Raw genomic sequence first — 57,671 nt, 5'->3', positions numbered from 1 at the left:
TGTCGAGCGTGCCGCGACGCCGGAGGGCGGGTGCGGGGAGGACCAGAGCTTGCCTGGCCGGCCACGTCGTGGGTCACGGTTCGACGGGCGTCTCCACGGTGGCGGGCGTGTCCGGGCTGGTGGCGGCGTCCGAACCAGCGACGGCATCCGGGCTGGTGGCGGTGTCCGCGCTGGCGGTGGTGGGAGTGCTGAGGCGGGCCAGCTCGGCGTCGACCATCGCCTGGTGCTCCCGCTCCTGGCGTCGGGCGGTGCTGGGACGCCACGGCCCGGCCATCAGGAAGATGAGCGGGATGAACACCAGCTCGCCCGCGACGGCGATCCAGAAATAGGTCTGCCACTGGCCGGGGGAGTCCGCCGCGGCCTTCTGTACCTTTGCGCCGTTCTTGTCCAGATACATCAGCACCGCCTGAACCTTCGGGTTCTGCAGCGAGGTGCCGTATTTGTCGAGGTAGTCGAGGTCCGCCCCGGGCACGGCGGCGAGCGCGGTGAGCTGGTCGGCGGCCTGCTGCACCGCGGCGCCGTTGGCATCCATGAAGAGCAGATCAGGCAGCGGTACCGCGCGCAGGTCGGTGAGCCTGGTGTGGGCTACTTCCGGGGTGAGGCCGAGTTTCGCGGCGATCTCGCCTTCGGCCTTGGCCGTCGCCGCTGTGTCCGCCGGGTTCGTCAGGACCGTGACGATCGTCTGGTCGTCGATCGTTTCCGCCGTGGCGAGCTCCGCCCCGTAGCGGCCGCTGAGATCGATGACTCGGGCAACGTCGGCGACCGGCTTACCGGATATCTCGCTGAGCGCCGCGGCCTGCGTCGCGGTGTTCGCCGGGTCCTTGGACAGCGCGCTCTGCGTGGCCGGGGTCAGCTTCGCGGCCGTCGCGAGCTGCTTGTCGTATTTCGCCGCGAGAGCCTGGACCTTGTCGACGATGGCCGGGTCCGCCGCGACGGCCTTGACGACGGCGTTCTGCGTAGCGTCCAGCGTCGGGTCCTGCCCGCTCGCGGCGGCCTGGACCGTGGGGCCGTCCTGCACGAGCGGCGTGACGGTGGTGACGATGTACGGGAGCAGGAAGGTCGAGATGGTGACGACCGCGCGAATCGTCAGCCCCCACAGCGCCAGCCCGGTGGCGGTGAGGGCGGGGTTGCGCCGCTCGACGGTCTCGGTGAAGCTCGCCATCCACGGCGCGAACGCGAGGCCGAGCGAGATCGCGAGCGGGACGAGGATCCCGACGAACGTGTAGTAGCCCGTGTCGGCGTGACTGGTGCGGCCGATCAGCAGCAGCGTGCAGATGACCGCGCCGACCGCGCCAACGACCATGAACGGCTTGCGGACCCGCAGTCGGTCGGACACCCAGCCGATCAGGATCAGCGCCGCCGCCTCGCAGCCCCACATCCAGTTGCCCAGCGCGTTGGCCTGCGAGGTGCTGAACCCGAACAGGGTCTGGAAGAAGATCGGGAAGAAGCCGACGGCCACGAAGTAGATGAACAGGAACAGGCTGATGGCGAGGGCGGAGCCGAGGATGTCCAGATGCAGCATCTGCCGCCATGGCCGGCGCAACGCCGCCTCGAGGTCGGCGGCGTCGAGGCCCCGCGCCCTGGCCTCGACCAGGGCGCGGTCATGTTCACTGACCATGACCTGGTCCCGCAGCCGCGGCGAGAGTTCACGCAGGAACAGCAGGGCGATGATGAACACGCCGAGCCCGGCGAAGCCGGCGATGACGTATTGGTCACGCCAGTCGGTGAGGTGATCGGCGGTGTTGCTCACCACGACGCTGACGACCAGGCTGCCGGCGACGGGGCCTATCGTCCAGAAGCCCATCGCCGACGCTCGGCCCACCTGCGGGCTGAAGTCACGGATCAGGGCCGGCGTCGCGACGAGCACGGTGCCCTCGATCGCGCCGAGCAACGAGTAGAGAATCCCGACGCTCCAGCCCGACTCGACGTTCGGAAAACCGAACAGGCAGATGAGCGCGCAGAGCAGCACGCCGACGGTCACGATGTTTGCTCGGCCGTAGCGGTCGCACACTCCGCCAGCGAGCGACGCCAGAGCACTGGCGAGCGCGGAGACCACGTTGATGTTGACGAAGAACAGGAACGAGATGCCGGTACTGGTCAGCACCTGCTCGCTGACGCCGCTGATCAGGTAGTACTGGTAGTAGAACAAGATCGTCGTCAGGACGACGATCGACAGCGCCGCCAGCCGTGGCCCGAGCGCGGGGTAGTGCGCCAGTTCCCGCCGCCACAGCCGGCTGACCCCGAGTCCGGTTTCGTCAGCGGCCCCGCCAGGCGGGACGTCTTGTGGAGATGTGCTGGCGGCAGTTGTACTCATGGCGGGTCCTGTCGCTGGCATGGCGTCAGATCCGGCGATCGACGGCGTGTGCGCAGGTTAGGGGCAGCACCACGTGTTTTCAACCCATTCGCCCTACCGCAAGGCATCGTTCGGCGCTCGATTAGTGATGATCATCTATCTGGTTCGATGTGCGCGTCACCGGCATGCGCGGCGCCCATGGGCGGAGCCCGGCACCGTAGGTCACCAGGTCGGCCGCTTCGTGTCGCGGAGCACCGGGCCACGGCCCTTGCGCCGCAGTGTCCGATTAGGGCTGGAGGACGTCGTCGATGGTGGCGGCGGCGACGGCGCGGCGTAGCCAGGTGTCGAGCCGGTCGAGGTCGGTGCAGGAGAGGATCTGCTCGCGAGCGGCGTCGGGAACCGCCACGCGGCGCGCCTCCAGCACGGTCAGCACCGAGTGCCCCCGGCCCTCGACCCGGCCCTCGACTCGGCCCTCGGTCTGGCCCTCGGCGCGCGCCCGGGCGTCGAGCTGGCGGTAGAAGTCGCTGTAGTACCTGTGCCTGACGGCGCTGTCCATGTATGCCTCCCACCTGATCCGGACCGCATGGGGTAGTCCGGCCACCAATATGTCATCGTATGACGCGGCCGCTTCGAAGTCGGCCGTTCGCATGACTTCAGCCAACGCCGGGAAGTAGTCGTCGATATCGGCGTCGTTGCCGTGACAGATCGCGGAGAACACCGCGAGCGCGGGGTTTGCGCGTGCACGTTCGACGTCGACAATCCGAGGTACATCCCCCGGCGAGAAGATGAGTGGCTCCTGCGGCGAGTAGCGGTCCCGCGGCTCGTATAGCCGCTCATAACGCCGAGCTACGACGGGGTCAGGGCAGTACACGAGCAGAAGCGTCCTGACTCGCAGCCGCACGGCCATGTGCGCCACATAAAGCATCCACGTCCAGTGTTTTCGCGGATCCCATGCGCGCTGCACCTCCAGCACCACGCCCAGCACCGGCTGGTCTTCGGTGTCCTTGAACAGCAGCGCCCCGTCGGCATGGTAGGTGCGGGGAGCCAGCATCCGCATGTCCGTGCTCGGCTCCGTGACCTCGCGAAAGTCTGGCACCTTGACCAGAAATATATCCGACAGCAGATCGACCACCACGCCCGGGGCAAGCGTGACCAGCTCGATCGGCGCCTCGTGTTTCCCGCTCGGCATGGCGCCCACGATAAACAAACCGGCCCGGATATGGCAAACCGGTACGGAAAGGCGGATTGGAAGGCTCGCCAAAATAAGTCGAGCGCTCGTCGAGCGCTTTTGTTGAGGATTCAGTTCGCCGCTCTCAAATTCAGGCTGTTGCCTGGCTCAATAGTCGAAGGCCGTCCTGTACGCCAAGATGATTCGCCTAGCGAGCCGTCGACCGCGCTGGCCGTCATTCGCCGGGCATTGCGCCTGGTCGGTGGGCGGTGTTGGTGGCGGTGAGGACGAAAGGGCCGAGGATGCGGGCGACGGACTGGCCGGTGAGCTCGGGGGCGCCGCCCGGGAGGGTGAGGTAGCTCATCGCGAGGCGGACCACGCAGTCGGCGACGAGCTGGCCGTCGGCCGGGTCACCGTCCGGCCAGGCCCGGCGAAAGCAGGTCGCCAGCTGCTCGCGGGCCGCGGCGAGCAGGGGCGGGCCGTGCTGGGCCAGCAGACCGGCGAACTCGTCCGAGCCGGTCATCATCGACTTCAGGAGCGTGTCCTCGGCGACGGCGGCGAGGAACACCTCGAAGGCGGCGGCCACGGCGGCCTGCGCGTCGTCGGCGTGGATGACGACGGCCTCGCCGACGGCATCCAGGAAGCGGCCGGTCTCGCGCAGCAGCAGCGCTTGCACCAGCGCGTCGCGTGAACCGTAATGCTGGTAGAGCGTCTGGCGGCTGACGCCGGCGAGGCGCGCGACGTCGGCCATCCGTGCCTGGCGCGCGCCCTGCTCGCGCAGGATCTCGGCAGCCGCGTCGAGTAGGGCCTCACGCAGCCGGTCGCGGGTCGCGTCCGCGAACCGCGCGCGCCCCGGCCGGCCGCGGCCCTCGACCGCGCCGGGCTCCCCTCCTGGGCCGGAGCCGTCGACTGCGCCGCGGCCCTCCGCCGTCACGCGGACGAGACCGACTCGCCGGCGTCGCGCGCGTGGCGGGCGAGCAGGCCGGCGCGGCGGCGTGGGTCGAGGTTGGCCAGGGTGACGTCGCCGTCGTAGTGGGCGAGCACACGGGGGTCCATGACCCGGCGCCACAGCGGTGGCACCAGCGCCAGCAGGATCATCGTCGGGTACCCGGACGGCAGCTGCGGCGATCCGTCGAACGAGCGCAGCGCCTGGTAGCGGCGGGTCGGGTTGGCGTGATGGTCGCTGTGTCGTTGCAGCTGGTAGAGCGCCAGGTTGGACACCACCGCGTCGCTGTTCCAGCTGTGCCGCGGGTCGACCTTCTCGTAACGGCCGGTGGCGGTGCGCTGGCGGGCCAGGCCGTAGTGCTCGATGTAGTTCACGACCTCCAGGAACGAGAGGCCGACGACGGCCTGGAGCGCGAGGAACACCAGCACCTCCGGCCCGAACGCCGCCGCCAGTGCCGCGAACAGTACGGCCGTGAGCGCCCACGAGTGCAGCGCCTCGTTGCGGACYGACCAGACCCGCCGGCCTCGCAGCCGCAACCGGTGTGCCTCCAGCTGCCAGGCCGATCGCGCGCTGCCCGCGACGGTCCGCGGCCAGAACCGCCAGAACCCCTCACCCAGTCGGGAACTGGCCGGGTCCTCGGGCGTCGCCACCCGGACGTGATGGCCGCGGTTGTGCTCGACGTAGAAGTGGCCATAGGCCGTCGGCGCCAGCATCAGCTTCGACAGCCAGCGTTCGACGCGCTCGCGCTTGTGCCCCAGCTCGTGGGCGGCGTTGATCCCGACACCGGTGACCGTGCCGACCGACAGGACCAGCCCGGCCCGGCCGAGCGGCCCGAGCCCGCCGGTCGCCCACGCCTGGCAGCCCAGGGCGAGGCAGATGCCGGTAAGGGGGAGATACAGGAACGTCGCCCAGCGGTAGTAGCGGTCGGCCTGCAGGCGGTCGCCGATCCCTTCGGGCGGGTTGGTCGGATCGACCGGGGTCGTGCCATCGAGCAGGGGGAGCAGGACGAAGACGAAGAGCGGCGTGATCCACCACGGGATGTCGCTGCCGGTCTGGTGCCACAGGCCATAGCCCACGATCGGCAGCACGGGCGGCACCAGGCCGGTCAGCCACAGGTACCGGCGGCTGTCACGCCAGACGACGCCACCGGGCGCGGCCAGGACGGGAGCCGACATCGCGGACCTCCGGAACAGGCGGCGGAAGATCGAGATGCGGCGGGCTCGGACAGCGGCCCGGTCGGACCGCCGCGACACCTACCGCTGGACACAGACTGTCCCACATGTCATAAAGACTGACAAGATTCGCGATCGGTGTAAGGCGCGGGTAGCTCGTTGTCCCTCGTACGGCCCACCCGTACGGGCGGACCGGTCCTACCCGCCGGCAATCCCACGGGCAATCACGGCGAAGGGCCGACCATGGACGACACGACGGCCCTGCCTGTGGGCTCGGGCGACGAGCGCTCAGCCTCGAACCCCGACCGAGCGGACCCGCCGGTCGCGAGCCCGACCACCGCGCCCCCCGCCTCCGCGGGCGCGCCGCCCTGGTACGGGGCGGTCACGATCGGGCTGTTCTACGCCGCCGCCGCCGCGCTGATCACGTACACCCTGGTGCCGCTGCCCGGCCAGCGGGCGTTCGGCGCCGGCAACTACTGGCTCGCCGGGGCGATCTTCGTCACGCATCTTGTCGTCAGCCGGATCTTCCGGCTCCGCATGGTCCGCGCCGCTCGCGGCGGCTGACGAGCGGGCCGCGCCGCCACCGGGCGCCGGCCCCGTAACCGGGCCGTCCGAGGGATGCTCGGGCGGCCCGGCCCCGTCCTTAGAGGCCGCGGCGGGCATGCGGCGGGCATCCGGTGCGATGACCGCGCGCTCGCGCCTGGTCGGCCTGCGCCCGAGAGTAACCCGGCGGCGGCGCTCGGGGATCCGTGCTGTCCCTGAGTTCTGGTGCGCGTCAGCGCGCAGTGATTGCGTCAACGGCGGCGCACTGCTCGGCGAGCAGGGCATCCTTGCGGTCCTGGTCGAGGAACGAGTGGCGGACGGCGGCGGCGGCCAGGCCGGTGACGGTCGCGCGGGGCAGGCCCAGGTCACGCAGGGCGTGCAGGTACTCGTCGCGCAGGGTCGTGCCGAACATCGGCGGGTCGTCGCTGTTCAGCGTGACCGACAGCCCCTCGGCGATCAGCCTGGGCAGCGGGTGGCTCGGATAGTCGGCGACGACGCCGGTGCACAGGTTGGAGGTCGGCGAGACGTCGAGCGGGATGCCGTCGGCGCGCAGCCGCGCGATCAGTGCCGGATCCTCCAGGGACCGGATGCCGTGACCGATCCGGTCGGCACCCAGGTACTCGACGCTGTCCCAGATCGTGCGGGCACCGGTCGTCTCGCCGGCGTGCGGGATGCTGCGCAGGCCGGCTGCCCGGGCCGCCGCGAACGCCTTGGCGAACTGCGGCCGGGGAACGCCCGCCTCGGCGCCGCCGATGCCGAGGCCGACGACGCTGTCACCGCCGTGGGCGATCGCGTACTCGACGGTGAGGTCGGCGACCTCGAGGATGTCGACGTCGGGCAGCCCGCCGGGGATGTCGGCCATCCAGCGGATCTCGATGCCGGTCGCCGCCTGCGCCTCGGCCCGGCCGCGGTTGATGCCGGCGAACACGTCCTCGATCGGGACGCCGCGCATCGCGTGGATGAACGGGGTGAAGTAGATCTCCGCGTAGCGGACGTTCTGCGCGGCGAGGCCGAGCGCGGTCTCGCGGGCGAGCAGCGCGAAGTCGTCCTCGTCGCGCAGCACCCGCACCGCCGTCCGGTAGACGCGCAGGAAGTGGTTGAAGTCCTTGAAGGCGTACCACTCGCGCAGTGCCACCTCGGACGTCGGGATGTCGTCTACCTGGTGACGGCGGGCGAGCGCGAGCACCGTGCCGGGCAGCATCGAGCCCTCGAGGTGGACGTGCAGCTCGACCTTGGGCAGCGCGTCGACGAACTCCTCGTCGCTGACGGCGCCGCTGTCGGGCGTTCTGGCCCTGACCGGGCTGTCCCTGACCGGGCTGTCCCTGACCAAGCTGTCCCTGATCGCGCCGCTGTCGGCGACGTCCGGGTGCGACACCATGGCAACCACTCCGGGGTCCTGGCCGCGCGGCGGCGCGGCATCGCGGGAGGCCAACCTCACCGGCGCCGCCACCCGGAGGCGGCGAGCGGGCTGCGTCCGTCCTGGTGACGGGGCATCGAAGCCGGCGATATCGAAGCTGGCGACTCGGACGATCCGCCGCGCGGCTGGCTCCCGTCAAACAGCCTGACAGAAAGCCGTCAGGCCGCCGGGGGAGCGGTCTGCCCGGTCGGGGTGGCCGCGGTGCTCTCGGTGCCCGCCGGAACCTGCTCAGCTGACACCTGCCGCGCCGGTCCCTGTTCCGCCGGTGCCTGTTGCGTCCGCGTCCGTTCCGGCGACGCCTGGTCGGGCAGCGAGTGAGCCGTGGACACCGCGGGAGCCGGATCATCGGGACGGGTCGGACCGGCGTCCTTCGGGCGCGGCGGCGCCGAGCCGCCCAGGTGGGCCGGCTGCCACCAGTCGGGCTCGCCGGGCGCGGGCGGCGGGTAGCGGCGCTGGTCCTCGTCGAGCAGCCTGCTCATCGCGTCGAACAGCAGGGCGGTGCCGGCGGCGGGGTCCGCCAGGTCGGACGGTGGGATCGGGGCGCCGACCGTGAGCGAGACCGGGGTGTGCCGGGCGGCGCGCAGGTTGCGCGGCTGGCCCTTGGTCAGGACCCGCTGGCTGCCCCAGAGGACCAGCGGGATCACCGGAACGTCGGCCTCCCGCGCCATCCGCGCCGCGCCGGTCTTGAACGGTGCCAGGCAGTAGTGCGGGTGGATCGTCGCCTCGGGGAACACTCCGACGAGCTCGCCAGCCCGCAGCGCCTCGGTCGCCAGCCGCAGCGACCCGGCGCCGGCGGCCCGGTCGACCGGGATGTGGTGCATGCCGCGCATCAGCGGGCCGGTCACCTTGCTCTCGAAGGTCGACTTCTTCGCCATGAACCGGACCATGCGCCCCCGCTCGCGCCAGAACGGCACGCCGGCGAGCGCGAAGTCCAGGTAGGAGATGTGGTTGATGAGCACCACGGCACCGCCGGTCGCCGGGATGTTCTCCTGCCCGCGCACGTCGAGCTTCAGGTCGAGAGCCCGGAACAGCCCAAGCGCGACGCTGATGACCGGCCGGTACACGTACTCCGCCACCTGTGCCCTCCTCCTGTCAGCCGTCCGCCCGGAAGACTCCGCTGCCCGGGCACTCCGACCGGCCGGAACACTCCGGCCCGCCCGACGCCCGACGCCCGTCGGCCGGCCAACATTACCGCCACCGGCGGGCGCTTTCGGCCCGTGCCGGCCGGGCGGTGACGGCCGGGGGTGCACCTTCTGCCCGGAAACCGGTATGAACGGGCCGTAGGGGAATGCGGCCGACGACCGTGTGATCACCGCGATGGCCCGTCATCGGGACGGCTCGCCACGGTGACGCCACCGCGCCGTCGCCGGCCACGAGGCTCCCCACCGAGGAGACGGCCCTGTCCGACCTGCTGCACCGCGCACTCGTCGTCCAGCCGGCGCCGAGCCGCCTGGTGCTCGCCGCCGCCGGCCTGCTCGCGCTGCTGACCGTCGCGGGCGGCCGCACCTGGCCCGTCGCCCGGCACGTCGTCACGATCGTCCATGAGGCGGGGCACGCCCTGGTCGCGCTGTGCGCCGGGCGTCGCCTCGCCGGGATCCGGCTGCACTCGGACACCTCCGGGGTGACGGTCTCGTCGGGCCGGCCGACCGGCCCCGGGGTGGTCTGCACGGTCGCCGCCGGCTACCCGGCGCCGGCGCTGCTCGGCCTCGCCGCGGCGGCGCTGGTGTCGACCGGGCGCACCGCGCTGCTGCTGCAGCTGTTCGTCGTGCTGCTCGTCGGTGTGCTGGTGGTGATCCGCAACGGGTTCGGGCTGCTGTCGGTGGTGGTGAGCATCCTGGTGGTGCTCGCGGTCTCGATTGTCGCCCCAGACGCACTGCGCGGTGGGTTCGCTGCCTATGTCACCTGGTTCCTCCTGATCGGCGGCGTGCGGCCCGTGTACGAGGTGTCGCGGTCCCGTCGCCGGAGGCGAGGCGGCGGCTCCGACCCCGACCAACTCGCTCGCCTCACCAGACTGCCCGCGGGTCTGTGGGTCGCGATCTTCGCCGTGGCCAGCGTCGCCTGCCTGGCGGGCGGCACCGCGTTGCTCGCCGGCGTCTGGTAGCGCACGCGGTCCACATCGTCGTAGGGCGGTTCTACGCTGAGCACATGTGTGGCAGGTACACCCAGACGCTGAGCGCGGACGACCTCGCGGACGCGATGTCGGCCCGTGACGACACCGGCGGCGCGGTGCGCGAGCGCTACAACGTCGCCCCGACCACCACCCAGCCGATCGTGACGGCCGAGCGCCCGCAGGAGGACAGACACCCGAAGGAGGACGCGGCGGGCGCCCCTCCCGCGGCCCCCGCGGCGGTCTCCCGGGTGCTGCGGCTTGCCCGCTGGGGGCTCGTGCCGTCCTGGGCGAAGGACGTCTCCATCGGCTCGCGGATGATCAACGCGCGGTCGGAGACGGTCGCCGAGAAGCCGGTGTTCCGCAAGCCGTTCGCCGCGCGGCGCTGCCTCGTCCCCGTCACCGGCTTCTACGAGTGGCACCGGCCCGAGAAGAAGAAGCGCGGCCAGCCGTACTACATCCACCGCGGCCCGCACCAGGGCATCGGCCCGGCCGGCCCGCTGCTCGCCTTCGCCGGCCTGTACGAGGTGTGGCGCGGCGGCGACGAGCCTCTGACGACCTACACGATCCTTACGACTGGCCCGGGCGTAGGCTTGGAGTTCCTGCACGACCGCTCACCGGTCGTGCTGCCGGCCGCCGCCTGGGACCGGTGGCTCGACCCGGACTACGCCGACACCGACGCCCTGCGCGCGCTGCTCGTGCCGGCGCCCGCGGGCGTGTTCGAGGCCTATCCGGTCGACGCGGCCGTCGGCGACGTCCACAATCAGGGCCCCACGCTGGTCGAGCGCATCGAGCTCCCGCCTGGCGCCCCCGACCCCCAGGCGGCCGCCCCCGCCCCGGTGGCGGGCGAGCCGACCGACCTTTTCGAAGCCCCGGACCCCACGGCCTCGGCATCCGCCGGGGCCCCGCTCGAGCTGTCGCTGTTCACCGACGACCTGCGCTGACCAACCGGATCGCCGGATGCCAGATGGGGCCGGACACCGGATGGTCGGACACCGGCGTGGTCGTCGGCCTACGGCCATTTCCAGGAGCGGCCTGAGCCTGGTTGGTCGTCCTCCGAGCGCTGATCGTCCGCCCGCCGGTTGTCCGCCCAGATGCGCCGCAACGCGCGCAACATCTCCACGTTCTCGGGTGGTATGACCGGCGTGCCGTCCGGGTTCGCCGGCATGYGTCCGGACGTCGGGTCGACGACCGCTACGCCGAGATCGGTCAGCGATTTGGTGATTTTTCCGATCTTGTCCGTCAGGGCCGCGAGGCCGGGGTCCTGTTTGACGTCCACAGGGGGCTCGGGACGCATCCGCTCCGAAAGGCCGACCATGGACCGGAAGAACAGGCCAAGTAGCGGGTCCTGCTCGGCGCCGCCGTGTTGCGCGCGGTCGGACAGCCCGAACACCGCCCCAGGATCGAGCACGGAGTCGTCCACGGCATCGCTGACCGTGCGGGTGAACAGCTCGGGGTCGGGCAGACGCGCGGCGACATCGGCGGCGACGAGGACGAGCCGGTTGGGATCCCTGCGGATCATGCCCGCGATCACCGCGGTGAGGGCTGGATGGCGGGGCAGCGCGCGGCCGAGCACGGTCAGCGCGGTCGTGACCTGATCGATGGTGCCGGTGGCCGCCACCGCGAGTGCGGCCGACGGATCGGCGGCCAGCGCGGCGGCGGCGAGATGCTCGCCGTAGGCGTCGGGTCGGATCGGGTCGCCCGCCCATCGGGCGAGATAGAACCCGCCGAGCGCCCGCTGACAGTCCCGGACGCGCTCCGCGTCGGCGTCGAGGCCGAGCAGACCCGGCAGCGCGGTCGACAGCGCCTCGGCGTCGTCGAGCGAGCCGGGTCGCAGCAGCGTGGTGAGGGTGCGGATCCGGGCGGCGAGACCTGTGTGGAGATCGCCGTCCCCTTCGCGGCCCAGCGACCCCCATCGCCGCCGGTCGTGCCGGCTGAGCGTGACCAACGGGGCCTCGTCGGCGCGGGAGGGCCGGGTCTCGTCGAGCACGACGTTCAGCGCCGCCGCGTGCACGTCCAGCACGGACTGACAGCCGTCGAGAGGGAGGGGAGGCCCCGCGACGGGACCGGTCTGCCGCAGTTCGGCCCGGAACGCCGCGTACGCGGCGTTGAAGTGCATGTGCCGCGCGTCTGCCCCGGCCGCGAGTGGCGTCGTCAGCTGGGCCTCCGCTGACCGGAACAGCTTGGCGACGCGACTGTCAGGGAGGTCGCGCAGCTCCCGCAGCACCCGCTCGGTCGAGCGGGTGAGAAGGAGCAGCCGGCTTGGCGGACCGCCGATGGCGGCACGRTTGGCGAGGGCCGTGGCGATCGCCGTCACCTCGTCGAGGCGCAGCTCGGCGTTGTCGACGGCTACGAGCACCGGAGTCGGCTCCTCGCCGAGGCGGTGCAGCTGGGTCGGGCTCAGCACCGCGTCCACCAGGAGCGTCAGCCAACCTCGATCGGCCAGGTCCTCGCAGATCCCCATGCCCAGCCGGGTCTTGCCCGACCCGGCCTGGCCCGCCAACAGGCGCACCGAGCAGGCTTCCGGCCGGGCCACCCAGGAACGCAGCGCGGCCCGGTCACCAGCGAGCTCGACGAAGGGAACGACCGCGTACTCGGGGCGGAGCAACAGGCTCGGCGGGGTCTCGGCCGTGCGCGGCCTGGGGACGAAACCGAACGGATGGCCGGCCCGGTCGTCGTCCCGGGTGGCGGACTCCCGCGCTACGGCCGAGGCGAAGACCTCGTGGTCGGGAAACCGCGTGGCCGCGGCCACCAGCAGGCTGACCCGGCTCAGGCGTGGCACGCCCCCCTGGAGCAGCCGGGATACCTCATGCCAGAACTGCTCGGCGGAGCGTCCGCCCCATGGATGAAGCGCTCGTGGCAGCCCCGCCCACTCCAGAAGCTGGGTGGCGGAGAGCGGGTCCGAGAACTGCTCGGCGAGCGCCCGCACCTCCGCGGCCGACAGCCCATCCGCCATCCGTCCCTCCAGCCCTGAGTGACTCGAACGACACGACTTGTCACGCTACCGAACAGCATGTCACCCACGCCGGCAGCCCCCGAGCACGGCAGACTCAGGTCGTGGCCCAGTGGCGTTACTCAGTGGCGTGGGCCCGCGGGGGCGGTATGGACGGTGACGGGATGAGGAAGCGGCCGTGACAGGGCTGGACGAGGCACAGGTCGCCGCGATGGGTGGCGGGGAGCGCCAGGCGTTGCGTGCCGCGCTGCTCGCGGCCTTCCCCGCCCGGGCGCGGCTGGAGGAGCTGCTCGACCGCATCGACCGGCAGGTGGAGCTCTACGCGGCCGAGTCCGTTCCACTGCGGGACGTCGTGCTCGCCGTGGTCAAGGTCGCGCTTGCCGAGGGTTGGCTGGCGCGGCTGATGGCCGAGGCCGCCGCGATGAACCCTGGCAATGGCCAGCTGGCTGCCGTGGTCGACCGGTACCGCGGCACCTCTGGCCCGCCACGCGGTTCGGCGGCCACGTCGCAGGTCGAGGCCGCCGCGAACGTCGGAGTCGGAGTTCCCCCGCAAGCGCGGCCTGCTGGGCCGCCTCCGTCGGACCGCGAGCTCATCGGCACGCTGGCCGACGAGTTCCCGGACCCCGCGTCGGCCGGGCCGGTCGTCGAGCGGGCGGGCCTGCGGCGTGGGCTTCAGCCGGGATGGYAGGCGCGCACCGCGGAGGCGTACTGGTGGGAGGTCCACCGCATGATGGTGAACGGCGCCGTCGTCGGCGGATGGCCGAACGTGCTGCGCGAGGCGATGGCCGAACGGCCGGGCAACGCGGTGATCGCCGCGGCGGCGGCGGCCGCCGGCGTGACCGCCTGATCTGTGCGCCGCGGTCCGCGGAGGCTTGCTCGGCCGGGCCCCGCGCCCGGCAGGAGTGCTGGTCAGTGGTGTCGGCCGGCTGTGCCGTGAGGAGGTACGCGCGGTGCCCTGTCGGGGCCGGCCACCTCGACGCGGTCGCGACCGGCACGCTTGGCGCGGTAGAGGGCGGCGTCGGCGCGCTCGACGAGGTCCGCCGGGCTGTTTCCCGTCCCGGGAACGGCCGCCGCGACGCCGATGCTCGCGGTGACGACCTGCTCCCGCGCCGACGGATTGGGCTCGGCGAGGTCCATGATGGCGGCGCGGAGGCGGCAGGCGAGCCTGGCGGCGGCGCCGGTATCGGTGTTCGGCATGACGATGGCGAACTCCTCACCGCCGTAGCGGGCGGCCAGCTGGGTGTCATCGATGGTGTCGGTGAGGCAGGCGGCGACCCGCTGGAGGCACCGGTCACCGGCGGAGTGACCGTAGCGGTCGTTGTAGCGCTTGAAATGGTCAATATCGATCATGGCGACGGCGAGCGGCGCGGACTGGTCGGTGGCGCGTTCCCAGTGGGAGCCGAGGACGTCCTCAAGACGGCGCCGGTTGGCGAGACCCGTCAGCGGGTCGGTGATCGAGAGCTGTTCGAGGCGCTTGTTGGCTTCGGCGAGCTGCTGGGTCCGCTCGGCCACCTTCTGCTCCAGTGACGCGTAGACCAGGGCGTTGTCGAGCGAGACCGTCAGCTGCCCGGCGATAAGCATGATCCCTTCGAGATGCTCGACGGAGAACGCCTCGCGGATCATCCGGTTCTCCAACAGCAGCATCGCCCGCAGCTCGCCGCGGATCAGGATGGGCACGGCGAGCAGCGAGCAGCGGTCCAGGCCGGCGAAATACGGGTCGCGGTGGAACCGGTCGTCCCGGGTGGCGTCGGCGACGACGAGCGGTTCCCGGGTGCGTTCCACGTAGCGGACGACCGAGGAGGGCGTCAGGCGTCGCCGGCCAGCCGCGCGCAGCGAGATCACGGCGCCGGCGCCGACCGGCACCAGCCAGCCGGGCCGCTCCTGGCCGAGCACGAGGACGCGCACGCCGGTCGCGCCGGTCATCTCCAGCAGGATCGCCGTCAGGCGCAGGCGCAGGCCCTCGAAGCTGGTCTCCGAGCTGAGCGCCTGGGAGGCGGCGACGATCCCGAGCAGGTCGATCGCGCCGGCGGTGACCGTGGACCGGCGGTTCGCGGGCTCCCGGGGCGGCCGCGTCGCGGGGGCGGTCCCGACGGGCAGCGACGGATGGGCCCAGTCGAGCTGTCTCAGCTTCGCGGTCGCACCCCAGTCCCGGTACTGGCGGCGGGCGGCGGCGAGCAGCACGGAGCCCGCGATCTCCATGCCATGAGCAAGGTAGAACCGCGCGGTGCGTTCCAGGATCAGCCCGCGGTGCCAGGGCCGCGTCCGCGGCGGGCACTCGCGCAGCGCCAGGTCGAACAGATACGCCGCCTCGCGGAAGTCGTCCACCGCCCAGGCCCGCTCCGCCGCCGCCAGGTGCAGTAGGTGGCGGAAGTTGGTCGGCGCGTCGGCCGAGCGCGCGCACAGCCAGGCGATCAGCTCGTCCAGCTCGGCCAGCGGCCGGGCGCGCTCGTGCTCGGCCGCGGCGCGCGCCTGCCCGGCCAGCACCAGGGCGTGCAGCACCCGGGTGACCGCCATCGTGTAGTTCGCCTCGATGGCCGGCGCGTACGGGAACACCGCCGCCGTGTGCCGGGCGAGGTCCGCCGGGCGACCCAGCAGAGCCGCGGCGAGCGCCCGGGTGATGTGCAGGTGGGCCGCGGCGTGCGGGTTGGCGGCGAGCAGCCGTAACTGGGTGGCCTCGCCGGGTGCCGGCTCGGCCGCCTCGCCGGCGAGGACACGCACGAGCTGCGCGCAGGACCGGAACGTCTCCTCGGCGTGGCGGTTGCCGGTACGGGTGGCGATCGCCATCGCCTCGTCGACCTCGGCGGCGAACTCCGTGAGCGTGGGCGCGCAGTCCAGCAGGTTGAACAGCAGCACGTAGTGGGTCCAGCAGGCGTTCTGCAGGTTGCTGATCTGGGTCAGGCCCTCCAGCACGCGCCGCGCCTCGGCGACGTTCTCCTCCAGGGTGTCGAACCAGTGGCCGGTGCTGACGACGTAGATGAACCGCGCCTCCCAGATCTCGCGCTCGAAGCCGGGCAGGTCACGGCTGCCCGCCTCGGCGGCGGCCAGGAGCCGGCGCATCATGCGGTACGCGGTCGCATAGTCGCGCCGACGGTTGATGATCACATAGGGGATGTGGCTCGCTGGGCCGAGCAGGTCCGGGTCCGGGCCGTCGCGGGCCCACAGCTGCAGCGTCTGGACGGTCAGCCAGGCCATCATCCGCTGGTCGTCGAAGAACGCGGCCGGCATGAGCCGGTTGACGATCCGGGCGGCGCCGAGCCGCGCGCTCCCAGCGGGTCCGAGCGGCCCCAGCGCACCAGGCTCGCCGTCGTTGTCGTCGACGACGGGGTCGTCGGGGGTCTCGTCGGAGGTCCCATCGGCGGTGTCGCGGGAGGACTCGTCGGAGTTCTTGTCCGCGGTTGTGTCGAGCCAGCGGCCGAGCGCGTCCAGGCCGCGGTCGATCTCCTCGTCGAGGCGGTCGCGGTCCGGCACGGCGATGCCGAGTCCGCGCAGCTGGTCGAGGCCGAGCCGCATCGCCTCGGCGCCGCGGCTACGGCTGGTGAGGCTGACGATCTGCGTCACGACGGCGGCCGTGCGCTGCGCCGGGCAGGCGCACAGCCGGCCGATGACCTCGAACTCCTCGTCCGCCTCCTCCAGCCGGCCGAGGCAGTGCAGCGCGGCGTGCCGCTCGGTATGGACCGCGATCACCTCGTCGAGGTCCGCCGGGTCGACGAGGGGTACGGCGGCGGTGAGGAACCGCTCCACCAGCGGGTAGGTACCTAAGAGCCGTGCCTCGTCGGCGGCGCGCCGGAAGAACCGGCCCATCCGCCGCCGTTCGTCGGAGTCGTGCACGTCGTCGGCGACCGGCAGGTATTGCTGGGCCGCCGCGGTGGCGTACTCCGGACGGGTGGCCAGGCACCGCGCCAGCCGTAGCCGGGTGGCCCGTCGATCCGGCTCGGACAGGGCCGTCAGGACCGACTCGCGCACCCGGTCGTGATGGAACGACACGGCGCGCTGGCCGCTCGGCGCGAGGTTGGCCAGGCCGGCGGCGAGCGCGGGGGCGAGCCGCCGCTCGACCTCCGTCGCCGCGAGCCCGGTCGCGGCCGACAGCAGGTCCAGCGCCACCTGGCCGGCGAGGCACGCCATCACGGCCAGCAGCTCCCTGGTCGCAGGCGGCAACGCGGCCACATGGGCGGCGAGCAGCCCGGTGACGTCCACCCGGTCGAGCCGGGCGTGCACCGCGGCCCGGTCCCAGCGCCAGCCGTCGTCGCCGAGGACCAGCAGGCCGTCGTGGCGCAGCGCGGCGAGCAGTTCCAACGTGTCGTAGGGATTGCCCCGGGTGGTGGGCGCGATCAAGCCGGCCAGCTCGGCGGCGGGCGCGGCGTCCAGGCCCAGCAGGTCGGCTACCAGGTCGGCCTGTGCCCGTTCCGGCAGGTCACCCACCCGCAGCTGGCGCGGACCGATGGGCTGGGCGCCCCAGCGGGCGAGCATCGGCGTGAGGGGGTGGGTGGCGTCTACCTCACCGTCCCGGTAGGCGCAGACGAGTAGCAGCCCCTCGATCGTCGCCTCGCAGCTGAAGACCGCGTCGACGATGCTCAACGGGGTCCGCGCGGCCCACTGCAGGTCGTCGACGAAGAACACCATCGGCCGACGCCGGCAGGCGATGGCGCGCAGGACCTCGATCACGGCGTGTTTCGCCCGAGTCGGCGCCGTCAGCGGGTCCCCGGGATCCGGCGGAACGCCCACCAGCGTGCCCACCTCCGGAAGGACCGCGGCCGCCAGGCCCGCGCCGGGGCCCAGCCCGCGTACCAGCCGTTCCCGGACCTCGACCAGGGACTCCTCCGGCTCGGCCAGCAACATCCGCCCGGCCGCCCGCAGCGCCTGCCGGACCCCGTCGTAGTCCTGGTCGCGGCGGTACTCGTCGTACTTGCCGGAGACGAACCAGCCGCCGTGCGCGGCCACGATCGGCCGAAGCTGCGCGACCAGGGACGTCTTGCCCACTCCCGGTGGGCCCGAGATCGCGAGCCCGCTGCAGCGACCGGCCAGCGCATCGTCGAACACGGCGCGCAGGTCGGCGATCTCCTGGTCGCGGCCCGCGAGCCGGGAGGGCACCAGCGGCCGGGCGGCGAGGTCCCGCTCGCCTGGGCGGGTCACGGGGTGGCCGCGCCGCAGGCGATCGAGATCGTGCAGAAGGGCGTCGGCACTCTGGTAGCGGTCGTCGGGATCCTTTTCGAGCAGATGCATGACGATCGTGCAGAACCCGGGCGGCACCGCGGGGTTCACCGTGGTCGGCGGTGGTGGCGCCCGGGTGAGCAGGTCGTGCAGGATCCGGACGGGGTCACCCACGCCGAACGGCGGCCCTCCGGTCGCTAGCTCGTACAGGGTGGCGCCAAGGGCGTAGAGGTCGGTCCGCGCGTCGACCGGCCGGCCGGTCCGGCCGGTCAGCTCCGGAGCCAGGTAGGGCAACGTCCCCACGATGTCGTCGAACCGGGCGAGGGACGGCTTCGTCGCCGCAGCGGTCGTCGCGAGCCCGAAGTCGATCAGATACGGGACGTCGCCGGCGACGATGACGTTCGCCGGGTTGATGTCCCGATGCACCACCCCGCGGCCGTGCATGCCCGCGACCGCGCGGGCGAGCCGCACGGCGAGGGCGATGAGCTCGGCCGGGTCCAGCGGCGTCGGGAGCTCGGACAGCGCGACGCCGCCCACGTCGACCAGCAGGAGCGACCCAGGCGCCGACGGCGCGCCCTCCGCCAGTTGCGCGATCCCCTCGAGCCCGGACAGCGTCGCGAGGGTCGAGCGCTCCCGATGTAGCCGGTGCGATGCTCCGGGCCCCAGCGGCTCCTTGCGGATCACTCCGCCGGATCCGGACACCAGGCGGGTAACCCGGGTGCGTTCCGTCTCGTGGAGCAGCTCCGGCTCCTGGAGTGACCGCGGGTCGTGGAGTGGCACCGTCCCATGAGCCTCATGAGGCAGTTCCGGCGGTGCCGTCCCCGGAAGGTGCGCCGATGCCGCCGCCGCTGGCGACACGCGCTGGCCGGGCCTCATGCCCCTAGATCCGTTCGGTCAGCCGCCGGCTGACGCCGCGTACAGCCCACCACCACAGCGTGCCCCGGCCGGCGGTGTACCGAAACGGTTTGGTCGCAGGTGGTGATGGCAGCGGTGATGTCTGGTGTGGAGACGGCGTGGGCGTCGCGGGGTACCGCGAGGGGTGCTGGACGCGGCGTCGGGTCGCGGCGGGTCGGGCCGCTTGTGGACCGGCGGTGCCATACGGCCCGCACTCAGCGGATCTGGCTCAGTGCTTTGGGCTCAGTCCTCGATCTGTGCCGCCGAACTGCCCTGGACGCCGGCCCGATTCCGATCCGGCGCCCGCCTCCGTACCGGATAAGACATGACGTCCACGGAGGTCTTTCTGATCATCCTGCACCTCGGGGTGCGGCGGGYGACCATGGCGCGGCCCCGGCCCCAGTGCCGCCCCGTAAAGAACGTGATGATTTAATCCAATGATCGGGAAACGGGCTTGCTGCCCGGGACACGTAGAGTCGCCGGAATCGTCCGTCTGCGTCATGTTCGGGTCGGCGGCATGGATGGAATTTCGGGCCAGCATGGTCGGGTAAATGAAGGAATCTGAACGGTAAACGAGGCGCGCGATTACCGCGCGACCGGGCGGGGGATTTGATGGGGGCTGGGAGGCCGAAATTCCGGCTTTTGACCGTGGGTATCGGCTTGGGGCTGGTGTTCCTGGTCGCAGCCTGCGGCGGGACCGGTGACGAGACGTCGGCCGCGTCGGGCGAGGCCACCTCGGTCGCGCCTACCGACCCGCCTAGCGCGGTGCGCACCGAGCCGCTTCCCGACATGTTCAACAATCTGCACACGGATCTTGGCGCAAGCGGCGCGCCGGGGACTGTGGCGGCGTCGGCATCGGCCAGCGCGGAGTCGCTGACTGGAACGATCATTCCTGAGAGCTTCCCGTTCCCCGAGGGAGCGACTTGGGTTCTCTCCGTCAACAAACGTACCGACGCGACAGTCGTCCTCAAGGGTGTTACTCCGGCGGGCGCTGTGGCGTATTACCGGCAGGCACTGCCCACTGCCGGTTATACGTACTTCCAGCAGTCCGTTGAGCCGGGCAGGACGAAGGTCACCTATACCGGACACAATCAGAGCGTCCTGGTTGTCGCGGACACCGGTGTTCTGATCATCTTTACGCAGTGCACCAGCGCGGTGCAGGGAGAGGCCGTGCCAACCCGGCGCAGTGACCGGGTGGCGTGCGTGTAGCGACGGGCTGGTGAGGCCCGCTCGCGGAGCGGCGCAAGGCGCGGGCCTTGGGGCCGATGACGGTCGGAGCCGGTCGCGGCGCCGGCGCCGGAGGTCGCTGACTGTGCGGAGGTCGGCTTCGCGGCCCTAGTGCGCGCGGCCCGGCGCCCGCCTGGCCCGCACCCATGGTCTGGTGGGTTCCTCCACGCCGCGCAGGGCGGAGGAAGCCACCAGACCATGACCCGGCGGTGAGGGTGTGGTCGCCGGTGCCGCGGGCGCGGGCCAGTAGCGGGTGGTGGATCGTGGGCCCGCCGGGTTGGGTCAGGCCTGCTTGATGGCGGAGATGTCGAGCTGGATCTTGACCTTGTCGCTGACGAGGACGCCGCCGGTCTCCAGGACGGCGTTCCAGGTCAGGCCGAAGTCCTTGCGGCTGATGGTGGTGGTGCCCGTGAAGCCGGCGCGCGTGTTGCCGAACGGGTCCTGCGAGCTGCCCTCGAGCTCTATCGCGAGCTCGACCGGCTTGGTGACGCCCTTGATGGTCAGGTCGCCAGCCATCGTGTATTCGTCGCCGTCCTGGCTGACGCCGGTGCTGACGAAGGTGAGCGTTGGGAAGTTCTCGACGTCGAGGAAGTCGGCCGAGCGGACGTGGCCGTCACGGTCCGGGACGCCGGTGTCGAAGCTGGCCGTCTGGATCGTCACGTTGGCGGCCGACTTGACCGGGGCGGAGCCGTCCAGCTCGAGGGTGCCCTCGAACTCGTTGAAGTAGCCACGTACGGTCGTGACCATCGCGTGCTTGGCCGAGAAACCGATGCGCGAGTGCGCGGCGTCGATGGTCCAGGTGCCGGTCAGCGCGGACAGCTCGGTCGTGGTGACAGTGGCTTCGGACATCTGGTCCTCCCAATAGCGCGGATCTCCACCGCCGCCGGTGGCGGTGGAGGCGTCGACCGGCGCTGGCTACCACCGATCGTTGCCTTCGCAACTATAGCGAGTGGCCTGCGTATTCCCGCTCCCGCTCCGCGTTGGACGGTGGATCGCTCGTCCCGTCCACCCTCCCCGCGCCAGCGAGGCTCTGGCCTGGAACGACGGACCTGTGGACGGGGGCGTCACTGTCCACAGCCGCTCGCCGCCCGGCCCACGGTGGCGCCGCGCCGGCCTACGGTCCGGGCCCATGACCGATCAGCATCTCGACCGCCCTGACCTTGCCGGTCGCGCCGCGGCGATTGACCGCGCGCGTGGCCTGATCGACAACCCGATCGACAACCCGGCGGACCGGACGCTGCCCGGCCGATCCGTCCCTGGGCGGGTGGTTCCGCCTGACATCGACGCCCTGCTCGGCCGGCGCCCGACGGCCTGGGGGACGGGCGCGGGACCTGGGTTCGGCCCGGAGGATGATCATGACTGGACGGGCGGCGGCCAGGCGGGCTGGGAGTCGGCGGAGGCGGACGGGGACCTGACCGGCGGGCTCGGCGGCGCCGGCCTGAACGCGCTGGACGGCGGCATCCCGTTCGAGCCGGACTCGGAGCTGGAGCCGCAGCCGCCGCGGCGCCGGCGGGGGGCCGAGCTGGGCGCTCGGCTGCCAGCGGTGCTGCGGGGCGCCGTGTGGGACCCGGCGGCGCGCGGCGCGCTGGTGCTCGCGCTCGTCGCCCTCGCGGCGGCGGCAGTCGCCGCCTTCTTCGCCTGGCATGGACGGCCGGTCCGGATCGACACGGCGGCTAGCGGCGCGACGGCGCGCGTGACGGCGGGGACCGGCGCGTCCACGGGCGGCACCACGCGGGCCGACCCGCCGTCCACCGAGGCGAGCGTGCCCGGCGGCATGAGCCAAAGCCCCAGCCCGGCCGCCGAGGTGGTCGTCGACGTCGCCGGGCTGGTCCGCGAGCCCGGGGTGGTACGCCTGCCGGCCGGAGCACGGGTCGTCGACGCGATCGAACGCGCCGGGGGAGTGCTGCCGGGCACCGACACCACCGGCCTCGCGCTCGCCCGCCAGCTCGTCGACGGCGAGCAGATCCTCGTCGACGGCAAGCCGGGTCCCGCGCCCGCCGGGCCGGCGGCAGAGGCGGGGACCGGCGACGCCGGCGGCGGGTCCGGCGGGGGAGCGGGGACGGCGGCGGGGCCGGTCCACCTGAACACGGCGACGGCCGAGCAGCTCGACACGTTGCCCGGCATCGGCCCGGTGCTCGCCGAGCGGATCGTGCGGTATCGGGACGAGAACGGTCCCTTCGCCTCCCCGGAACAGCTCGCCGAGGTCCCCGGCGTCGGGGACCGGCGGCTGGCCGAGCTGCTCCCGTTGATCGCGCTGTGAGCCGGCGGCCCAACCGGGACCCGGCGGCCCAGGCGCCGCCCGGTCAGGGAGCACCCGATCGAGAGCCCGCGGCGGGAGGCGGCAGTCGGGACGACGCGGCGCGGCCGCCGCTCGACCTGCGGCTCGCGGTGCCGGCCGTGGCGGTGTGGGGCGGCGCGGCGCTCGCGAGCCGGTGGGCTCCGCCAGCCGCGGCGCTGGTGGCGGCGGCGGTGGTCGGCGGGATCGCGCCACTGGTCGGAGGGGTGCTGCTGCTCGTGGAGCGGGGCCGGCCCGGGTCGGCTCACCGGGGATGGCGGGCCGTGGCCGTGGCCGTGGTGGCGGGGCTTGCCGTGGGGATCTTCGTGGCCGGGGTAGGCGGCCAGGACAGCCGGTCCGGGGTGCTCGCCCAGCTCGCCGCCGCGCGGGCGACAGTCGGTGTCGAGCTCGTCGTCTCCGATGACCCGCACCCCATCGGAGGCGGTCCCGCGGGCGTGGCCGGCGAGCGCGGCAACGTCGCCGTCCCCGCGCGGCTCGTCCTGCTGGCCACCAGCCAGCGCGCCGCCGGACCGGGCGCGACGGCGGCCAGCGCCGGTGCGGGCGTCCGGGCCGGCACGGCCTCCAGCGCCCCCGCCGTCGGCGCCCGCGCGGCGCCAGGTGGCCTGGTCGCACGGCTGGACGTGCCGGTCCTGGTCCTGGCGCCGGGGGACGGCTGGCGGGGACTGCTGCCGAGCACCAGGGTGGCCGTGGACGCTCGGCTCGAGCCGCCAGAGCCAGGCGGCGAGATCGGCGCCGTGCTGTTCGTCCACGGGCCGTCGAGGCTCGTGGCGGGGCCGGTCTGGTACCAACGGGTCGCCGGCCGACTGCGCGCCGACCTGCGCGCCGCCGCCACCGTCCTGCCACAGCCGGTCCGTGGCCTGTTCCCAGGGCTGGTAGACGGCGACGTCAGCGAGCTGGACCCGGGCCTGCGCGCCGACTTCCGCGCCGCCGGGCTCACGCATCTCACCGCGGTCAGCGGCGGAAACGTTGTGATCATCACCGGCGCGGTGCTGGCGGCGCTGCGGCGTACCCGCGTCGGCGTGCGGTCCAGGGCGCTGTGGGCCGCCGCGACGATCGTCGGGTTCGTCGTCGTCGCCAGGCCGTCCGCGAGCGTGCTGCGGGCCGGCGCGATGGGCCTGCTCGGAGCGGTCGCGACCGGCACCGGGCGGCGCGCCGCGGTACTGCCCGCGCTGGCGGCCACGGTCGCCGTCCTGGTGCTGGCCTACCCGAGCCTGTCGCTCTCGGCCGGCTTCGCGCTGTCGGTACTGGCCACCGCCGGCATCGTCATCGTCGCGCCCGGCTGGCGTGACCGGCTCGCCCGGCGGCTGCCGGCCCGGCTGCGCTGGCTCGCGGACGGCGCGGCCGTGGCGGCGGCCGCGCAGCTGGCCTGCACGCCAGTGATCGCCTGGATCAGTGGCGGGGTCAGCCTGGTGGCGATCCCGGCGAACGTCGCGGCGGCGGTCGCGGTCGCGCCGGTGACGGTGCTCGGCGTCGTCGCGCTGGCCGTGGGGCCCGTCAGCGGCGAGCTGGCCCGGCTGGCAGCCTGGCTCGCCGGTTGGCCGTGCCGGTGGCTCGTCCTGGTCGCGCGGGCGGCGGCGGATGTGCCCGCCGCGACCCTGAGCTGGCCGGGTGGCCCGCTCGGAGCCCTCGCGGCGCTGGCGGCGCTGCCCGCGGCGCTCGGGGCCCTGCGTCGGCCGCGAGCGCGCCAGGCGTGCGCCGCCGCGGCGGCCGGGTTGCTGCTCGCCCGGTGCGTCCTCGTCGGCCGGCTCGCCGGCTGGCCGCCACCCGGCTGGCTGCTCGTCGCCTGTGACGTCGGTCAGGGAGACGCCCTCGTGCTCGCCGCCGGGCCGGGCGCCGGAGTGCTGGTCGACGCCGGGCCGGATCCCGCCGCGCTCGCCGCCTGCCTCGACGACCTGGGGATCCGCCGGCTGCCCGTCGTGCTACTCAGCCACCTGCACGCCGACCACGTCGACGGGCTCTCGGCCGTGCTCGGACACCTACCGGTCGGCGAGGTCCTCACCGGGCCGTTGCACGAACCGACCGACCGGTGGGCGGCGCTGCGGGCCGAGACGGACGCGGCGGGCGTGCCGATCGTCCAGGCCGGCGCCGGCGACAGCCGTGAGGTCGGGCCGGTGACCATCCAGGTGATCGGGCCGGTACGCCCCCTGCGCGGCACCGACAGCGACCCGAACAACAACAGCCTGGTAAGCGTCGCCCATACCGGCGGCCTGACGATCCTGCTCGCCGGCGACGCGGAGCACGCCGAGCAGCGCCAGCTGCTGAGCGCCGGGGCGGTCGCCGCCGCCRCGCCCCACCTTGACGTCCTCAAGGTCGCCCACCACGGCTCCGCGAGCCAGGAAGCGGGCCTGCTCGGCGCCTCCGGCGCCCAGGTAGCGCTGATCAGCGTCGGCGCCGACAACCAGTACGGCCACCCGGCGCCGGCCACGCTCGCCGCGCTCACAGCCGCTGGGATCCCCTACGCCCGCACCGACACCGACGGCCCCGCCGCCGTCGTCGCGGCCTCCGCCGGCACCCCCGCGCTGGTCGTGCGCCGTCACCGCCGTGCCGGCTGAGCGCGCCCGGGCGCACCTGTTGCCTCTTGTTACCTCTTGCCTCGGTGCGCGGGCCGGCTTGGGGGACCGGGTTGCCTTGGGCGAGCGGGCCGCCTTGGGGTGCGGGCCGCCCTGGGCGTGTGGGTTACATCGCCGTCGCATGCCCGCTCGCCGCACCGGCCGGGGTGCCGTCGGCGCCGTGGACCGAAAGGCCGGCGCGCGGTGGGCGTGATCGGCCGGACGGGCGAGGCTGTGCCATGCTCGGTGCCGTGCCGCCTTCGCCGGTCCCACCGCTCGTCCTCGTTCAGGGAGACGAGGAACTGCTGGTCGCCAGGGCCGTGCGCGAGACGCTCGCCGCGGCCCGCGCCACCGACCCGGAGCTGGAGGTGGTCGACCGGGCGGCGGGCGAGTTCACCGAGTCCGACGTCGTAGACCTCGGTGCGTCGTCGCTGTTCGGCGGCCTGCGTGCCGTCGTCGTCCGCGCCGCCCAGGAGCTCACCGACGAACTGCGCGACGCGCTGATCACCTACATCGCGCATCCGATGGACGACGTCGTGCTCGTCGTCGTCCACAACGGCGCGGTCCGCAACCGCAAGATCGTCGACGCGATGAAGGCCGCCGGCGCCCGGATGATCGCGATCTCGAAGATCACTCGGCCCCGGGAGCGACACGACTTCGTCGTCGCGGAGGTGCGCCGGGCCGGCGGGAAGATCGCCGATGCCGCGGCCACCACCCTGCTCGACGCGGTCGGCAGCGACCTGCGCGAGATCGCGGCGGTCTGCGAGCAACTGGTCGCCGACACCGACGGCCCGATCGACGAGGCCGCCGTCCACCGCTTCCACCGCGGCCGCGCCGAGGCCAGCGGCTTCGCCGTCGCCGACGCGGCCATCGCCGGCGACCTGGCCGGCGCGCTCACCCTACTGCGCCAGGCACTCGAGACAGGGACGGCGACGGTGCTCATCAGCAGCGCGGTCACCGGCGGGCTGCGTGACCTCGCCAGGGTCGCCGGCGCCGGCGGCGGCTCCAAGTTCGACCTCGCCCGTGCGCTCGGCATGCCGGACTGGAAGGTCGAGCGTGCCCAGCGTTCGGCCCGTTCCTGGTCGGACGAGGGACTCGCTCGTGCCCTGCGCGCCGCCGCCGCGGCCGACGCCGGCGTCAAGGGCGGCGCCGCCGACTCCGCCTACGCGCTGGAGACCCTCGTTCGCACGGTCGTCGACGCGCGCGGACGCAACGCCCGTGCGGGCGCGGGCGCCCGATGACCGGCCGCCACGAGGCCGGCCGCCCCGGGCCAGGCCAGGAGGCCGGTCACCAGGCCCCTGTCGCCGGTCGCCCGGCCGCCGCCGGTCGGCCGGGCGGCGCGGGCGCGAGCGGTGCCGGTCCGAGCGGTGCCGGTCCGAGCGGTGCCGGTCCGAGCGGTGCCGGTCCGAGCGGTGCCGGTCCGAGCGGTGCCGGTCCGAGCGGTCCCGGTCCAAGCGGTCCCGGTCCAAGCGGTCCCGGTCCAAGCGGTGCCGGTCCGAACGGTCCCGGTCCGAGCGACATCCCCCTGGCTGGGGACGGCGAGGCGGGGCGGGAGCAGACCGGGTTCGGCTTCCGGATCCTGCCCGCCGGCTGGATGCGCGGCCTGCTGTTCACGGTGACGGCGGTCCTGACCGTCGTGATCGCGCTCTCCGACCTGACCAGCGCCTGGGTCCTGCTCGCCCTGCCACTCGCCGTCGTGATCGCCGTCGCCTACCTCGAGACCCTCGACCGGATCACTCGCCCCTGACCTCCGCGCGCCCTTTCCTCACCGGCCGAGGACCGCCTCGTCGAGGCAGGTCACATTGGGATCGGGACGACGGTCCTGACCCCAATGTCGACTGCCTCGACACCGGTGTCGGTCAAGACTCGGGCATCGCTCCAGCCGGAGCCGATGATCGTTGGTCTGGCCGCCGCTCAGCTCCAACGCCACGCCAAGCCCTGAGGCTGGGGGCGGCCACCACCACCCGCCACACTCAGCCGAACGTTGCGCACCGCCTTCGAGGAACGCCGCACCTGCCAATCGGTGGGAGAGGCGCAAGCGGTGGGGGAGGTGGGGGTCAGCCGGAGCGKTTGCTCTTGGAGGCGTCGTTCGAGAGAGCGGCGATGAAAGCCTCCTGCGGGACCTCGACCCGGCCGATGGTCTTCATCCGCTTCTTGCCCTCCTTCTGCTTCTCCAGCAGCTTGCGCTTACGGGTGATGTCACCGCCGTAGCACTTGGCGAGCACGTCCTTGCGAATCGCGCGGATGTTCTCCCTGGCGATGATCCGGCTGCCGATGGCGGCCTGGATCGGCACCTCGAACTGCTGACGCGGGATCAGCTCGCGCAGCTTGCCGGTCATCGAGACGCCATAGGCATAGGCCTTGTCCTTGTGCACGATCGCAGAGAAGGCGTCGACGGTCTCGCCCTGCAGCAGGATATCGACCTTCACCAGGTCGGACATCGACTCGCCGGCGGGGTCGTAGTCCAAGCTCGCGTAACCGCGGGTCCGCGACTTCAGCGCGTCGAAGAAGTCGAAGATGATCTCGCCGAGCGGCATCGTGTACTTCAGCTCGACCCGGTCGGCCGCCAGGTAGTCCATACCCTTGAGCACCCCGCGCCGCGACTGGCACAGTTCCATCACCGCACCGACGAAGTCCGTCGGCAGCAGCACCATCGCGTCCACCACCGGCTCGTGCACCTCAGCGATCTTGCCGGTCGGCCAGTCGCTCGGGTTGGTCACGGTGTGYTCGGTGCCGTCCTCCATCACCACCCGGTAGACGACGTTCGGCGCGGTGGAGATGAGCGTCAGGCCGAACTCGCGCTCCAGCCGCTCTCGGACGATCTCCAGGTGCAGCAGGCCGAGGAAGCCGCAGCGGAAGCCGAAACCGAGCGCCGCCGACGTCTCCGGCTCATAGGTGAGGGCCGCGTCGTTGAGCTGCAGCTTGTCCAGCGCCTCGCGCAGCGCTGGGTACTCGCTGCCGTCGATCGGGTAGAGGCCCGAGTAGACCATGGGCAGCGGGTCGCGGTAGCCGCCGAGCATCTCGGTCGCGGGGCGGCGGGCCGAGGTGATCGTGTCGCCGACCCTGGCCTGCCGGACGTCCTTGACGCCGGGGATGACGTAGCCGACCTCGCCGGCCGACAGCGACCCGGTGACCACCGGCTCCGGCGAGATGACGCCGACCTCGAGGGTCTCGTGGGCCGTGCCGGTGGACATCATCAGGCAGCGGTCGCGGGTGGTGATCGAGCCGTCGACCACCCGGACGTAGGTGATGACGCCGCGGTAGATGTCGTAGACGCTGTCGAAGATCATCGCGCGGGCCGGGGCGTTCGGGTCGCCCGACGGCGGGGGGACTCGCCGTACGACCTCGTTGAGCAACTCGGGGACGCCCACGCCCGTCTTGCCGGAGACCCGCAGCACGTCGCTCGGCTCGCAGCCGATGATGTTCGCGATCTCCTCGGCGTACTTCTCCGGCTGCGCCGCCGGCAGGTCGATCTTGTTGAGGACGGGGATGATCGTCAGGTCGTTCTCGATCGCCAGGTACAGGTTCGCCAGCGTCTGCGCCTCGATGCCCTGGGCCGCGTCGACCAGCAGGACGGCGCCCTCGCAGGCGGCGAGCGACCGGCTGACCTCGTAGGTGAAGTCGACGTGCCCGGGGGTGTCGATCAGATGCAGGATGTAGTCCCTGCCGTCGTCGGCCTTCCAGGGGAGGCGGACGTTCTGGGCCTTGATCGTGATTCCGCGCTCGCGCTCGATGTCCATCCGGTCGAGGTACTGGGCGCGCATGTTGCGCGCCTCGACCACGCCGGTCACGCCGAGCATGCGGTCGGCGAGGGTCGACTTGCCGTGGTCGATGTGCGCGATGATGCAGAAGTTGCGGATCAACGCCTGGTCGACACCGGGCGCCTGCGGGGCTGAGGACACGCGGGCAGGTCTCGTTTCTGGATGGGCACGCCGACGGTTCGGGCAGGCGGGTCCGGCCCACGGCCCCGCCCCGCCGGCCGGCGGCGCCGGACGGTGGTCCGCCCGCGCGGACGCGGGCTCCCCTCCATCGTGCCAGGATCCTGGGCGAGGCTGGACCGCGCGGCACCCGTGGCGTGGCCGGCGACACCATGTGGCGGCCGCGCCGCGGCCCGGCGCGGCCCCGGACAGCGGACCGGCGGTCCTGGCGGCGTCGGCCCGGCGTAACCGTAGGTCATGGGTGCTGTAGGGTTGACTGCGCTGCATCGGGTCCTACCGCGCGCCGCGTGAGACCCTGGACGCGGCACCCAGACCGAAGAGCTACTCCCAACTCGACGACGAGGTTTCCCCGCGTGGCCAACATCAAGTCGCAGATCAAGCGTATTCGTACCAACGAGCAGGCCCGGCTGCGCAACAAGGCCGTGAAGTCCGAGCTGAAGACCGTGGTGCGCCGCTTCCGTGAGGCCGCCGACGCCGGTGACGTCGAGACCGCCACCACGTCGCTGCAGATCGCCTCTCGCAAGCTCGACAAGGCCGTCAGCAAGGGCGTCATCCACGCCAACCAGGCCGCCAACCGCAAGTCGGCCATGGCCAAGCAGCACGCCAGCCTCACCAGCTCCTGAACCTCACCAGCTCCTGAACCGGCTTCACTAGCCGGTCCAGACCGGAGGCTGGCGCGAAAAGCCGGGACGCGGCCGCGTCCCGGCTTTTGTCGTGCGGTGGGCGTCGGCCCGCGGGTGCCGCGATCGGCTCACGGGTGCCGCGATCGGGGTCGGGCAGGAGCTAGAACTCCCAGGAGCTAGAACTCCACCGCCGGGGACGCGAACGAGGGGGGCGGTGCCAACGGGAGCGGGATGGGCTGGGTGGCCGGCTCCTCGGCCCGGGGGTACGTGACGGTGCCGGTGCGGTACTCGRTGGTCCGCGGCGGCAGCAGCGCCAGGCCCTGCTCCAGCAGATCTGCCTCAAAGAGGAGATCCATGACGTCTTCGTCCATATGTCCGATCCTTCCGCACGGATCGCGACAAAGCCACGACGACACGCACATCATGGCTGCAACACCCGTCAACCGTTGATAAACATCTGACGGCGGCTGGCGGGCCCCGGGCCCACCTGGCCAGGCGGTAAGACCACGCGGAACCTACAGGAACCGCGCGTATTTGGCGGATAGGTACAGCCGGGGACACCGCGGGTCGGCGCACACTGGAGGACATGTCCGCCAAGCCACCCGAGGGCCAGTCCCCACCGGCCGACGGCACGCTGCCGGCCGCGGCGCTCGCCGAGCTCCCTCGGCACGCGTTCGGGATCTACATCCACGTGCCGTACTGCGCGGCCCGCTGTGGTTACTGCGACTTCAACACCTACACCGCCGCCGAGCTCGGCGGCGGCGCGAGCGCGGCCACCTTCGCCACCACCGCGACCGCCGAGATCCGGCTGGCCGCCGAGGTGCTCGGCGCCGGTGCGCCGGCGGTGGACACGGTGTTCTTCGGCGGCGGGACCCCGACCCTGCTGCCCCCGGCGGACCTCGCGGCCCTGCTCGGCGCCGTCGACGACACGTTCGGCCTGCGGCCCGGCGCCGAGGTCACGACCGAGGCCAACCCGGAGTCGGTCGACGCGGCCGCGCTGGAGCAGCTGCGCGCCGGGGGCTTCACCCGGGTCTCGTTCGGGATGCAGAGCGCCCGGCCGCACGTGCTCGCCACCCTCGACCGCCGGCACACCCCCGGCCGGCTCCCTGACGTCGTCGACTGGGCGCGCAAGGCCGGCTTCGACCAGGTCAGCATCGATCTGATCTACGGCGCCCCGGGGGAGTCCGAGCGGGACTGGGCGGCGAGCCTCGCCGCCGCCGTCGAGCTCGCCCCCGACCACGTCAGCGCCTACGCGCTCACCGTCGAGGAGGGCACGAAGCTCGCCCGCCGCGTCCGCCGGGGCGAGCTGCTCGAGCCCGACGACGACCTGCTCGCCGACCGCTACATCCAGGCGGACGAGATCCTCGGGGCCGCCGGCCTCACCGCCTACGAGGTCAGCAACTGGGCCAGCGGGCCGGACGCCTGGTGCCGGCACAACCTGGGCTACTGGCGCGGCGCGACCTGGTGGGGGATCGGCCCCGGGGCGCACAGCCACGCCGGCGGGGTGCGCTGGTGGAATGTCCGCCACCCGACCGAGTACACCCAGCGCCTGCGCGCGGGCCGCAGCCCCGCCGAGGCCAGGGAGACCGTCTCCTCCGGCGACCGGCGCGTCGAGCGGGTGATGCTCGGGGTGCGCCTCGCCGAGGGCCTGCCGGTCGAGGAGCTCACACCCGGCGGGCTCGCCGCCGTCGACGAGCTGGTCGCCTCCGGCCTGGTCGACCCTGCGGGCCTCGCCGCCGGCCGGATCAGGCTGACCCGGCAGGGCCGGTTGCTGACCGACACGGTCGTCCGCGCCCTCCTGCCCTAGCTCTGACTGGCGCTCCAGCGCCCGAGAGGCCGGTGCGCGTTAGACTTGGCACTCGCGACGACGGAGTGCCAGATGGGATCGATCTGGCAACTCGTCGGGCCCGACATGCGCACCATGGACTATGCGAACAACGACGGCGCGGATGACCAGGGTGCGCGCGGGCGCGGTCACCCGGGGTTCCTGCCGGATCGCCGGCGATGGCTCGACGGCGGAGGAGGCGCGCAGATGATCCCGCGCTCCGGCCGCCACGGCGGCGCGGGAGGCCAGGGCCGTCGTGGCCCGGCGGACCTCCCCGGGTATGTGGTGTCCGGTCCGGTGGTCACCGAGGGGGTGCGCGACGTGCTCGAGGAACGCCGCCTGGAAGTGCTGCGGGCGATTGTCGAGGATTTCGTGCTCAGCAACGAGCCGGTCGGCTCGAAGGCGCTCGCCGAGCGGCACGCGCTCGGGGTCTCGCCGGCCACCGTTCGCAACGACATGGCCGCCCTCGAGGAGGACGGCTACATCACCCAGCCGCACACCAGCGCGGGCCGCATCCCGACGGACAAGGGCTACCGGCTGTTCGTCGACCGGCTCTCCGGCGTCCGGCCGCTGTCACGGGCGGAGCGCCGCGCCATCCAGAACTTCCTCGAGGGCGCTGTCGACCTCGACGACGTGGTGCGCCGCTCGGTCCGGCTGCTCGCCCAGCTGACCCGCCAGGTCGCCGTCGTGCAGTACCCGTCGCTGACGACCAGCAGGGTGCGCCACATCGAGGTCGTCCAGATCAGCCCCGGGCGGCTGCTGATCGTCCTGATCACCGACGCGGCCCGGGTGGAGCAGCGGGTCGTCGACGTCGCCGAGCCGCTCGACGAGGACACGGTCGCCGAGCTGCGCAACGTGCTCAACCGCGCGCTCGGCGGGCGGCGGCTCGCCGACGCCGCCGAGGCCGCTGCCGTCCTGCCGGACGAGGCGGGCCCCGGGCTGCGCACCCAGCTCACGGCGCTGGCGACCGTCCTCATCGAGACGCTGGTCGAACGGCACGAGGAGCGGATCGCGCTCGCGGGCACGGCGAACCTGACCCGTTCGGCGCTGGACTTCTCCGACTCGCTGCGGGCGATCCTCGAGGCGCTCGAGGAGCAGGTCGTCCTGCTCAAGCTGATCGGCTGGGCTCGCGAGCCAGGTACCGTTACGGTACGCATCGGCCGCGAAACCGACGTCGACGCGCTGCGATCCACCGCCGTCGTCGCGACCGGCTACGGCCGGGGGGCGGCGGCGCTCGGTGGCATGGGAGTGGTCGGTCCGATGCGGATGGACTACCCGGGAACGATGTCCGCGGTCTGGGCCGTGGCCAACTACGTGGGTGAACTCCTGGGCGCCGACTGAGGCCAAGGGGCGTGCAAAAATGATCGTTGCTTGCGCGCCCGGCGGCAGCGGTGCCGACCGAGAGCCGAAGGGCGCACGAAATGATCTTCGACTGCACGCCCGACGGCCGTTGTCTCCAGGATCAGTAAGGGGTCGTGACTTCTAGCGGTGGGCTTCTAAATGGCAGTGGACTACTACGCGGTTCTGGGTGTCTCCCGTGAGGCGACCGGGGACGAGATCAAGCGGGCGTACCGCAAGCTCGCCCGGGAGCTCCACCCCGACATCAACCCGGACCCGGAGGCGCAGCAGCGGTTCAAGACCGTGACCGCCGCGTACGAGGTGCTCTCCGACCCGGAGAAGCGCCAGATCGTCGACCTCGGCGGCGACCCGCTGGCCCCGGGCGGTGGCGGCGGCGCCGGCTCACCGTTCGGCCCGGGGTTCGGCGGCCTCGGCGACATCATGGACGCCTTCTTCGGCGGCGGCGCCAGCCGCGGGCCGCGCTCCAGGGTCCGCCGCGGCAACGACGCGCTGCTGCGGATCGAGCTCGACCTCGCCGAGACCGCGTTCGGGACCAACCGCGACATCATGGTCGACACCGCGGTCGTCTGCGAGATCTGCACCGGTTCCGGCGCCGCCCCCGGCACCGCGCCGACCACCTGCCAGACCTGTGGCGGTCGAGGTGAGATCCAGCAGGTCACCCGCTCGTTCCTCGGGCAGATGGTCACCTCGCGGCCGTGCACCCGCTGCTCGGGTACGGGCACCGTCATCGAGCACCCCTGCCGCGAGTGCGCCGGCGACGGGCGGGTGCGCAAGCGCCGCACCCTCACCGTCAAGATCCCGGCCGGCATCGGCGACGGCATGYGCATCCGGCTGTCCGGCGAGGGCGAGGTCGGCCCTGGTGGCGGCCCGGCGGGTGACCTCTACGTCGAGGTCTCGGAGCGGGCGCACCCGGTCTTCACCCGGGAGGGCGACGACCTGCACTGCGAGCTGCGGCTGCCGATGACCGCCGCGGCGCTGGGCACGTCGGCGACGATCGAGACGCTCGACGGGGCCGAGACGATCACCTTCAAGCCGGGTACCCAGCCCGGCGAGGCGATCCGGCTGTCCGGGCGGGGCGTGCCGCACCTGCGCGGTGTCGGCCGCGGCCACCTGCACGTCCACGTCCTGGTCGAGACGCCGGTCAAGCTCGACGCGGAGCAGGAGCGGCTGCTGCGAGAGCTGTCCCGGCTGCGCGCCGAGGAGCAGCCGACCGTCGTCAGCACCGCAACGACCCCCACCGGCCTGTTCAACCGCCGCCGCGGCGGCCGCCGCAAGACTTGACGACCACCCCGGTCTTCCACCTGGCGCCGCTGCCCGCCGACGACGCGTTCACGCTTGACGGACCGGAGGGGCGGCACGCGGCGACGGTCCGGCGCCTCAGGGTCGGGGAGCGGCTCGACGTCACCAACGGCGCCGGTTCGCTGCTGCGTTGCGAGGTCGCCGCGGCGCGTCGCGACGAGCTCGACTGCCGGGTGCTCGGCCGGACGGACGTTCCCGAGCCCACGCCCCGGCTCGTCGTGGTCCAGGCCCTGGCCAAGGGGGACCGCGGCGAGCTCGCCGTCGAGATGCTCACCGAGGCGGGCGTGGACGAGATCGTGCCCTGGCCAGCGGCTCGCAGCGTCGTGCGCTGGGAGGGCGAGCGCGGCGCGCGCGCCAGGGCACGCTGGGCGGCCACCGCCGCCGAGGCGGCGAAGCAGTCCCGCCGGGCCCGCTGGCCCGCCGTCGCCGAGCCCGCCCGCACCGCCTCCGTGCGCGACCGGCTCGCCGCCGCCGGCCTCGCGCTGGTGCTGCACGAGGCGGCGGCCGTCTCGCTGGCCGCGCTTCCCGGCCGTCACGAGCCATGGCCGCCAGCTGGCGAGATCGTGCTGGTCGTCGGACCCGAGGGCGGCCTCGCCGACGAGGAGCTCGCCGCCTTCGAGAAGGCCGGCGCGACGGCGGTGCGGCTCGGCCCGACCGTGCTGCGCACGTCGACGGCCGGCGTGGTCGCCGCCGCCGTGCTGCTCGCGGCCACGGGTCGCTGGGACGGCTAAACTCGACCTGGAAGCTCGTATGTGTTGTTCGTGCGGGTCTCGAAACGAGACGCGCCCGGGCGACCCACGCGAAGCGACCCGCACGGAACCACCTAGCCGGACCAGCCCAGCGCCCGACGAGACGCACGACCGACGAGAGGTGTCTCGGCCCATCGTGGCCGTCCTCATGCCCGAATCCGCCACCTCCACCGGCGCCGCGTCCCAGGGCGCCCAGACGGTCACCCGTTTCGTGGTGCCCGGCCCGCACAGCATGGTCAGTCTGCTGGGCCAGCAGGACGAGCTCCTGCGGGTCATCGAGCAGGCCCTGCATTCCGACATCCACGTCCGCGGCAACGAGATCACCATCACCGGCGAGCCGACGGAGAACGACCTGGCCGTCCGGCTGTTCACCGAGCTGTCCGCGCTGCTGGACGCCGGCACGGTGCTCAGCGCCCAGCACATCGACCACTCTCTGGCGATGCTGCGCGGCGGCGACGAGCGCCCCGCCGAGGTGCTCACCCTCAGCATCCTGTCCGGCCGCGGCCGGACGATCCGCCCGAAGACGCTGAACCAGAAGCGCTACGTCGACGCGATCGACACGCACACGATCGTGTTCGGCATCGGCCCGGCGGGCACTGGCAAGACGTACCTGGCGATGGCCAAGGCGGTGCAGTACCTGCAGGCCAAGAAGGTCAACCGGATCATCCTGACCCGGCCGGCCGTCGAGGCGGGAGAGCGGCTCGGCTTCCTGCCGGGCACGCTCTACGAGAAGATCGACCCGTACCTGCGCCCGCTGTACGACGCGCTGCACGACATGGTCGACCCGGACTCGATCCCCCGGCTGATCCAGAGCGGCACGATCGAGGTCGCGCCGCTGGCCTACATGCGCGGCCGGACGCTCAACGACGCGTTCATCATCCTCGACGAGGCGCAGAACACCTCGGCCGAGCAGATGAAGATGTTCCTGACGCGGCTGGGCTTCGGCGCCAAGATCGTCGTCACGGGTGACATCACCCAGGTCGACCTGCCGTCGGGCACCCGCAGCGGGCTGCGGGTGGTCCGGGAGATCCTCGACGGCATCGAGGACGTGCACTTCGCGAACCTGACCAGCACCGACGTGGTCCGCCACCGGCTCGTCAGCGAGATCGTCGACGCGTACTCGCGCTGGGACGCGGCCGGCGGCGGCGAGGCTCCGGTGGCGCCGCCCGGCGCCCCGCGCTCCCGGCCCACGGCCAGGGCGGCCGCTCGCGGGGACCGCCGGTGACGGCCGGCGCCGGTGGCACCGGCGGCGTCGCGGCCGCGAACGCTGGTTAGGAGAGGCACCGACATGTCCGTGTTCATCGCCAACGAGGCGGGCGAGACCGACGTCGACGAGGTGGCGCTCGCCGCGCTCGCCCGGTTCGTGCTGGACGGGATGAAGGTCAACCCGCTGGCCGAGCTGTCCGTCATGCTCGTCGAGACGGCGGCCATGACCGAGCTGCACGTGCGCTACATGGGCGAGGACGGCCCGACGGACGTGCTCGCCTTCCCGCAGGACGAGGCGTTCGAGTCCAGCTACGCCGACTCGGCCGACTCCGACCCGACGACGCTGCTCGGCGACGTCGTGCTCTGCCCCGAGGTGGCCCGGCGCCAGGCCGCGAGCGCCGGCCACTCGACCCAGCGCGAGCTGCACCTGCTGTGCACCCACGGCATCCTGCACCTGCTCGGCTACGACCACGCGGAGCCGGCGGAGGAACGCGAGATGTTCCGCCTGCAGGAGGACCTGCTGGCCCGCTGGGAGACCGCCAACGCCACCGGGCAGGCCGCCGGCTCCACCAGCTGAGCAAGCCGGTCGGGCACGGGGGTCGTCCGGGCACGGGGGGTCCGAGCGCGAAACAACCGTTCCCCGCCGTACCACGCCTCCTGCGCCAGGCCGTTCCTCGCTCTGGGCAAGATCCGGGTCACGGATCCGGTCCAGGGCATTCTGATGAACAGGACGTCCCGAAGAGGGCCGTCTCGATGAGAAGGGCTTCTCGATGAGCTCGGCGGATGTGCCGCTCATCCTGCTGGCGGTCGTCGCAGCGTTGGCCGCGGCCGCCCTGGGGGGTGTCGACGCCGCGCTGACCCGGGTATCGCGGGTCACGGTCGAGGAGTTCGTCCGCCACTCCCGGCCGGGCGCGCGCCGGCTGGCGACGGTCGTCGCGGACCCGGGCCGGTACCTCGCGCTGTTGCTGCTGTTGCGGATCATCGGCGAGATGGTCGCCGCGGCCTGCGTCACGATCGTGGCGGCGCATGCCTACGGCACCGGGTTCGCCGCGGTGTTCCTCGGCGCGGCGATCGCGACGCTGATCTCCTACGTCCTCGTCGGGGTGATGTTCCGCACCCTCGGGCGCCAGCACGCCCCCACGGTCGCGCTCGCCAGCGCCGGGCTCACGGTCAGGCTCGCGTGGATCTTCGGCCCGCTGCCGCGGCTGCTGATCGCGTTCGGCAACGCGGTCACCCCGGGAAAGGGCTACCGCGACGGTCCGTTCGCCTCCGAGGCCGAACTGCGCGACCTCGTCGACCTCGCCGAGGAGAACGAGGTCATCGAGCCGGAGGAGCGCGATATGATCGCCTCCGTCTTCGAACTTGGGGACACGCTCGTGCGTGAGGTCATGGTGCCCCGCCCGGACATGGTCTTCATCGAGTCGACGAAGACCGTCGAACAGACCATCTCGCTGGCGTTGCGCGGCGGCTTCTCCCGCATCCCGGTGATCGGGGAGAGCGTCGACGACGTCGTCGGGATCGCCTTCCTCAAGGACCTTGTCGGCCGCGAGCGCGCGGGCGGCGGCGGCGAGCCCGTCGACTCGGTGATGCGCGCTCCGGCGCTCGTGCCGGAGAGCAAGCCGGCCGACGACCTGCTGCGCGAGATGCAGGCGTCGCGGACCCACATGGCAGTCGTGATCGACGAGTACGGCGGCACCGCGGGCCTGGTCACCATCGAGGACATCCTGGAGGAAATCGTCGGGGAGATCGTCGACGAGTACGACAGCGCGGTCCCGCGGGTGGAGTGGCTCGACGCCGACACCGCCCGGGTGACCGCCCGGCTCGAGGTCGAGGACCTCGCGGAGCTGTTCGGCGTCGCCGAGGACGACCTGCCGGGGTCCGACGACGTGGAGACCGTCGGCGGGCTGCTGGCCAGCGCGCTCGGCCGGGTGCCGATCCCGGGGGCGATGGCCACGGTCGGCGGGCTGTCGCTGGTCGCGGAACGCGCCGCCGGCAGGCGCAACCAGATCGGTACCGTCGTGGTACACCGGGTGGCCGCCGACACCGACGGCCCGGACGACGGCGATGAGGCGGACACCGCCGGTCGCCCCGCGGCAAGGTCAGCCGGCTCGGCCGGCGGCCGGGACGCGGGGACGGCGGGTGGCCGGGAGGCAGGCAGGGAGAAGGGTGACGAGCGCGATGGGCAGCGAGGCCAACCAGATCATGCTGGCCGGTGAGTCGGTGGCCGGTGAACCGGTGACCGGCGAGCTGGCCGCAGAGGACGCCAAGCTGGTGGTGCTCGCGCGGTCCGCCCGGCTGCGGGCCTACACCCCGCGCGGCGAGCGGGCCGAAGGCGCGGCCGTGCGGGATACCGACGGGCGCACGTATGCCGCGGCCACCGTGGGGCATGCCCGCCCGGAGCTCGTGACCGCGGCGCTGCGCGCGGCCGTCGCCGCCGCCGCCGCGAGCGGCGCCCGCCGGTTCGAGGCCGCCGCGGTCGTGTCGGAGGCGGACCAGCTCGCCGCCGACGACCTTGCCGTGCTCGCCGAGTTCGGCGCCGGCGTCCCGGTCCTGCTCGCCGGGCCGGACGGCGTCGCCCGTACCAGGACGACGGTCTGACGTGCCGCGCCCGTTCCCGACCGAGCGACCCCGCCAGGCCACCAGCCACCGGCCCGGCGACTCCCCGGCCATGACCGGCTCGTCCGCCCCCGCCGAGGAGGTGGCGGGCCCGGCGTTCCGCTCCGGCTTCGCGTGCTTCGTCGGCCGGCCGAACGCCGGCAAGTCGACGCTGACCAACGCCMTGGTTGGCACCAAGGTGGCGATCACCAGCGGTCGGCCGCAGACCACCCGGCACGCGATCCGCGGCATCGTGCACCGGCCGGACGCCCAGCTGATACTCGTCGACACCCCCGGCCTGCACCGCCCGCGCACCCTGCTCGGCCAGCGGCTCAACGACGTCGTGCGCGCCACCCTCTCCGAGGTCGACGTGGTCGGCTTCTGCACGCCCGCCGACGAGCCGGTCGGCCGCGGCGACCGGTTCATCGCCGAGGAGCTGTCGCGGCTGCCGAAGCGCACGCCCGTCATCGCCATCCTCACCAAGGCCGACCGGGTCACCGAGCCGGACCGGCTCGGCGCACGGCTGCTCGAGCTCGCCTCCCTCGGCGACTTCGCCGAGATCATCCCGGTGAGCGCCGTCCCGGGACGGCGGTCCGCCGGGGGCGACGAGGCCACCTTCCAGCTCGACGTGCTGGCCGACCTGCTGGTCGCGCGGCTGCCGGAAGGGCCGCCGCTGTACCCGGACGGCGAGCTCACCGACGAGCCGGAGCGGGTGATGGTCGCCGAGCTGGTTCGTGAGGCGGCGCTGGAGGGCGTGCGCGACGAGCTGCCGCACTCGCTCGCCGTCGTCGTCGAGGAGATGCTGCCCCGCCCGGACCGGCCGGCCGACCGGCCGCTGCTCGACGTCCACGTCAACGTCTTCGTCGAGCGGCCCAGCCAGAAGGCGATCGTGATCGGCGCCCGCGGCGCTCGGCTCAAGGATGTCGGCACCAGAGCCCGCGGCCAGATCGAGGCGCTGCTGGGCACCCCGGTCTTCCTGGACCTGCACGTCAAGGTCGCCAAGGACTGGCAGCGCGACCCCAAGYAGCTGCGCCGCCTCGGCTTCTGAGCCCGGGCCGTCGGCCGCCGTCCCAGGGCCGGCCACGGAACGTGGCAGCCCGGACCGCGCGGACCGCGCGGACCGGGCCGGGCTGGGCCGAACCGTGGGCCAACCGGGCGGCTATGCGACCATGGACGTATGCCGGTGTACCGCGACGAGGGTGTTGTGCTACGCACGATGCCCCTCGGCGAGGCAGACCGGATCGTCACCCTGTTCACCCGACGTAACGGCCGGGTACGCGCGGTGGCGAAGGGGGTGCGCCGCACGTCGTCGCGGTTCGGCGCCCGGCTGGAGCCGGCGATGTACGTCGACCTGCAGCTGCACCAGGGGCGCTCATCCCTGGACACCGTCACCCAGGCCGATCTGCTCGGGCCGTACGGCGCCGTCCTCGCGGGCGACTACGGCCGGCACACCGCGGCCGCGGTCATGCTGGAGACGTCCGAGCGGCTGACCAGCGAGGAGCGCGAGCCGGCGCTGCGGCTGTTCCTGCTGCTCGTCGGCGGCCTGCGCACGCTGGCGTCCGACGTGCACCCGTCCGGTCTGGTGCTGGACGCGTTCCTGCTGCGGGCGCTCGCGGTCAGCGGGTACGCGATGGCGCTGGACGACTGCGTCCACTGCGGGGAGCCCGGCCCGCACCCGTCGGTGTCGGTCGCCGGCGGCGGCATAGTCTGCCCGCGGTGCCGGCCGCACGGGGCCGCGTCGGTGTCGCTCGCCGCGGTCGGGCTGCTCGCGGACCTGCTGCACGGTGACTGGGCTGGCGCCGAGGTCACCGACAGCAGGACGAGACGGGAGGCGGCCGGGCTCGTCGCCGCCTACCTGCAGTGGCATCTTGAACGGGGACTGCGCGCCCTGCCGCACCTCGAACGAGCGTGACGGCGGTATCGGACCGCTGGCCGGCGCCGTCGACCGCATCGGCCGACACTGAATGGTGGGGACTGGTGGGCAGGCGAGGCCGAGGCCGAGGTCGAGGTCGGGAGTCTGCCGAGGTCGGGAGTCTGCCGAGGTCGGGAGTCTGCCGAGGCCGAGAGCCGGCCGAGGTCGGGCGGTGGTCGGCGGCGCGGCACCCCGGTGGGAACGGTCAAGGACCAGGCATAAAGATGGGGGAGGCAATGCGCGTCGGAATCGGGCTGGATCAGCGGGGAGGTGGACTTCCGGTGAGCCTGCAGGATGGCGGGGTCAGGCCCCGCCGGGACCCGCATCCGCACCCGTCCGGGGCGCGTCCGCCGACGCTGCCGAAGGAGCTGGTGCCCCAGCACGTGGCCATCGTCATGGACGGCAACGGCCGCTGGGCGACGCTGCGCGGGCTGCCGCGGACGAAAGGCCACGAGGCGGGCGAGGACGCGCTCTTCGACTGCGTCGAGGGTGCCATCGAGCTCGGCGTCCGGTGGATGTCGGTCTACGCGTTCTCGACGGAGAACTGGAAGCGCTCACCGGACGAGGTGGCCTTCCTGATGCGCTTCGTCGACGGCGTGTTCGGCCGGCGCATCGACGACATGGACGCGCTCGGGGTGCGGGTCCGCTGGGCCGGCCGGCGCCCCCGGCTGTGGAACAGCGTCATCCGCCGCCTGGAGAAGGCCGAGGAGCGCACCCACGCCAACGACCGGCTCACGCTGGCGATGTGCATCAACTACGGCGGCCGGGCCGAGATCGCCGACGCCRCCGCCGCCATCGCCCGGGACGTGAAGAACGGCCTGCTGCGGCCGGAGAAGATCGACGAGCGCACCGTCGCCCGCTACCTCGACGAGCCGGACATGCCCGACGTCGACCTGCTCATCCGTACCTCCGGCGAGCAGCGCCTGTCGAACTTCCTGCTCTGGCAGGCGGCCTACGCCGAGTTCGCGTTCGTCGACACCCTCTGGCCCGACTTCGACCGCCGGGACCTGTGGGCCGCCTGCGAGGACTACGCCCGCCGCGACCGCCGGTACGGCGGCGTCGCGGCCAGTGCCTGACATGCCTGGACCTGGAGCCGAGCCCGCCGCCGACCCGGGCCCGGCCGTCCCGGCCGTCCCGGCCGTCCCGGCCGTCCCGGCCGTCCCGCCCCGCCGTCCTGTGGCGGCGCCCGTGCTGGCGATCGTGCGGTTCCGGCTGCCGGCCGGCTCCGGTGAGACGGCCGCCGCCGGCGAGTTCGCGGCGGGAGCGAGCCGGGCATTGACCGCCCTGGGGCAGGCCGACGGCTACCGGTCAGGCCGGCTCGCACGCGCGGTCGACGACCCGGACGAGTGGGTGCTGGTCACCGAGTGGGACGGCCCGGGTGCCTGGCGGCGGGCGCTGGGCCGGTTCGACGTCAAGATGGAGCTGACTCCGCTGCTGGCCCACGCCGTCGACGCCCCGGGCGCGTTCGAGGTGCTCGTCGGTCAGGACAGTCCCGCGGCCGCCCCCAGCGGCTATGGCTCGGCCCTCGCCCCCGACGCCGCCAGCGCCGCCCCCGGCCGCTGACCCGCCCGCGGGCGGCCTCAACGCCGAACCGAGGCAGACCAGCGTTGCCATAGACAAGCCCATCCGACACGCTTCCCCACCGCCTTGGTCAACTGTGTCAGCTCAGGTGGTCTATAGGGATGCTGGTCTGACACGGTTCGTCTCGCGGCGGGCCCTCCGCGCGCAGCATGCCGGCGGGACACCTGGGCCGGGGCCAGCCGGGAGCCCTGGCGGTCTCGGTTCAGGGCCGCTCGGGCGCGCTGAGCCGTGTGCGCCTGACTGCGGAAGGTAGTCGGTCGGCGTGCGGGCCAGCCTCGGCCCCGCCGGTGCCGCGGCGAGCCGACGGAGGACGCCGGATTCGCCCCGAACTTGGGACCTTGGCCCGGATAGGCTGCCTAAGCTGGCCGTTTCCGCGCCATATGGCCCGACCGTGGGGGAGTGGTTGGAACTCGCGAAGGGCGCGAACACCACGGTGCCGAGCCCGGTGGCGCGGGTGTCGCTCGCATCGAGCCTGCCGGCCCACGCCGTGGACCTGTTCGCGCTCGAGCTGACCGGCGACCGGCGCGTCCGCGACGACGGCGACCTCGCCTTCTACAACCAGCGACGCTCGGCGGACGGCTGCCTGTGGCAGGTCGATGACCGGCGTGTGCGGATCGCGCTCGGCGACCTCGCGGACGACGTCGAGGCGGTGGTCGTGGCCGCCGGTCTGGACGACGGCTGGCTCGGCACGTTCGCCGACGACGCCGGCCTGCGGGTCCGCGTCGAGGAGGCCGGCGAGTCGGCCTGGGACGGGCCCGGCACCGACGGCGGCTGGGCGGTGAGCCACCGGGTCACCGCCGAGGGCGCGGAGCGCTGCGTGGTGCTCGTCGAGCTGTACCGGCGCGGCGGCGGCTGGAAGGTCCGCGCGGTCTCGCAGGGCTGGGAGGCGGGTACCGCGGCGCTGCTGACCGAGCATGGCGTCCGCGTCGAGGAGGCACCCGTCGCCCCCGTCCGGCCCGCGCCGCCGGAGGTCCGCGTCCGGCCCGCCGCCCCGCTGCCGCCCACCCTGCCCGAGATGCCGCGCCGCCCGGCCGGGGGCAGGGCGGAGCCCATCGCCCCGACCAGGCCCTACCCGCGGTCCCCTTGGGGGACCGGCGGGGGCGTCGACCCGTCCGAGGCCCCGACCGCGATCGTCGCCTCCCCGACCGGGGCGTGGCCGGCCTGGCCCCGCCAGTCCGGCGCCGACCCCGCCGACCCCGCCGACCCCGCGGGCGCCGCGGGCGGCCGGGTCAGCGGCTGGGACGGCGCGCGCGCCCGGGGCCGCGATGACAGCGGCGACGACCGTGATGACGGCTCGAACGGCCGGCGTGGCTGGGCGGGCGCCAGCCGGCGGCTGCACGTCCGGCCCGTGGCCAGGGCGGCGCGGCGGGCGCCGCTGGACCTGCTGGCGATGGATCCGTACGACTTCGAGCAGCTGGTCGCGAACCTGTTCACGAAGATGGGCTACAACACCCAGCGCACCGGGCGCTCCGGCGACGGCGGCGTCGACGTGGAGGTGCGCTCCGACGACGCGCTCGCCAGCGGGCTCATCGTGATCTCGGTGAAGCGGCTGAAGCGCACGGTGGCGGCGCACTACGTGCGCGAGCTCGCCGGCACCGTCCACGACCGGGACGCGATCAAGGGGATCCTGGTGACGACGTCGGGTTTCGGCCCCTCGTCCTGGGRGTTCGCGGCGAAGAACCGCCTCGAGCTGGTAGACGGCGAGCGCCTGCGCGCCTGGCTCGCCGAGTACCTCGACCTCGACGTGATCTGAGCGCCCGGCAGGGGACGCCGGGCCCGCTCCGGCGCGGTGCCGGCGCGGGCCGTCACCGGGTGGCCGTCCGAGTCCGTAGGCTGGACCCCTGTACATCGCCTCGACGACGAGACGTCAGTGGTTAAGGAGCAGGGTCCGTGGCAGGCACATCCGACCTGATGGACACCATCGTCAGCCTCTCCAAGCGGCGGGGCCTCGTGTTCCCGTCGAGTGAGATCTACGGCGGTCTGCGGGCGTCCTGGGACTACGGGCCCCTCGGTGTGGAGCTGAAGAACAACGTCAAGCGCGCCTGGTGGAAGGCGGTCGTGCAGGGCCGCGACGACGTGGTCGGCCTCGACTCGTGCGTCATCCTCGCGCGCGAGGTGTGGGAGACCTCCGGTCACGTCGAGGTGTTCACCGACCCGCTGACCGAGTGCACGAACTGCCACAAGCGCTACCGCGCCGACCATCTCGAGGAGGCGTTCGAGGCCAAGCACGGCCGCAAGCCGACCGACCTGTCCGAAGTGGTCTGCGCGAACTGCGGCACCCGGGGCAAGTTCACCGAGCCGAAGAACTTCAACGGCCTGCTCAAGACCTTCCTCGGCCCGGTCGAGGACGCCTCGGGCCTGGCCTACCTGCGCCCCGAGACCGCGCAGGGCATCTTCATCAACTACGCCAACGTCCAGTCGACGGCGCGGCGCAAGCCGCCGTTCGGCATCGGCCAGATCGGCAAGTCGTTCCGCAACGAGATCACCCCGGGCAACTTCATCTTCCGGACCCGCGAGTTCGAGCAGATGGAGATGGAGTTCTTCGTGCCGCCGGGCGAGGACGAGACCTGGCACGACTACTGGATCACCGAGCGGACGAAGTGGTACACCGAGTTCGGCATCAAGCCGGAGAACCTCCGCCACTTCGAGCACCCGAAGGAGAAGCTCTCCCACTACGCCAAGCGCACGGTCGACATCGAGTACCGGTTCAACTTCGCCGGCCTGGAGTGGGGTGAGCTGGAGGGCATCGCGAACCGCACCGACTTCGACCTGACCGCGCACTCCAAGGGCTCAGGCGCCGACCTGTCGTACTTCGACCAGGCGACGGGCACCCGTTACACGCCGTTCGTCATCGAGCCGGCGGCCGGCGCCGACCGGACCACGCTCGCCTTCCTGCTCGACGCCTACGACGAGGACGAGGCGCCGAACACGAAGGGCGGCGTCGACCGGCGCATCGTGCTGCGCCTCGACCCGCGGCTGGCCCCGGTGAAGGCCGCGGTGCTGCCGCTGTCCCGCCACGCCGACCTGTCGCCCGTCGCCAAGGACCTCGCCKCCGAGCTGCGCCGGCACTGGAACGTCGAGTACGACGACTCCCAGGCCATCGGCCGCCGCTACCGGCGCCAGGACGAGATTGGCACCCCGTACTGCGTCACCGTCGACTTCGACACGCTGACCGACCAGGCCGTGACGATCCGCGAGCGCGACTCGATGGCCCAGCAGCGCATCGCCCTCGACAAGGTCGTCACCTATCTGAACGCCCAGCTGGGCCCGATGTAGGCACTCGGCCGCCGGAGTCCGCCGGGCGCCCGGCGGCCGAACGTTGTCCCCCGGGTGTGCGATCCCGCAGACATTTGGGGGACACGATCGGGACATTCGGGGGACAGGTTTGCTACTGTCGAGTACAACGGCGTCGACCGGAAGTACCCCCCGAGCTTCCGATCGGCGCCGTTCTTCATTTCCTGGCGTCCGGCGGGTCGCTCGGGTCCACGGGCTCCGGCTGGTCGGGAATCTCGAGGGCGTTCGGGCCGAACCGGTCGGCCAGGAAGCGCTCGTGGGCGAGCAGCCGGCTTGCCTCGCCGCTGCTGGCGTCCTCGGTCACCTCCCGAACGGCCCGCTCCAGCAACACCAGCTGGTCGAGCAGCACCTGGCGGGGCGTGCGCCCGTCGCGCAGGCGGTGCGTTCCGGCGAACGTTCGCGGCAGGCTCAGGTAACTGTCCAACGCGGTCGGCAGGTAGTCATCCACGAGCCGTTCGACGAGGTCGGTCTCCGGCGAGCCCCGGCGCAGCAGCCCCGGACGGTCGAACAGCTCGTCGAGCGCGGTGGTGACTCGCTCGGTCGCACGGATCACCTCCGTCGGGGCTCGGCCGATGAGCGACTTGTGGTGCGCCTGGGCCGCTGCCCGCAGCCGTTCGACGTCCACCCGGTCGCCGTAGTCCTCGCCGAGGGCGTCGAGGACATCGGGTCCGCTCGCGGCCCGGCGAGGGAACGCCAGCGCGCCCGCCGCGTAGAGCGCCGCGACGCCCAGCGGCCACCAGGGGGCCGGGATGACCCCGAGGACCCCCAGCAGTACGCCGAGGAGCGCGCCGACGCACCCGAGGATGTTGCGGCCGGACCCGAGCCAGCCCATGAGGCCCCCGCCAGCGGGGCTGGCGGGCGGACCTGCGGGGGTGTCCCGGCCTTCGCGGTCCCTACTGGTAGCCACGGATCTCCCGGAACACGTCGGACAGGGACACACCCGGCGCTGTGGCGTCAAAGACCGCCCCGCCGGTGTTGGTCGCGATGGCGGTGAGCGCGTCCCGGTCGGCCTCGCCGAAGACGACCGCGAACGTGCGCACGGCGCGGGCCCCGGCGGGCCGGGCGTCGTAGCGGCTGGTGAACCCGTCGGCGTCGAGGCCGCTGTTGGTCTCGCCGTCGGTCATCAGCACGATCGACGTCAGCGCGGTCGGGTCGGCCTTCATTGCCTGGGTCGCCTTGTCGTAGGCGGCGTCGAGCGCGGTGTAGACGGCGGTGTTGCCGCCCGCCCGCAGTGACCCGGCGAAACCGGTGATGGCTTTCAGGTCCGCCGAGCCGGGGCTCGGGTCGGTGATGGTGAAGTCGCGGGTGCCGGTCACCTTGCTGCTGAAGGTGATCATGGTGACGTGCTCCCGGCCGCGGAACCGGGCGAACCGGCCGGCGAGGCTGTCGTCCGCCCCGGTCAGCCCGACGAGGGCCTGTTGGAGCGCGGCCAGCCGGTCGCCCTCCATGGAGCCCGAGACGTCCAGCACGTAGATCGCGTGCGTGGGGCGGCGGTACTCGTCGAAGTAGGCGGCGAGCAGCTGGTCGGCGACCTGCTGGGTGGCCGGGAACGGCAGCTCGATCGGCGTGTTGGTGCCGAAGCGGGCGTCCAGGGGAACACCGGGGACGGCGGGGCGGCGGCTGGTGTCGTTCTGGATGCGGCGCTGAGCCTCGGGGGAGCGCAGCCAGTCGACGACGCGGGTGTACTCGTCGCGGCGGTTGTCGGCGAGCAGGGCCATCGGGTAGTCGGCGGTGATGACGCCGTCGTGCGGGCGGATGATCGTGATCGGGCCGGCCGCGCCGGAGCGCTGCAGGGTGAGCAGCACCGACTCGTAGTTGATCATCGCGCCGACGCTGGTGGCGGGGGCCTTGACGAAGGCGTCGGTCAGCCAGCCGGAGCTGCCGGCGGTGAGCACCTGGCCGGAGAAGAAGCTGGTGAGCGGGGCGGTCTTGATGTCGGAGGCCTGCAGCGCGTCGCCGGTGCCGGCGAACGCCGCCGCCACCCCGACGAGCGCGGAGAAGCCGGAGTTGGAGGCGGCCGGGTTGGTCATGGCGTAGGTGAGCTGGCCGGAGGCGACCTTCGCGGCGATGTCGCCCCAGCTGACCTGCGTGTCGCCCGTCCAGCCGAACTGCTGCGCGAGCGGGGTCCGGAGGCCGAGGACCACCGGGGAGAGCATCACAGGGGTGCGGACCAGCTCCTTGGCCGGACCGCCGGGCAGAAGGCGCAGGTAGCGGTCGGAGGAGAACCAGGCGGCATCCGCGTCCGCGCCGCCGTGCAGGATCTTGTCGGCCCCGTCGAGGGTGCCGGTGTAGCTCAGCGTGACGGTGATGCCGGTCGCCTTCTTCAGGTCCGGCAGCAGCGGTTCGAGGTCCTTCAGCTCGGAGCCGGCGAGTATGCGCAACGTCCCCGGCTTGCTCGGCGGCGGTGGCGAGGCGCTGGCATCGGTGCCGCCCGAGCCGCCGCCGGTGCAGCCGGCGAGGAGTGCGGCGAGCAGCGCGGCGGCGGTGCCGGCCGCCGCGAGCGCGCCAGACGGCCTGCGCGGCCGGCCGCGCCGCCACGGGACGATCTTGTGGCTCATCCGGCCCCTATCCGTTGTACGCCTTGTCGATCTGGCTGATCATCCGTTCGGAGATCGCTTGTGTCGGCGGATCGACGACGTTGGCCAGCTGTGGCGGCGGACCGATGCCGCCGCCGCCCGCGTTGCCGGCGGGCTGGGCGCCGTTGGAGGTGCGGAAGCCGAGGCGGACCGCGAGCTCCTGCAACGTCGTGTCGGTGGCCAGCAGCTTCGCGACTTCCTCGCCCGCGTCGGTCCGCGGGACCGCGGTGTGCTTGGCGTAGATCGTCGGGCTCGGGTAGACGAGAACCCGGCCCTGCGTGATCGCCTTGTCGTTCGCGATCTGGTGCGCCCGGAACTGCGACTCGTAGATCATGACCATCGGCATCTTGGAGCTGCCGATCGACAGGTAGTCGTTGAACGGCCCCTCCGTGGACGGGTCCGTGTAGCCCTGCCCGGTGAACAGCGGGGCGAGTTGGGTGCCCAGCCTGTCGGCCGTCGTCGCGTCGCTCACGACCTGGTTGCTGTTTTCCACGTAGGAGGCGAGCGCCAGGTAGACGGCCGCCGAGTTCGACGCGCGGACGTCCGTCGACTTGATCAGCATCGGTCCGGGGTTCGAGTACGCGGTGTTGTCCTTGAGGTCGGACCAGCGGGTGCCGTCCGTCACCAGGTCGAGGTACTTGCGCATGTCGAAGTAGCTGACGTTCCCGTCGGGCTTGATGACGCCCTCGGTGGTCAGGGCCCGCACGATCGGCTCGAAGGTCGCGATCGCGATCGGTGTGAAGAACAGCGGGTAGGAGGCACGGGTGATCTTCTGGTCGCGCCGGATCTGGTCGGCCTGCGGGGAGTTCGACGGCAGCGCGATGTCGTAGCCGTCCAGGTCGCGCTTGACGATCTCGCGAGAGCCCGCGGTGTCGACCCGCAGCCGGTACCCGAGCTCGGCGAGGCGCTTGGTCACGTCCGGGTTGGTCAGGTACGGCTGCGTTTCCGAGCCGCCCAGGATGCGGACGTCGGTGAGCTTGCCACCCTGCCCACCCCCGTCCTTGCCGCCGGTGAGTCGGGGGACGACGGCGAGCGTCACCACCCCGAGCACCAGCAGCACGGCGAGGACCGGACCTATGACGCGGCCGCGGCCGCGAGCAGTAGCCACCTGCCGCCCTCCTCCGTGCTCTGTGGTCTCTGTGGTCCGCGTGTCGGATCCTCGCGCCGGATCACCGCGTAGGACCGTTTCGCGGCGCATCGTGGCAAACATCCGAACCTCGCGCATGTCGCGGGGGCGACTGTCGGTGGCCTTGTCATGCGATGTTCATCTTTGGTTCAGCGGGTGAGCGGACGGGGCCGTCCCGGCCGGACCACATCCGTTGGCGCGATCACGCCTGTCCCAGGGCGTGATCCGCCTTAGACGGGGAATGCAGACCACCGTGGACCATCCGGGCAGGAGAGGTCGTCGCGGGCGGAACGGGTGTCCCGCGAAAAAGGGCGCAAGTCGGGTCGATAGGGTCTGCGGGGGAGGAGTCCAGTGATCCGAACCCTAGGTCGCCGCGCCACGGGCGCGCGGCCTGCCGCGAACGCCGAGCCGGCCACGCCCGCGACGGCACCAGCGACGAAGGCGCCCACCGCGCCTCGCCGCCGGCCCGGGCTGGTGCGCGGGTTGCGCGTGCCCTGGTGGCTGTGGCTGGTGCGCGGGGTGCTCGCCCTGGTGGTCGGTGTGATCGTCTTCATGTTGGTCACCATCGGGCAGGTGTGGTCGGTCGGCAGCCAGGATCACCGGCCCCGTTCGGATGCCCTGGTCGTGCTCGGCGCGTCGCAGTACAACGGCCGGCCGTCGGCGGTCTTCGCCGCCMGGCTGGACCACGCCGCCGAGCTCTACCGTGCGGGGGTCGCCCCGCTGGTGATCACCGTCGGCGGCCGGATCCCCGGCGACCCGTTCTCCGAGGCCGGCGTCGGYGCGTCCTACCTCGTCAAGCAGGGCGTGCCGGCCTCGGCGGTGCTCGCGGTCCCGGAGGGAAGGGACACACTCCAGTCCCTGGTAGCCGCTGCGGGGGAGATGAACACCCGGTCACTGCGCAGCGCGGTGGTCGTCACCGATCGTTGGCACAGCCTGCGCTCGGTGGCCATGGCCCGAGACCTGGGTCTGAGGGCGACCACCTCGCCGACCCGGACCGGTCCGGCGAACCGTGGGTGGGACACCCAGGCCCGCTACATCGTGCGGGAGGCGATCGGGTACCGCTGGTATCAGATGTTCCACCGCGCGACCCCGTCCGGCGCCGGCGCCCCGGCCGTCTAGCCGGCCATCCGGCCTCCGGCCATGCGGCCATGCGGCCATGCGGCCATGCGGCCATGCGGCCATGCGGCCATGCGGCCATGCGGCCATGCGGCCATGCGGCCATGCGGCCATGTGACGGTCCTGAGCTGCCCTGAGCCCGCGTTCCTGCAATCCGCGCTTTCGTGGTGTTCGCACCCGGCGGGGAGAACCTCGGTCGCGGCCGGTTTGCTGTTTGCTCCAACAAACTTCGCGTGAGGTCTGTCGTGGCGATCTGGCGGTGTGGTTCGCTGGTCACGGTGCGGTGTTCGGTGGCGACGCGACTCTGACCAGCCAGTGGCTGGCGGTCGGAACTTATGCCCGCGCCCGACGTGGTGTATCTGGCGGCGGGCGGTGCGCGACTGTTTCTCGTCGCGCCGCCGAAGGCCGCCGGAACCTGGGATGTGACGCACATCCCCATGGCTTGGCGGACATTGAGGCCGTCTGCCGCGCTGGTACGGTTCGGAACGCTTAGACGCCGGGTAGTGCGACGACGGGTAGGTCGGTGTGGACCTACCGCCGGCGTCGCGATGGAGGAGGCAGGCGTGGCAAGTCCCGTGTCCGAAGCTGTGGACGTGGCCGACCTGGAAACGGTTCGCGAACTCGCTCGACAGCTGAGGGTCGACTCGATCCGGTCCAGCACGTCGGCGGGTTCGGGGCACCCTACGTCGTCGATGTCGGCCGCCGACCTGCTGGCCGTGCTGGTCGCCCGTCACCTGCGTTACGACTGGGACAACCCGGGCGACCCCGCGAACGATCACCTGATCTTCTCGAAGGGGCATGCGTCCCCGCTGCTCTATTCGGTCTACAAGGCCGTCGGCGTGGTCACCGACGAGGAGCTGATGACCGGCTACCGCCGGTTCGGCCAGCGCCTGCAGGGCCACCCGACGCCCGTGCTGCCCTGGGTGGACGTGGCGACCGGGTCGCTCGGCCAGGGCCTGCCCGACGCGGTGGGCGTCGCGCTCGCCGGCAAGTACCTCGACAAGAGCCCCTACCGGGTCTGGGTCCTCTGCGGTGACAGCGAGATGGCCGAGGGCTCGATGTGGGAGGCCTTCGACAAGGCATCGATCTACGAGCTGTCGAACCTGGTCGCGATCATCGACGTCAACCGGCTCGGTCAGCGTGGCCCGACCGAGCTCGGCTGGGACCTGGCGACCTACGCCCATCGGATCAGCGCTTTCGGCGTCAAGACGATCCAGATCGACGGCCACGACCTCGACGCGATCGACGCGGCGCTCACCGAGGCCGACGGGTACGACGGGCCGGTGGCCATCATCGCCCGCACCATCAAGGGCGACGGGTTCAGCGAGATCGCCGACCACGAGGGCTGGCATGGTAAGCCGCTGCCGGCCGACATGGCCGAGCGTGCCATCGCCGAGCTCGGTGGTGAGCGCAACCTGCGCGTGCGCGGCCCGGTGCCCGGGCCGTCACTGCCCCGGCCGGCGGCTCGGGCCGACGTGCAGGTCACGCTGCCCACGTGGGAGATCGGCACCAAGGTGGCGACTCGAAAGGCCTACGGCGAGGCGCTGGCGGCCGTCGGCGCGCGCGGCGACGTCGTCGCCCTGGACGCCGAGGTGAGCAACTCGACGTACTCCGACGACTTCAAGAAGGCCCACCCCGAGCGGTTCTTCGAGATGTTCATCGCCGAGCAGCAGATGGTCGCCGCCGCGGTGGGCCTGCAGGTGCGCGGCTACGTGCCGTTCGCCTCCACCTTCGCGGCGTTCCTCTCGCGCGCATATGACTTCATCCGGATGGCCGCCGTCTCGCATGCCGACATCCGGCTCTCCGGCTCGCACGCCGGGGTGGAGATCGGCGCCGACGGCCCGTCGCAGATGGCGCTGGAGGACCTGGCGATGATCCGCGCGGTCGGCGGGTCGACCGTGCTCTACCCGAGCGACGCCACCAGCACGGCCAAGCTCGTCGCCGCGATGGCGGACCTCGAGGGTGTCAGCTACATGCGCACGACCCGAGGCGCCTACCCGGTGCTGTACAGGCCGGACGAGCCGTTCGCGCCCGGTGGATCCAAGGTGCTACGCAGCTCGGACGCCGACGTGGTCACGCTCATCGGCGCGGGTGTCACCCTGCACCAGGCGCTCGCCGCCGCGGACGTGCTCGCCGCGGACGGCATCGTCGCCCGGGTGATCGACCTTTACTCGATCAAGCCGGTAGACAAGGCGACTCTGAGCGAGGCGGCGAACGCGACCGCCGGGCGGATCGTCGTCGCCGAGGACCACTGGCCGGAGGGCGGGATCGGCGGCGCCGTGCTCGAGGCGCTCGGGGACGGGAGCGTCCCGCTGCGGCTGAGCCACCTGGCCGTTCGGGAGCTGCCCGGTTCCGGCACCCCGGAGGAGCTGCTCGACTTCGCCGGCATCTCTGCCAAGCACATCGCCGAAGCGGCCCGCGCCCTGCTCGCATAGCCAGACGGTCCCCGGCCAAGCGATGGGCCCCCGCCACCTGGAAGGTGGCGGGGGCCCATTCGCGTTCCCGTGGTCTCGTCTCAATCGTCCTCGGCGGGCTTCGGGCCGCCGCCGAAGGTCATGTCCAGCAGGGTGATGTAGAGCTGGTCCGGCTTGGGGATGTAGGGCAGCCGGTTCAGCGCCTGGTCCTGGCCGGCGGACTCGACCTTGAACTCCCCGTAGCCGAGCACCCGGCCGAGCGGGTCCCGGGTGTAGGTCATGTCGGTGATCTTGCTGAGCGGCATCGTCTGGGCCTTGCGCACGAAGACCCCGGACACCTTCAGCAGCCGCTTGTCCGTGATCATCAGGTGGTCCATGTGCCAGTCGGTGATCCGCCAGAGAGCGCGCAGGATCATGAACAGGGCGAAGTACCACAGCAACGTGGTGACGAACGTGCCGCCGCCGCGGACCGCGAGGAAGATGTTGACGGCGAGCGCGAGCGCGATGGCGCCGGCGGTCTCGGCGACCACGCGAAGCAGGACGGCCCAGTGCAGCCGGACCATCGATACCAGCCGCTCCTGGGAGGCCAGGTACTTCAGGTCGCGGTTGGCGGGGTCAGGAAGGCGGAGTCTCACCACAGCGGCAGTGTCCCAGACTGATCAGGATGCGGGAGCGGGAATACGGCGCGATCTCGAGGGCGAGGCCACGACGTCGTCCGGGCGCCGTTCCGCTCGTCCCGGTCGAGTGYCCTGCCCGCCCCGTGCCCGGCCCCGCGCCGATGGCGCCGAGCCGGGCGGGCCATGCGGGCTGGCGCCCGGCGCCGGTGGCGGCGCGCCTCTGGTGACGTCACCCACCAACCTGGCCGGGCCGCCGGTCTCCCGGACCGGACTGCCGGCCTCCCTGGGCAAGCCGCCGGCCTCCCTGGTCGGGCTGCCGGCCTTCGCCCATGTCCGGCTCCCGCCGTCCGTGCCCGGCCCGACKGGCGCGGACGCCCGAACGAGTTGCGCCGGTCACAGGGCGGTCTGGGTGACGAAGTCGGACACGCCATTGCCGATGGACTGGAGCCCGTCGATGCCCTTGGAGATGATGCTCGCCGCACTGTCCGGCTGGGTCACCACGAAGAACAGCACGAAGGCGATGATCAAATACTTGACGATGTTGTTCACGGCGGGCCTCCGGGCCGAGTGCTAGGGGGTGCGGCACAAAGTATGGTCGCTACGTCGACCCCAGGCAGGGCGTTCCTCCCGAAATGGCTCGGCCGGTGAGGTGGGATCCTTGATGACCTGGTATGACGACGCGGACGTACAACGTCGACTGGACGAGCGCCCGAAGGCTACACCGGACCAGCGTGGTGCCTTCGCTCGGGATCGTGCCCGCGTGTTGCATTCGAGCGCCTTGCGGCGGCTCGCGGCAAAAACGCAGGTCATGGGCCCGCTGGATGACGACTTCCCGCGCACCCGGCTCACGCACTCTCTGGAAACGGCGCAGATTGGCCGGGAACTCGCCGCGGCGCTCGGGGCCGACGCCGACCTCGTCGACACGGCCTGCCTCGCACATGACCTTGGTCACCCTCCTTTCGGGCACAACGGCGAGCGCGCGCTCAACGTCGCCGCCACGACCTGTGGTGGATTCGAGGGCAACGCGCAGAGTTTTCGCGAGCTGACCAGGCTCGAGGCCAAGACCGTGGACCAGACCGGAGCGCCGGGTGGGCTGAACCTGACCAGGGCCACCCTCGACGCGACGCTGAAGTACCCCTGGCCCCGGCCAGGGGGCGCCGCCGGCTCCGGCTCCGGCTGCGCCCAGCCGGACCTGACCGCGCGCAAGTACGGCGTCTACGACGACGACCTGGCAGCGTTCCAGTGGGTCCGCGCGGACGCCCCCGACAGCCGGCGCTGCCTGGAGGCGCAGATCATGGACTGGGCCGACGACGTCGCCTACTCCGTGCACGACCTCGAGGACGGCGTCGTCGGCGGCCTGGTGGACCTCGCGGCGATCCTGGCGCCGGCCGGGCGGGCCGAGCTCGCCGACTACACGGCCGGCCTCTACGGCGCCGACGCGGCGGCGGTCGCCGAGGCGTTGGCGCGGCTGGCCGCCCAGCCCTGGTGGGGCGCGCCCAGTCCCACCTCGGCCGCGGGCCTCGCCGCGCTGCGCACGATGACGAGCGAGCTGGTGGCCCGCTTCACCGCCGCCGCCCGCGTCGCGACCCAGGAGCGATTCGGCGGCGGTCCGCTGCGCCGATACCGGGCGGACCTGGTCGTCCCGGCGGACATCCGGGCCGAGTGCGTGGCGCTGAAGGGCGTGGCCTGGTACTTCGTCATCGGCCTGCGCTCCGGGGACGCGCGCCGCGCGCGCCAGCGTGAGGTGGTCGCCGAGCTCGTCGACCTCATAGCCGCCGGTGCGCCCGAGACCCTGGAGCCCCTTCTGCGCCCGGGCTGGCGGGCCGCCCCTGACGACCCGTCCCGGCTGCGTATCGTGATCGACCAGGTGGCCCGRCTCACCGACGCCAGCGCGAGCCGACGGCACGCGGAGCTGAAGGGCCGCCCGCTTCCACACGTACTGTGAGATCCAGACGCTCCGCGCCCATTGCCCAGAACACCGCAAGATCGGTACTGTCGCGTTCGCGACAAGTACCATCAGCGCGTAGGGGTTGTGTGGGCGGCACTTGCGTGGGCGGCGACCGTGTGTGCCGTTGTGCTGTGCCCGGTGATGGTTGATGAGCTGGGCCGGTACGCCAGGTTCTCATACCTGGCAGGTGCCCATCTCACCCACCCGGCGTCGGCACGCGGCAGGATCTCGCCGTCGGCCGAGTCCGCTCGTCGACTGACCGGCACGGGCCGGACGCGCAGGGGAGGGACCGTTGGCCGGACGCATCCGCGACGCGGACATCGCCCTCATCCGCGAGCGGGCCCGGATCGAGGACGTCATCGGCGAGCACGTCCAGCTGCGCCCGGCCGGCAGTGACAACCTGCGCGGGCTGTGCCCGTTCCACGAAGAGAAGACGCCCTCGTTCAACGTCAGGCCGTCGACCGGGGTCTACCACTGCTTCGGCTGCGAGCAGGGCGGCGACGTCATCCACTTCGTCCGCGCGATCGACGGGCTGAGCTTCCCCGAGGCCGTCGAGCGGCTCGCCCGCAAGGCCGGCGTCACCCTGACCTATGAGGGCGGCGGCACGACCAGCCGCTCGGTCACCAGCCAGCGTCAGCGCCTGCTGGACGCCCACCGCGCCGCCGCCCAGTTCTACGCCGAGCAGCTGTCCGCGGCGCCATCGGCCCGCGCCGGCTGGGACTTCCTCGCCGCCCGCGGCTTCGGCGCCGACGTCGTGGCCCACTTCGGTGTCGGCTACGCCCCGCAGGGCTGGGACGAGCTGACCCGCCACCTGCTCGCCCGCCGGTTCACCGCCGAGGAGCTGGAGCTCGGCGGGCTGGCCAAGCGGAGCGCCCGTGGCGGGCTGGTCGACCGGTTTCGCCACCGGCTCGTCTGGCCGATCAGGGATCTGTCCGGCGAGGTCGTCGGCTTCGGCGGGCGACGGCTCGCGGACGACGACGAGAAGGCCGGCCCCAAGTACCTCAACAGCCCCGAGACACCGCTGTTCAAGAAGGCGCACCTGCTCTACGGCGCCGACCTCGCCCGCCGCGAGATCGCCCGCCGCTACCAGGTCGTCGTCGTCGAGGGCTACACCGACGTGATGGCCTGCCATCTCGCCGGCGTCGCCACGGCCGTCGCGACCTGTGGCACCGCGTTCGGGTCGGACCATGTCGGCACCGTCCGCCGGCTGCTGATGGACTCCGACGCCCAGCGTGGTGAGGTCATCTTCGCCTTCGACGGCGACGCGGCCGGGCAGAAGGCGGCGATGCGTGCCTTCGAGCACGAGGAGCGCTTCGTCACCCAGACCTACGTCGCCGTCGAGCCGTCCGGGCTCGACCCGTGCGATCTGCGGCTGGCTCACGGTGACGCGGCCGTACGCGACCTCGTCGCGAGCCGGGTGCCGCTGGTCGAGTTCGCGCTGCGGCAGGTGGTCGGCCGTCACGACCTCGACAGCATCGAGGGCCGCGTCGCGGCGCTCGACGCCGCCGCTCCGATCGTCAACCGGGTCAAGGACTGGTCGCTGCGGCAGCGCTACACCGTCCAGCTCGACCGGTGGACAGGCTTCAACGACGAGGAGTTCGTGCTGCGCCGCGTCGCCGAGCACCCGTCGGCGCCGATGCTCGACGGCCCGCCCGGCCGCCGCGGCGGCAAGGGCACCGGTCGGCCGGCCGCCGCGGCGGCCCCGCGGGGCGGCCGCGGCGGCCCGCCCGGCGGCCCCGACGACCCGGCGGTGATCGTCGAGCGGGAGACGCTCAAGATCGCCGTGCAGTGCCCCGGGCTTGCCGGGCCGATGTTCGACCAGCTCGACCCCGAGGTGTTCACGGTGCCCGAGCACCGCGCGGTGCTCGCGGCGATCGCCGCCGCCGGCGGCGTCTGCGCCGGGCTCGCCGCCGCAGGCGACGTGCCCAGCTGGGTGGCCCTGGTGGTCGCGGCGACCCCGCACGAGCCGGTCGCGCGGCTGGTCACGGCGCTCGCGGTCGAGCCGATGCTGGTGGACCACGAGGTCGACGACGGCTACGTCGCCGCGCAGCTGGCGCGGGTGCAGGAGACGGCCGTCGACCGCCGGATCAACGAGGTGAAGTCGCGGGTCCAGCGGCTGAATCCGGTGAACGACCCCGAGGCGTTCAACCAGGCGTTCGGCGAGCTCATAGCGCTCGAACAGTACAAGAAAGAACTCCGGGGACGAGGCAGCGGTGCCACGTGACCTGGGTCGATCCCGCCGAGAAGGAAGTGACGAGATTCCGCCCATGCGCACCCAGACCGTCCTGCCGCGAGTAGCCCAGGTCGACGAGGTCAAGGACCTCGTCACCCGGGGCAAGGAGACCGGCTTTCTCACCACCGACGACATCACGGTGGCGATCCAGGCCGCCGAGCTGCCGCAGGAGCAGGCCGAGCAGGTGATGTCGCTCCTGAACGACGAGGGCATCGAGATCCTCGACCCGCGCTCGGACTCGGGTGACGCCGCGGACCTGCTCGCGCGCCGCCGCCGTGAGGAGGCGGACCTCGCCGCCAAGGCGCCCACGTCCGACCCGGTGCGCATGTACCTCAAGGAGATCGGCAAGGTCCCGCTGCTGACCGCCGAGGAGGAGRTCGACCTCGCCAAGCGGATCGAGGCCGGCCTGTTCGCCGCCGAGAAGCTCAGCGAGGCGCGGCGGGTGACCGTCGCGCTGCGCGTCGACCTGGAGGCGGTCGAGCGGGACGGCAACGTCGCAAAGCGCAAGCTGGTCGAGGCGAACCTGCGGCTGGTGGTCTCCATCGCC

At 72.6% G+C, this 57,671-nt stretch carries 45 protein-coding genes; 29 read left to right on the top strand and 16 right to left on the bottom strand.

Translation table 11 applies throughout. The features are described 5' to 3' along the window. Positions 1-73 precede the first annotated feature (73 nt). The 4 genes from BCD49_RS37310 to BCD49_RS37295 all read right to left on the bottom strand — a co-directional run bounded on the left by BCD49_RS37310 (position 74) and on the right by BCD49_RS37295 (position 5,582). Positions 74-2,314 carry an MFS transporter gene (locus BCD49_RS37310; RefSeq protein ID WP_007514883.1) on the bottom strand — a complete coding sequence of 747 codons (2,241 nt, stop codon included), beginning with the start codon at positions 2,312-2,314 and terminating at the stop codon, positions 74-76. 265 nt (positions 2,315-2,579) lie between these two features. After that, positions 2,580-3,554 carry a hypothetical protein gene (locus BCD49_RS37305; RefSeq protein WP_241832474.1) on the bottom strand — a complete coding sequence of 325 codons (975 nt, stop codon included), beginning with the start codon at positions 3,552-3,554 and terminating at the stop codon, positions 2,580-2,582. Positions 3,555-3,696: 142 nt separating this feature from the next. Continuing rightward, positions 3,697-4,395, bottom strand: coding sequence for a TetR/AcrR family transcriptional regulator (locus tag BCD49_RS37300; RefSeq protein WP_007514881.1), 699 nt, complete (start codon positions 4,393-4,395; stop codon positions 3,697-3,699). Further along, positions 4,392-5,582, bottom strand: a complete 1,191-nt coding sequence (locus tag BCD49_RS37295) for an alkane 1-monooxygenase (RefSeq protein WP_007514880.1) — start codon at positions 5,580-5,582, stop codon at positions 4,392-4,394. Before BCD49_RS37295 ends, BCD49_RS37300 begins: the two co-directional genes overlap by 4 nt. A gap of 240 nt (positions 5,583-5,822) precedes the next feature. On the opposite strand from BCD49_RS37295, the gene BCD49_RS37290 reads away from it, so the two are divergent. Then, the gene (locus BCD49_RS37290) at positions 5,823-6,143 is read left to right on the top strand and encodes a hypothetical protein (protein WP_007514879.1); all 321 of its coding nucleotides are present in this window, start codon (positions 5,823-5,825) and stop codon (positions 6,141-6,143) included. A 211-nt stretch (positions 6,144-6,354) separates the two neighbouring features. Here BCD49_RS37290 and add read toward each other — a convergent pair whose 3' ends face one another. Both add and BCD49_RS37280 read right to left on the bottom strand, forming a co-directional pair. After that, on the bottom strand, positions 6,355-7,500 hold the full coding sequence (gene add / locus BCD49_RS37285) for an adenosine deaminase (RefSeq protein WP_007514878.1): 1,146 nt from the start codon (positions 7,498-7,500) through the stop codon (positions 6,355-6,357). 197 nt (positions 7,501-7,697) lie between these two features. After that, complete coding sequence (locus BCD49_RS37280) at positions 7,698-8,615, bottom strand: 1-acyl-sn-glycerol-3-phosphate acyltransferase (protein WP_007514877.1); 918 nt, start codon at positions 8,613-8,615, stop codon at positions 7,698-7,700. A 377-nt stretch (positions 8,616-8,992) separates the two neighbouring features. On the opposite strand from BCD49_RS37280, the gene BCD49_RS37275 reads away from it, so the two are divergent. Both BCD49_RS37275 and BCD49_RS37270 read left to right on the top strand, forming a co-directional pair. Next, complete coding sequence (locus tag BCD49_RS37275; RefSeq protein WP_007514876.1) at positions 8,993-9,640, top strand: M50 family metallopeptidase; 648 nt, start codon at positions 8,993-8,995, stop codon at positions 9,638-9,640. A 44-nt stretch (positions 9,641-9,684) separates the two neighbouring features. Next, positions 9,685-10,590, top strand: a complete 906-nt coding sequence (locus BCD49_RS37270) for an SOS response-associated peptidase (protein WP_007514874.1) — start codon at positions 9,685-9,687, stop codon at positions 10,588-10,590. 68 nt (positions 10,591-10,658) lie between these two features. Here BCD49_RS37270 and BCD49_RS37265 read toward each other — a convergent pair whose 3' ends face one another. Next, positions 10,659-12,602 carry an effector-associated domain EAD1-containing protein gene (locus BCD49_RS37265; protein ID WP_071042455.1) on the bottom strand — a complete coding sequence of 648 codons (1,944 nt, stop codon included), beginning with the start codon at positions 12,600-12,602 and terminating at the stop codon, positions 10,659-10,661. Positions 12,603-12,777: 175 nt separating this feature from the next. On the opposite strand from BCD49_RS37265, the gene BCD49_RS37260 reads away from it, so the two are divergent. Then, positions 12,778-13,446: an effector-associated domain EAD1-containing protein gene (locus BCD49_RS37260; protein WP_071042454.1), complete on the top strand. Its 669-nt coding sequence runs from the start codon at positions 12,778-12,780 to the stop codon at positions 13,444-13,446. 62 nt (positions 13,447-13,508) lie between these two features. On the opposite strand, the gene BCD49_RS37255 is transcribed toward BCD49_RS37260, so the two are convergent. Next, complete coding sequence (locus BCD49_RS37255) at positions 13,509-18,527, bottom strand: diguanylate cyclase (protein ID WP_007514871.1); 5,019 nt, start codon at positions 18,525-18,527, stop codon at positions 13,509-13,511. Between the two features lie 726 nt (positions 18,528-19,253). Between BCD49_RS37255 and BCD49_RS37250 the strand changes: the two genes are divergently transcribed. Further along, positions 19,254-19,850 (top strand): hypothetical protein, encoded by a 597-nt coding sequence (locus BCD49_RS37250; RefSeq protein ID WP_007514869.1) that lies wholly within the window; start codon positions 19,254-19,256, stop codon positions 19,848-19,850. A gap of 300 nt (positions 19,851-20,150) precedes the next feature. On the opposite strand, the gene BCD49_RS37245 is transcribed toward BCD49_RS37250, so the two are convergent. Continuing rightward, positions 20,151-20,717, bottom strand: a complete 567-nt coding sequence (locus tag BCD49_RS37245; protein WP_007514868.1) for a YceI family protein — start codon at positions 20,715-20,717, stop codon at positions 20,151-20,153. A 280-nt stretch (positions 20,718-20,997) separates the two neighbouring features. Here BCD49_RS37245 and BCD49_RS37240 point away from each other — a divergent pair, with 280 nt between their 5' ends. The 4 genes from BCD49_RS37240 (at position 20,998) to BCD49_RS44505 (ending at position 26,460) form a co-directional block, all read left to right on the top strand. Continuing rightward, positions 20,998-22,128 carry a ComEA family DNA-binding protein gene (locus BCD49_RS37240; RefSeq protein WP_007514867.1) on the top strand — a complete coding sequence of 377 codons (1,131 nt, stop codon included), beginning with the start codon at positions 20,998-21,000 and terminating at the stop codon, positions 22,126-22,128. Then, positions 22,125-24,716: a ComEC/Rec2 family competence protein gene (locus BCD49_RS37235; RefSeq protein WP_083401931.1), complete on the top strand. Its 2,592-nt coding sequence runs from the start codon at positions 22,125-22,127 to the stop codon at positions 24,714-24,716. Before BCD49_RS37240 ends, BCD49_RS37235 begins: the two co-directional genes overlap by 4 nt. A 236-nt stretch (positions 24,717-24,952) precedes the next feature. Further along, on the top strand, positions 24,953-25,954 hold the full coding sequence (holA, locus tag BCD49_RS37230; protein ID WP_007519773.1) for a DNA polymerase III subunit delta: 1,002 nt from the start codon (positions 24,953-24,955) through the stop codon (positions 25,952-25,954). 353 nt (positions 25,955-26,307) lie between these two features. Further along, on the top strand, positions 26,308-26,460 hold the full coding sequence (locus BCD49_RS44505) for a hypothetical protein (RefSeq protein WP_198536043.1): 153 nt from the start codon (positions 26,308-26,310) through the stop codon (positions 26,458-26,460). A 310-nt stretch (positions 26,461-26,770) separates the two neighbouring features. On the opposite strand, the gene lepA is transcribed toward BCD49_RS44505, so the two are convergent. Further along, on the bottom strand, positions 26,771-28,615 hold the full coding sequence (lepA, locus tag BCD49_RS37220; RefSeq protein WP_071042453.1) for a translation elongation factor 4: 1,845 nt from the start codon (positions 28,613-28,615) through the stop codon (positions 26,771-26,773). Between the two features lie 389 nt (positions 28,616-29,004). Here lepA and rpsT point away from each other — a divergent pair, with 389 nt between their 5' ends. Continuing rightward, positions 29,005-29,274 (top strand): 30S ribosomal protein S20, encoded by a 270-nt coding sequence (rpsT, locus tag BCD49_RS37215; RefSeq protein ID WP_007519777.1) that lies wholly within the window; start codon positions 29,005-29,007, stop codon positions 29,272-29,274. A 176-nt stretch (positions 29,275-29,450) separates the two neighbouring features. On the opposite strand, the gene BCD49_RS37210 is transcribed toward rpsT, so the two are convergent. Then, positions 29,451-29,645, bottom strand: coding sequence for a hypothetical protein (locus BCD49_RS37210; RefSeq protein ID WP_071042452.1), 195 nt, complete (start codon positions 29,643-29,645; stop codon positions 29,451-29,453). A 215-nt stretch (positions 29,646-29,860) separates the two neighbouring features. On the opposite strand from BCD49_RS37210, the gene hemW reads away from it, so the two are divergent. From hemW to BCD49_RS37140, 14 genes are all read left to right on the top strand, one after another. Further along, the gene (gene hemW / locus BCD49_RS37205) at positions 29,861-31,081 is read left to right on the top strand and encodes a radical SAM family heme chaperone HemW (RefSeq protein ID WP_007519781.1); all 1,221 of its coding nucleotides are present in this window, start codon (positions 29,861-29,863) and stop codon (positions 31,079-31,081) included. 339 nt (positions 31,082-31,420) lie between these two features. Further along, positions 31,421-32,440 carry a heat-inducible transcriptional repressor HrcA gene (gene hrcA, locus BCD49_RS37200; protein WP_027141005.1) on the top strand — a complete coding sequence of 340 codons (1,020 nt, stop codon included), beginning with the start codon at positions 31,421-31,423 and terminating at the stop codon, positions 32,438-32,440. A gap of 159 nt (positions 32,441-32,599) precedes the next feature. Continuing rightward, on the top strand, positions 32,600-33,739 hold the full coding sequence (gene dnaJ, locus BCD49_RS37195) for a molecular chaperone DnaJ (RefSeq protein WP_071042451.1): 1,140 nt from the start codon (positions 32,600-32,602) through the stop codon (positions 33,737-33,739). Further along, the gene (locus tag BCD49_RS37190) at positions 33,736-34,488 is read left to right on the top strand and encodes a 16S rRNA (uracil(1498)-N(3))-methyltransferase (RefSeq protein WP_007519787.1); all 753 of its coding nucleotides are present in this window, start codon (positions 33,736-33,738) and stop codon (positions 34,486-34,488) included. The genes dnaJ and BCD49_RS37190 overlap by 4 nt, the downstream gene beginning before the upstream one ends. 166 nt (positions 34,489-34,654) lie before the next feature. Continuing rightward, positions 34,655-35,731 carry a PhoH family protein gene (locus BCD49_RS37185; RefSeq protein ID WP_071042457.1) on the top strand — a complete coding sequence of 359 codons (1,077 nt, stop codon included), beginning with the start codon at positions 34,655-34,657 and terminating at the stop codon, positions 35,729-35,731. Positions 35,732-35,794: 63 nt separating this feature from the next. After that, positions 35,795-36,289, top strand: coding sequence for an rRNA maturation RNase YbeY (gene ybeY, locus BCD49_RS37180; protein ID WP_007519793.1), 495 nt, complete (start codon positions 35,795-35,797; stop codon positions 36,287-36,289). 193 nt (positions 36,290-36,482) lie between these two features. Next, positions 36,483-37,928 carry a hemolysin family protein gene (locus BCD49_RS37175; protein ID WP_007519795.1) on the top strand — a complete coding sequence of 482 codons (1,446 nt, stop codon included), beginning with the start codon at positions 36,483-36,485 and terminating at the stop codon, positions 37,926-37,928. Continuing rightward, positions 37,915-38,310, top strand: a complete 396-nt coding sequence (locus BCD49_RS37170) for a cytidine deaminase (protein ID WP_051467226.1) — start codon at positions 37,915-37,917, stop codon at positions 38,308-38,310. The genes BCD49_RS37175 and BCD49_RS37170 overlap by 14 nt, the downstream gene beginning before the upstream one ends. Before the next feature lie 100 nt (positions 38,311-38,410). Continuing rightward, a complete protein-coding gene (gene era, locus BCD49_RS37165; RefSeq protein WP_442960541.1) occupies positions 38,411-39,355 on the top strand; it encodes a GTPase Era in 945 nt (314 codons plus the stop codon). 129 nt (positions 39,356-39,484) lie between these two features. Next, positions 39,485-40,219 carry a DNA repair protein RecO gene (gene recO / locus BCD49_RS37160; protein WP_027141002.1) on the top strand — a complete coding sequence of 245 codons (735 nt, stop codon included), beginning with the start codon at positions 39,485-39,487 and terminating at the stop codon, positions 40,217-40,219. 281 nt (positions 40,220-40,500) lie between these two features. Then, positions 40,501-41,295: an isoprenyl transferase gene (locus tag BCD49_RS37155; protein ID WP_071042450.1), complete on the top strand. Its 795-nt coding sequence runs from the start codon at positions 40,501-40,503 to the stop codon at positions 41,293-41,295. A 1-nt stretch (position 41,296) separates the two neighbouring features. Further along, a complete protein-coding gene (locus tag BCD49_RS37150) occupies positions 41,297-41,782 on the top strand; it encodes an antibiotic biosynthesis monooxygenase family protein (protein WP_007519803.1) in 486 nt (161 codons plus the stop codon). A 409-nt stretch (positions 41,783-42,191) separates the two neighbouring features. Further along, complete coding sequence (locus BCD49_RS37145; protein WP_083401930.1) at positions 42,192-43,553, top strand: restriction endonuclease; 1,362 nt, start codon at positions 42,192-42,194, stop codon at positions 43,551-43,553. A 137-nt stretch (positions 43,554-43,690) separates the two neighbouring features. Beyond that, the gene (locus BCD49_RS37140) at positions 43,691-45,076 is read left to right on the top strand and encodes a glycine--tRNA ligase (protein ID WP_071042448.1); all 1,386 of its coding nucleotides are present in this window, start codon (positions 43,691-43,693) and stop codon (positions 45,074-45,076) included. Positions 45,077-45,251: 175 nt separating this feature from the next. Here BCD49_RS37140 and BCD49_RS37135 read toward each other — a convergent pair whose 3' ends face one another. Genes BCD49_RS37135 through BCD49_RS37125 form a run of 3 tightly spaced genes read right to left on the bottom strand, consistent with a single transcriptional unit; the run spans position 45,252 to position 48,778 of the window. After that, positions 45,252-46,001 carry a hypothetical protein gene (locus BCD49_RS37135; protein ID WP_051466387.1) on the bottom strand — a complete coding sequence of 250 codons (750 nt, stop codon included), beginning with the start codon at positions 45,999-46,001 and terminating at the stop codon, positions 45,252-45,254. Then, positions 45,988-47,652 carry a VWA domain-containing protein gene (locus BCD49_RS37130; RefSeq protein ID WP_083401929.1) on the bottom strand — a complete coding sequence of 555 codons (1,665 nt, stop codon included), beginning with the start codon at positions 47,650-47,652 and terminating at the stop codon, positions 45,988-45,990. Before BCD49_RS37130 ends, BCD49_RS37135 begins: the two co-directional genes overlap by 14 nt. Positions 47,653-47,659: 7 nt before the next feature. After that, a complete protein-coding gene (locus BCD49_RS37125; RefSeq protein WP_007520181.1) occupies positions 47,660-48,778 on the bottom strand; it encodes a hypothetical protein in 1,119 nt (372 codons plus the stop codon). A 369-nt stretch (positions 48,779-49,147) separates the two neighbouring features. Here BCD49_RS37125 and BCD49_RS37120 point away from each other — a divergent pair, with 369 nt between their 5' ends. Together BCD49_RS37120 and BCD49_RS37115 are read left to right on the top strand one after the other, a co-directional pair. Continuing rightward, complete coding sequence (locus BCD49_RS37120; protein WP_007520183.1) at positions 49,148-49,915, top strand: ElyC/SanA/YdcF family protein; 768 nt, start codon at positions 49,148-49,150, stop codon at positions 49,913-49,915. A gap of 560 nt (positions 49,916-50,475) precedes the next feature. Continuing rightward, positions 50,476-52,347: a transketolase gene (locus tag BCD49_RS37115; protein WP_007520185.1), complete on the top strand. Its 1,872-nt coding sequence runs from the start codon at positions 50,476-50,478 to the stop codon at positions 52,345-52,347. An 80-nt stretch (positions 52,348-52,427) separates the two neighbouring features. Here BCD49_RS37115 and BCD49_RS37110 read toward each other — a convergent pair whose 3' ends face one another. Both BCD49_RS37110 and BCD49_RS44500 read right to left on the bottom strand, forming a co-directional pair. Continuing rightward, positions 52,428-52,964 carry a PH domain-containing protein gene (locus BCD49_RS37110; RefSeq protein ID WP_007520188.1) on the bottom strand — a complete coding sequence of 179 codons (537 nt, stop codon included), beginning with the start codon at positions 52,962-52,964 and terminating at the stop codon, positions 52,428-52,430. 372 nt (positions 52,965-53,336) lie between these two features. Further along, a complete protein-coding gene (locus tag BCD49_RS44500) occupies positions 53,337-53,492 on the bottom strand; it encodes a hypothetical protein (RefSeq protein ID WP_007520190.1) in 156 nt (51 codons plus the stop codon). 112 nt (positions 53,493-53,604) lie between these two features. Between BCD49_RS44500 and BCD49_RS37105 the strand changes: the two genes are divergently transcribed. The 3 genes from BCD49_RS37105 to BCD49_RS37095 all read left to right on the top strand — a co-directional run. After that, entirely contained in the window at positions 53,605-54,888 is a 1,284-nt protein-coding gene (locus tag BCD49_RS37105; RefSeq protein ID WP_007520193.1) for a deoxyguanosinetriphosphate triphosphohydrolase, read from the top strand. Positions 54,889-55,183: 295 nt separating this feature from the next. Further along, positions 55,184-57,115, top strand: coding sequence for a DNA primase (dnaG, locus tag BCD49_RS37100; RefSeq protein WP_027141000.1), 1,932 nt, complete (start codon positions 55,184-55,186; stop codon positions 57,113-57,115). Between the two features lie 43 nt (positions 57,116-57,158). Next, positions 57,159-57,671 (top strand): sigma-70 factor domain-containing protein (locus BCD49_RS37095; RefSeq protein WP_274535055.1); only part of this gene is annotated, 513 nt, incomplete at its 3' end.

Origin of the sequence: Pseudofrankia sp. EUN1h, from assembly GCF_001854645.1 — a bacterium.
Taxonomy (GTDB): domain Bacteria; phylum Actinomycetota; class Actinomycetes; order Frankiales; family Frankiaceae; genus Pseudofrankia; species Pseudofrankia saprophytica.
Note: the sequence above shows the minus strand (reverse complement) of the source record. Positions and strands in the feature narration are given on the sequence as shown.

Bases quoted from the DNA above. Each gene is read 5' to 3' on its own strand.
- BCD49_RS37310 (WP_007514883.1), bottom strand. From the start codon at position 2,314: ATGAGTACAACTGCCGCCAGCACATCTCCACAAGACGTCCCGCCTGGC.
- BCD49_RS37290 (WP_007514879.1), top strand. From the start codon at position 5,823: ATGGACGACACGACGGCCCTGCCTGTGGGCTCGGGCGACGAGCGCTCA.
- add (WP_007514878.1), bottom strand. From the start codon at position 7,500: ATGGTGTCGCACCCGGACGTCGCCGACAGCGGCGCGATCAGGGACAGC.
- BCD49_RS37270 (WP_007514874.1), top strand. From the start codon at position 9,685: ATGTGTGGCAGGTACACCCAGACGCTGAGCGCGGACGACCTCGCGGAC.
- BCD49_RS37250 (WP_007514869.1), top strand. From the start codon at position 19,254: ATGGGGGCTGGGAGGCCGAAATTCCGGCTTTTGACCGTGGGTATCGGC.
- BCD49_RS37245 (WP_007514868.1), bottom strand. From the start codon at position 20,717: ATGTCCGAAGCCACTGTCACCACGACCGAGCTGTCCGCGCTGACCGGC.
- BCD49_RS37240 (WP_007514867.1), top strand. From the start codon at position 20,998: ATGACCGATCAGCATCTCGACCGCCCTGACCTTGCCGGTCGCGCCGCG.
- holA (WP_007519773.1), top strand. From the start codon at position 24,953: ATGCTCGGTGCCGTGCCGCCTTCGCCGGTCCCACCGCTCGTCCTCGTT.
- BCD49_RS44505 (WP_198536043.1), top strand. From the start codon at position 26,308: ATGCGCGGCCTGCTGTTCACGGTGACGGCGGTCCTGACCGTCGTGATC.
- hemW (WP_007519781.1), top strand. From the start codon at position 29,861: ATGTCCGCCAAGCCACCCGAGGGCCAGTCCCCACCGGCCGACGGCACG.
- BCD49_RS37185 (WP_071042457.1), top strand. From the start codon at position 34,655: ATGCCCGAATCCGCCACCTCCACCGGCGCCGCGTCCCAGGGCGCCCAG.
- ybeY (WP_007519793.1), top strand. From the start codon at position 35,795: ATGTCCGTGTTCATCGCCAACGAGGCGGGCGAGACCGACGTCGACGAG.
- BCD49_RS37175 (WP_007519795.1), top strand. From the start codon at position 36,483: ATGAGCTCGGCGGATGTGCCGCTCATCCTGCTGGCGGTCGTCGCAGCG.
- BCD49_RS37170 (WP_051467226.1), top strand. From the start codon at position 37,915: ATGCTGGCCGGTGAGTCGGTGGCCGGTGAACCGGTGACCGGCGAGCTG.
- recO (WP_027141002.1), top strand. From the start codon at position 39,485: ATGCCGGTGTACCGCGACGAGGGTGTTGTGCTACGCACGATGCCCCTC.
- BCD49_RS37150 (WP_007519803.1), top strand. From the start codon at position 41,297: ATGCCTGGACCTGGAGCCGAGCCCGCCGCCGACCCGGGCCCGGCCGTC.
- BCD49_RS37130 (WP_083401929.1), bottom strand. From the start codon at position 47,652: ATGAGCCACAAGATCGTCCCGTGGCGGCGCGGCCGGCCGCGCAGGCCG.